This window comes from Neobacillus niacini (genome assembly GCF_023715785.1).
GTDB classification, from domain to species: Bacteria; Bacillota; Bacilli; order Bacillales; family Cytobacillaceae; genus Neobacillus; species Neobacillus niacini_E.
In genome coordinates this window covers 57,672-112,792 of sequence record NZ_JAMBOX010000017.1, presented here as the reverse complement: position 1 = coordinate 112,792, position 55,121 = coordinate 57,672, and the positions used below count along the sequence as shown (strand labels likewise).

Here is a 55,121-nt window from a genome sequence, read left to right as displayed (position 1 = left end):
AAATAAAACTAAAACAGCCGAGGGAGGCTTTTTAGGAAGTGAGGAGACAGTAGATGAAAAAAAATATTTTTGTTTTTTATAAATTTTGTGGTATTATAGCCTCCCTCTCTCTAGTTTTCCTTTTTCTAACACCAAATTACATACAAGCGACCAACGCTAATTCAGTAATAGATATTGCGACCACTCCAGAAAAGATATTTATTGACTTAACTAATTTGAAGCCGGGGGATAAGGTTGTAAGAAATATTATAGTTCAAAACAAGGGTAAACAAGATTTTAATTATATTATGTCTAAAAGATTCTTAAATGGTTCTGATATTTTTTATAATGAGCTTTTATTTTTAATTTTAGATAATAATAAGGTTATTTATGATGGTAAGCTCAAGGATTTCAATAAGATTGACCCAAGATTAATTAAAATGGGTGATTCTGAACAATTAATATTTAAAGTAGAAGTTCCTAAAGAACTAGGAAATGAATACCAGGGGCTTAATTGCGAAGTTGAATTTAAATTTTATGCAGAAGGAACATTAGGCGGTGTTCTCCCCGCCGACGGCCCAAAACTTCCAGTAACAGGTACAAATATGTTTAACATTTTAGTAGTTGGTGCAGTTCTTCTATTGATGGGGTCAATCCTTCAATTTATAATGAAAAAAAAACGTAAAATTGAAAAACAAGTTTAAAATGGCCTTGATTTTATTTTAGAAAATCAAGGTTTATTTTTAAAGAAAATTAGTACATATTAGTAAGTCAGTAATAATTAATGTTAAAATATTAGGAGTTGTCCTTCATGTACAAGAAATTCTTCCAAAGTTGTCATAACTAATCCTACAGTAGCTTTGCGGATGGAACTTTGATTTGTACTACCCACAGAGATGATTTGGCTAAAGTTAAAGTACCAAACTCTAGAAACGCAAAAAGTAACATAAATCAGCAATTTTTTATTATTAAAAAAACTTAACTCCACCAAAAAAGGTTTTTCCATATGTATTTAAGTCATTTGACTAACAAAACAGGCTTATCATACTTCGGCTTGTTTTTTTGTGCTTATTTTAAGTGATCTTGGACAGAAGGTGAAAGTTATTAAAATTCCAGTATTGGAGAAAGGCAACCCATATCATTTTATGATCTGAGTTCGTTTTACAGGCCTTTAATTAGAAAAGCCCTGGAAAAGTGTTATTCCTTTATAGAGTAATTGAAAATACTGGCTGGATTATGAACAAACTGCTATTTGAATAGGATGAATTAAAACAAAATGCTTAACGGAATCGAAGTGAACTGCACCCTGTCAAGTAGACAGTATAAAAAAATAAAATCAGGCAATTGCCTTAGTTCGATATTCTATCGGGCTAAGGCCATTAAATTTAGCTTGTAAACGGTCCTGGTTATAAAATTGAATGTAGTTTTTTATATCCTTTTGAAGTTCCTTAAAGGATTGATAATGATGAAGATAATATCTTTCTACCTTCAAAGTCCCCCAGAATGATTCCATACATCCATTATCAATACATTTTCCTACCCTAGACATACTTTGGGTAAGATGATTCTTTTCGACTATTCTTTTAAATCCATTGGATGTATATTGAAATCCACGGTCGCTATGAATTAAACGTTTATTATCATGTAAAGGATTCTTCGGTAAAGCGTCTTTTATGGTCTTAAAGACTAGCTGATTATCATTTCGATGTCCTATTACGAATGATACGATTGAGTTATCATACAGGTCTAAAACAGCACTTAAATATGCTTTTTGACCATCACCGTATTTTAATTCTGTTATATCAGTGACCCATTTTTCATTGGGGTGTGCTGCTGTAAATTCTCGGTTCAAAATGTTCTCTGCTACATTATTGTCGGAAGGGCGATGATCCCATTTCTTTTTCCTGCGTATCTTCGCTTGTAACCCCACCAATTGCATTAAGCGATGAATTCTTTTGGCATTATACTGTTTACCCAATGCGCGGTTGAGATTCATCGTTATACGGCGATAACCATAAATGCCATCAACTTTTTCGTATAGAGCTTTGATCTCCTTTAACAATTCGCGATTTTCACGTTCCTGATCCGTTTCCTTCCGATTGAGCCACTTATAATATGAAGATCGATTGGTTTTACTTATGGTACAAAGAAGCTGAATAGGATAATTCTTTTTTTCATTCAATTCGCGTATAGCACAATAAGCTACTTCATTCCGAACCTTGCTTAGTACCGCCTTCTTTCGATTTCCTCTAACTTTTTTAATAAAGCATTTTCTACTTCTAATCGGTAATTTTTCGCCTCTAATTCCTTAACCGTTATTCTTAATTTTTCTTGTTCTGTCATTTCCTCTACAGGTTTCTTTCTTCCACGGTGGTCCCGGAGGGACTCTGGTCCATCTGCTTCATATTTTTTGGTCCAGGAGTATATTTGCTGGTAGCTAATTTGATATTTTTCCATGACGGCCGAATAATCATGGCCATTCTTTATACAGAAATGAACTGCTTCAACTTTTTCTTCAAAAGATAATTTTCTGGAATTAATCATAAGAGATTTCCCCCGATGCGTTTGTCTAGTCTCCTTATGATTATTATAGTTCTTTATCCAGACATTAAGGGCTCCCCTGCTTACCCCGTATTTTCTGCAGATTTCCAGCTTTGAATATGTTCCCGATAAATAGTCTTGAATGGCACTTAATCTTAATTCTTTTGAATACTCTTTCCACCCATGTGATTCCTCTAAACCTTCAATACCATATAATTCATATTTGTCCCTCCAACTCCTAAGTGTGAAAGAGGAAATCTTATATTCCTTTGTTAACTGGCTGGGGCTCACTTCCCCCTCAATGTATTTCATTAATATTTGATATTTTTCCTCAGAAGAATACTTACTTCTTTTTGACATAAAAAATCCCCCTAAAGTTATGACAGATTTTTGTTTTTTCATCTGTCCACTTTAAGGGGAGCATATCAAAGTACAAGTTGCATGTGCTTTTTTATTTTTACAAATAATGATTTTGTTTCAAACGGCGGCTAAAACTTGTATAATACAAGCAGTAATGTAAGGATGTGAACAAATGAGCAAAGTAAAAATTGTAACCGATTCAACGATGGACATGCCAATGGAAATGATTGAGGAATTAGGGATAACAGTCGTACCGTTGGCCATTACCATAAATGGAGAAACCTATTTGGATCGGGTGAATCTAGAACCAGTTGAATTTATTGAAATGATGGGCAGCTCAAAAGAATTGCCGAAAAGCTCACAGCCATCGGCAGGAGCATTCCTGGAAGTATATGATCAACTCGGCCAGGAAGGCTATGAGGTTTTATCCATACATATGACTGGCAAGATGAGTGGCACCGTTCGGTCAGCGGAAAGTGCCGCACAAATGACCCAAGCGAAAGTAACCGTGATTGATTCGAAGTTCATTTCAAAAGCATTGGCTTTCCAGGTAAAAGAGGCTGCGGAAATGGCAAATCAAGGAAAAAGCTTGGAGGAAATTCTAGACCGTCTTGACATAGTAAGAAACAATACAAAGCTTTATATAATGGTAGATACGCTGGAAAATATGGTTAAAGGCGGCCGGATTGGAAAGGGAAAAGCATTAATAGGGTCATTACTAAATATTAAGCCAATCGCCTCTTTAGAGGGTGCGGAATATAATCCAGTTGCAAAAGTTCGCAGTCATTCCCAGGTCGTTAAGTTTATGGCCAAGCAGTTTGCCGAGGACGTGAAAGACAAGACAATCCGTGGTGTTGGCATTGCCCATGCCGAGGCACAAGAACTCTCACAAAAAATAAAAGACAGTATTTATGAATTAACTGGTTTTCAGAACGTGGAAATTGATTATACAGGTCCAACTGTCAGTACCCATACAGGACCTGGAGCGCTGGCGTTAATGTATTACTTTGAATAAAAATGTGAAGGATGGAGCCCCCCGCTGGCCCCATCCTACTTTGCCTTTTCTAGTTCTTTGGTTGTATCGGTAATCGTATAACCTAGCCGATGCAAATGCTTCCGAATTCCGCTACGTTCCCAAGTTGTCATGATTGGGTTCACCAACGCAGTTTTCGGATAAAAAATCCCGATTTTGGTCAGTTCTTCAAAATTTAGGCCCTGGCGGATATATCTATCAATTGTTTGGTCCCTCCGATCAATGATCGCAAGGAATGTTTCCATTGCTTCACGAAACTCTCGTTTGGAGAAGGTTCCTTTTTGATGGCCTGTAATATAAGTGTCAGCATCAAGGCTTAACAGCCGTTTCCCTGAGGCAATAAAGTCCTCAATATTACCATCTGTTCCGTTATACCATGGACCAAATGAGGTCATATCATAATCGCCCGCAAACACGACACCCAATTCGGGGAAATACGGGCAAGATAGTCCCGCTGTGTGTCCAGGTGTATGTAAAAACATGACTTTTACATCACCAAAGGTATACTCCGTTTCATATTCATAGGAACCGGAAATCTCATCAAGACTGTCTATCCATTCCCGAGGTAACGAATTTTTCCACACTTCCATACCTTGTTGGCCCCATTCTTGATAAACACCATTTGCTTTAGCGATTCCCTCAACAGTTCGGGTGGTTTTGAATTCAATCGGATTGAGGAGCTTCGTAGTATCCTTAAATAGATGGTTATGCCGGGTATGGTCCGGGTGATAATGAGTATTTATGATTAGTTCAACACCGTAGTCGTCACTAATGTCCAGTAATGAATTGACATCTGCACCAGTATCGATTAGCACCTTTTCTCCACAATCAATGTATAAACTACGGGAAAAGGGAACCTTGCTGTTATTTGGCCCTTCGACAATGACAATCGGCCCTAATCTATTCATGTCATACACCTCTCAAGTAATATCCCTTATCATTTCAAGTTTTCTCCAAAATGAGTGAGCACTCATTCATAATACCATATATTTCGGGTCCATGAAATATTTTAATGATCCCGGTTCTTTAGCCCTTTTTCTTTCATCCTTGACCAATCTTTGTTACACTAGACACGAATGTTGGCTAAGTATGTGGTTAAAGGGTGATTTTGTGAGACGAGGCTATGTAGTTATTTTATTATTATTTACTTTATTAGTTGCGGGGTGTGGCCAGAAAGAGATTAAGAATGCGGTGAATTGGCCAGTAGATGATTTTTCAGCGACTACCCAAGATAATAAATCAGTAGCACTTAAGGATTTAAAGGGGAAGATTTGGATATCTGACTTTATTTTTACAAGCTGTGCAGATGTATGTCCGCCAATGACAGCAAACATGGCGAAGCTGCAGAAAATGGTCAAGGATGAAGAGCTTGAAAATGTAGAGTTTGTTTCGTTTACTGTCGACCCGACAGTTGATACACCGGAGCGCTTGAAAGAGTATGCGGGGAATTTTGGTGCGGATTTTTCGAACTGGTCATTGCTGACAGGGTATTCTCAAGAATTCATTGAAGGGTACGCAAGAAAAACCTTTAAAACAATTGTTAAAAAGCCGGAAAACGAGAGTCAGGTCATTCATCAAACGTATGTTTACTTGGTTGACCAGGATGGTAACATCAAAAAAACATATGACTTGTTTAAGAACGTCCCATATGAAGAAATCATTCATGATATTAAAGCACTACAATAGACCATTTATACGGTCTATTTTTTTTTGAATGGTAAAGGGGCGGAGCGTCGCACGAGCGCATCAGATTAGATAAGTCGAAAAAAGGGTATATATTTTATGGTTTGAATTCAGTTTAGCCTAGCTTTGCTCACACCGCCTTATTGGCAATGTGTGGTTCTTTGTGAAATTTTCCATATATAAATAGAGGTATGTAACGTCATATCGATTTTGCAGGAATAGGATTTAGTATAGATTTTTTTGAATCGCTCCTGGCATGTTATAATAAAGTGAAACTTCAATCAGTGGGGGTTTTTTTCATCCCCCACTGATTGTTAGTTGAACCAATCGGACATTTACGGGCAGTTACTCTCCAGCTATATTTCTTCGATTTATCTTATTCTTACTGCCCGTTAATGTGGGATAAAAATAGTTTAGAAGGCAGGTGAATATTGGATGAAAAAGTTAATACCCCTTCTAATTCTCTCGACATTTTTCTTGGTCTCCTGCAGTGAACCGGATTCTTGGGCATTACATCAAGTGAAGAGTGCTGCCGTTCCCGTTTTTGAACCAGTACCCGCGGATTTTATTCCTCGAAAATTAACGGTTTTATCAACGGGCGATTCCTTAACTCAGGGTATTGGTGACAGCACAGGTCATGGAGGTTATTTACCTTATTTAAAAACAATGCTTGAACAAGAAAAGGGAATCAAGGAAGTTGATTTTTATAATTACGGTGTGAAGGGAAACCGCACAACCCAGTTACTCAAGCGCCTGCAAACCCAAGAAATGAAGACACTCCTAAAACAATCGGATTTGGTAATTCTTACGATTGGCGGTAACGATATTATGAAGGTTGTCAAAGACAATTTTGCCAATTTGGAAATCCCAGTATTCATGAACGAAAAGGAAGTTTATCGAAACCATCTGACAGATATTTTTGAAACCATAGTCCAAGAAAATCCAAATGCTTCTATTGTTTTGGTGGGACTTTATAATCCCTTTTCAAAATGGTTCTCGAATATAAGAGAAATGGATCAAATCGTTTCTGAATGGAATAAGGCCGGTCAAGGCGTAGTCGCTAATTATCCCAATGCCTATTTTGTCGGAATCGAGGATTTATTTTTAAATCACGATGAAAATCTCCTATATACCGATAATTTTCATCCCAATGATAAGGGCTATGAATACATTGCCCAGCGGTTGAATGAAGTAATGGATGCGCAAGTATTACCTGATTTAGACAAAAAGTCGTTTATGGTCAGTACAGAGGAGAATTAGAGGTCAATGAAAAATAAATGGAAACTTGGATTCCTGATTTTGCTTGGAATCAACTTGTTGATAGCCATAATCATTTCTTCAATGATTTTGGCCCCCGGAGAGGATAAACAAAACAAAAGTACCAAACCGCGTACAGGCGAGTATGTTTCCTTCCATGTGAATTCCAATAAGTATGATTTAAATCGCTTGATCAATCATTATTTACAGGAGGAAACCGGTGATGCACAAATCAAATACAGGGTCTTATTGGGAGAAGAGGTCGAATTGTACGGAAAGATACCGGTCTTCAGTGAGGAGGTTAATCTTAAATTAACCTTTGAACCAGAAGCGCTAAACAACGGCGACTTGGTGTTAAAGCAGAAGTCGATGTCAATTGGAAGCCTGCCGCTGCCAATCTCCTATGTTTTAAAATTTATCGGTGATAACTATAAGCTTCCAAAAGGTGTCGACATCATGCCGAATGATAAACAAATTTATGTTCATATGGGGCAGTTAAAGCTAAAAAGCGATATGAAAATTAAGGTGGACCAATTCGATCTCAAAAAGGACCAGATTGGCTTTACTATTTTGGTTCCGGTAAACTAGGCAAACAATTTTATTGTTTACATTTTTTAGATGGCATCATATAATAATTACAAATATGGGTGAAAGTGGGTGGCGTGCAATGTTAATTGAAATGATGTTAATTGTTTCCGAGTTGAATACTGTTTGCACAGCCCATCGAGGCTCCATTTAGGGGAGTTCTATCCATTTTTTATTCCTTTACGGCAATGAATTGGAACCATGGGCTGTGTCTGCCTATGGTTTTTTATTTTAATAATTGCGGGAGGAATAACCATTGAATTTATTAACAATTGGTTTAACTGTTAAGATTAAAACAGATTTTGAAACCTTGAAGACCGAAGAAAGCATAATAATTGGCCGAGTGGCACTGGAGCATAAACGAATGTACCGGATTTGGACAGAGCAGGGGGAACTGCTTGGCGAGATATCCGGAAAATTCAGCTTCCAGGCGCAAGGCAGAGATGACTTTCCTGCTGTAGGTGACTGGGTAATGGTGAAACCGAGGATCGCTGAAGGAAAAGGTACCATTACGGCCGTATTGCCTAGGCAAAGCAAGTTTTCAAGAAAAATGGCGGGAAATACGACGGAAGAACAAATTGTTGCGGCAAATGTCGATACCGTCTTTTTGGTCAACTCTTTAAATGAGGATTTAAATTTACGCCGAATCGAGCGCTACCTTTTGTTGGCATGGGAAAGCGGTGCCAACCCGGTGATTGTATTAAGCAAGGCTGATTTATGTCCCAATATATTGGGAAAAATAGCAGAAGTAGAAACGGTAACTTTTGGCAGCGTACCGATCGTGCCAGTTAGCGCGGAACATGGCGAGGGGCTTGAAGGTTTGGAACCTTATCTGCAGCCTGGGAAAACAGTTGCCTTACTGGGTTCCTCAGGGGTTGGGAAGTCAACTTTAACGAACTGTTTGCTGGGGCAAAAAAAGCAATTGGTACAGGAAATTCGCCAATCCGATGATAAGGGCCGCCATACGACAACACACCGGGAAATGATTATGCTCTCTAACGGCAGTATTTTAATCGATACGCCAGGGATGCGTGAACTTCAGTTATGGGAAAGTCCAGATGGGCTGTCAGAAACTTTTTCAGAAATTGAGGAATTGGCATCATTGTGCAAATATCGTGACTGTGGGCATCATGATGAACCGGGATGCGCGGTTATAGGGGCAATTAGAGAAGGACAGCTTTCTCCCGAGCGACTGACCAGCTACCATAAGCTCCAAAAGGAACTGGCATATCTTGAGCGAAAAGCCGATAAACGGGCGCAGACTGAAGAGAAACGGCGCTGGAAAAGTATTACCAAGCAGGTCAGGTCGAAAAAGTAAGATATCGATTGAAGCTGAACCATCCGGTTCGGCTTTTTCTATGGTTTCAAACCGAAAATTTTCTTTTTGCAGCCCCATTTTGTATACTCATATTAATAAGATTCTAATATAAGCGGGGTGGAAATGTGAAAAAATCGAACCAACTGGCGACGTTTGCCGGCGGCTGTTTCTGGTGTATGGTGAAGCCGTTCGATGAACAGCCTGGAATTATCAGTGTTGTCTCCGGCTATACCGGCGGAACAGTAGAAAACCCAACCTATCAGCAAGTTTGTACGGACACCACCGGGCATTATGAAGCAGTGCAAATTACCTTTGACCCGGAAGTTTTTCCTTATGAAAAACTGCTTGAATTATTTTGGCAGCAAATTGACCCGACAGACCAGGGCGGCCAATTTTATGACCGAGGCCAGTCCTATCAAACCGCTATTTTTTACCATAATGACGAACAAAAACGATTGGCCGAAGAATCTAGAGAATTGCTGGCAGCTAGCGGCCGGTTTAACAAGCCCGTTGTGACGCCAATACTGCCTGCCAAAACGTTTTATCCGGCAGAAGAGTATCATCAGCATTACTATAAGAAAAATCCGGCCCACTATGAACGATACCGTATTGGTTCCGGCCGTGCCGGGTTTATTCAACAGCACTGGGGGGAGCAGAAATAATGAAAAGAGATGTAGAGCAGTTAAAAAAAGAACTGACACCAATGCAATTTGAAGTAACGCAAAATAATGGCACGGAGCCGCCGTTTCGCAATGAATATTGGAATGAGACCCGTGATGGCATCTATGTAGACATAGTCTCAGGTAAGCCATTGTTCAGTTCGCTCGATAAATTTGATGCTGGCTGCGGCTGGCCGAGCTTCACCAAGCCAATTGAAGACGCTGAGATATTGGAAAAATCCGATTTCAGCCATTTCATGGTTCGTACCGAAGTGAGAAGCAAATCAGCCGATTCCCATTTGGGTCACGTTTTTGAAGATGGCCCCGAGCCGACAGGACTGCGATATTGTATCAACTCCGCAGCATTACGATTCATCCCAAAGGAAGATCTTGAAAAAGAAGGATACGGGGAATATGTAAAACTGTTTGATCAAAAATAAAAAAGCCGCGTAATTGCGGCTTTAACTTTTTTCCTTCTGCTTTCCACTCGATGTCATCCCGCCCGATAGGATGAATTTCATCGCATCTTCAGGCTTTACATCAATAATTTCCACTTGCTCTTTCTGAATCAGAAAGGTGAATCCTGCCACCTGAAAGGTTTGCGGGACATAAACCGCAACATGGTCCTTTAATGGGCTATAAAATTCCTCCAGCGCCTCTGAGGTAATAAAGCCGACGCTGCGCATTTCAGTCCCCGGAATCACCACCAAAGCAACCTTCGAAAAAGATTTCTTCTCCCCCAGAAAGGATTGGATCGTGTCTTTTATGACAGAATAAATCGTTTTGACCACAGGGATTTTATCCAGTAGCCGGTCAATCAATTTAATCATTTTTCCGGTCAAGTATTTGGTAGACAGCCAGCCTAATAGTGTAATCAAAATGAAAGTGGTTAACAGGCCAATCCCCGGGATGTAATCTTCCCTTAAATAAGGCCGTAATGAATCACCCAAAATTCCGTCCAGAAATAAAAATGTTTTATAAATTACGTAGATGACCAGTATGATGGGAACAATGGTCAAAATCCCGTTAATAAAGCTTTTAATGATTGATTTCATTTTTTCTCCACCGCCAGTTTTATCATTGTCTTTCATAATATAGGCGTATGCACATACAGGTCAAGTACCTACTACATAAAGTAACCATGAACAGAAACAAAGGAGGAGTGACTGCAAATGTATGGTGGATATGGATACGGTTATGATGGTTGCTGCGGCGGCGGCTACCCGGCAGGTGGTTTCGGGTACGGCGGTGGCTTTGGCGGCGGATTCGGATTTGGATTTGGCGGGTTTGCGCTGATTGTTGTCCTGTTTATTCTTCTCATCATTATCGGTGCAAGCTGGGTAGTTTAAAAATGAAAACGGCTGACTCTGTGATGAGTCGGCCGTTTTTCATGCTCTTATCCGATAATGACTTTTTCCTTAGGATAATGGAAGGTTTCCTTTCTGCCTTTTCCTCGCATCATTAGCAGGCACGTCACAATTCCGACCCGGCCAATAAACATTAAAATGATCAACAGGACTTTGCCGAAGGTTGACAATCTCGGAGTCAAACCGAGTGAGAGTCCGTTGGTTCCGAAAGCGGAAGAGACTTCATAAATAATTTCGATGATGGTGCCCTTTTCAGTAATGGACAAGATGACAATCGAGAATAGACACAAAATCAGCGCAGACGTCAAAACGATGAATGATTTTAACACATCATCTTGATTCAGTTCACGTTTGAAAATTTTGATGGAACCTTTTCCTTGCGCATAAAAAATGATGGCCAAAATAATAATCGCAAATGTGGTCGTACGAATTCCACCACTTGCACTGCTCGGTGAACCGCCAATGAACATGAGCATCGACATAAACAGTTGATTGCTGATGGTAAATTCGTTCATATCTGTTGTCGCTAGTCCGGCACTTTTGGTTGTGACTGAATGGAAAAAGGCATAAAAGAATGATTCATGCCAATTCTTATCCGCAAAAAAGTGGTCGATATCCAACAAATAAATGAATAACGCCCCAAGAACAGTCAGAATGACAAAGGTTAAAGTGGTTAGTTTAGTAAACAGGGTAAAATGGAACTTTTTCTTATTTTTCAAGGTGAGAAAAAATTCATATACTTCTACGATCACCGGAAACCCGATTGCTCCGATAATAATCAATGACATAACGATAAATTGGACAAAGTAGTCGTTCTCGAATGGCACCAGTGATTCGCCGGTAATGTCAAAACCGGCATTTGTTGTGGCGCTGATGGAGGCAAAAAATCCATGTTTAAAAGCAGTTGAAAAGCTCTCGTAATACTTATAAAAATGGAGCCCCAAGATAATGCCGCCAATGATTTCAATTGAAGTAATAATGATGAAAATCCGCTTTGCCATTTGTACGAGGCCGGCGAGATTTGACTGATTATTGTCAATCATAATCAGCTGACGTTCCTTTAAGCCGACTTTTTTCCCTACCATAACCCATAGAAACGTACTTAACGACATAACCCCAAGCCCGCCCAATTGCAGCATGACGCAAAGTAGGAAAATTCCGAAGTTATTAAAGGTATCCTTAAGTGAGATAGCACTCAGGCCGGTTACGCTGATGGCGCTTGCCGCTGTAAACATAGCATCAATAAAGCTAAGCTTCACATTCGGTTGAAGAGCAATTGGCAGTTTGATCAGCAAGGTAGAAATAATGAGGGCAGACAAATAAAAAATAATAATTAATTGGAATGCAGACATTTCCTTTGATTTAGCTTGTAGTTTTCCTTTTGAGTTCATCCCATTCAGTCCTCTATCTAATCTAACTGCTATTCTATAACACACCATGAAAAAAGTAAAAGATTGGTTGAGGTTAAAACGATGAAAGAAACTCAACCATCAATCATACAATTTTAATAAGGAACAATTGGACGATGCAATTTTTAAAAAGGAAGTGGGATATGCGGTGAATCAATCGTATTTAATCAAACCGATGCTTAATGAAGCCTACCCTATTATCGACTATGGAAAAGGAGTCTTTTTGTACGATATCGATGGAAAAAAATACTTGGATGCCGCTTCCGGTGCTGTCACCGCGAATATTGGACATGGAGTGCAAGAGATTATTGAGGCAATGACTGAACAGGCCAAAAAAGTATCATTCGTTTATCGTTCTCAGTTTACAAGTGAGGCGGCAGAAAAATTGGCTAAAAAAATCGCCAGCCTGGCCCCAGGGGATCTGAATTGGAGCTTTTTCGTCAACAGCGGATCTGAAGCGACGGAAACGGCGATGAAAATGGCAATTCAATACTGGCAGGAACAGGGGATTTACACGAAGACAAAGGTATTGTCTAGATGGGTAAGCTATCACGGGATTACTTTGGGAGCGCTTTCAATGTCAGGGCATACCGGCAGAAGGGCAAGGTTTGTACCGCTCTTGGAGGATTTTCCGGTAATCAACCCGCCCTACTGCTACCGTTGTCCATATAGCTTAGAGGCCCCGTCCTGCAACCATTTATGTGCAAGAGAGCTGGAAACGGCAATCAAACGGATCGGTTCAGATAACATAGCAGCCTTTATTGCCGAACCGGTAGTTGGTGCTGCAGGTGCTGCCATTACGCCGCCAAAGGATTATTTTAAGATTATTAAAAAAATCTGTGATGATCATAGTATTCTCTTTATTGCCGATGAGGTGATGACAGGTTCCGGTAGGACTGGGACAATACTTGCCTGTGAGCATTGGGAGGTTGTCCCTGACATAGTCACACTTGGTAAAGGCATGGGTGCCGGTTATGCCCCAATTGCTGCTGCAGTGGCTAGTGAAAAGGTGATGAAGCCGATTCTAGCCGGGTCAAAATCGGTCATGAGCGGGCACACCTTGAGTGCGAATCCCCAGTCTTGTGCGGTTTCTTTGGCGGTGATCGAATATATCGAAAAACACAAGATTATGAGAAAAGTAGAAGAAAAAGGTGAGTATTTAAGAAAACGGCTTGAAAAATTAATGGACCAATTCTCATTTGTCGGTGATGTCCGCGGCAAGGGGCTGCTGCTAGGGATTGAATTTGTTATCGACCGAAAAACTAAAGCTCCTTTTCCTCGTACCGCATTAATTACCCAAAAGATGATTGAGCTTGCCAAGGAAAAAGGACTAATTGTCTACCCGGCCGGTGCCGGAATTGATGGGGTTAACGGGGATGCCATCATTATTTCGCCACCGTTAACGATTACTGAACAGGAAATGGATGAATTAATTGATTTACTAGCAGAAACATTTGCCGCCTTTTCAAAGCAAATACAAATCGATTGATGGCTGGTGATAGCAAAGTGGAAAATAAGTTTGGAAAAATTACGACGTTAGAAAAGGTAATGGAGTATTTCAAAGATGGGATGACCTTAATGTTTGGCGGCTTTGGCGGTGTCGGTACACCACCGTCGCTAATCGATGGCATTCTAGAAAAAGGGGTCAGTAATTTGACATTGATTGGCAATGATACAGGGTTTCCGCATATTGGCATAGGTAAATTGGTGAGTCAAGGGCGGGCCTCCAAAGTCATAGCCTCCCATATTGGCTCCAACCCCTTTGCCGGCCAGTTCATGCATGAAGGGAAACTTGAGGTGGAGTTTTCACCTCAAGGCATTTTGGCTGAAAGAATCCGTGCAGGCGGTGTCGGCCTTCCGGCAATTTTATCGGATATTGGGATGGATAACGAAATTGTCGCAAAGGGCAAACCGCGCCTTTGTCTTAATGGCAGGGATTATCTTGTGGAGTCCGCCCTAACAGCAGAAGTGTCGATCGTTTATGCCAAAAAGGCAGATGAGTACGGAAATTTGATTTATGACAAAAGTGCTCGTAATACCAATCCGCTCGTCGCGATGGCCGGAGATATCACAATTGCGGAAGTCGAGGAAATTATCTCGCTAGGAAGTTTGGATCCGGAAGAAATCATCACACCAGGTGTATTCGTCGATTATGTGATTCCTTCCAAGGGGGTAAATTGGACATGGGCATGGGAATAGATATCAGGAATCGACTGGCACGAAGAGCTGCAGAGGAAATCCAATCTTGTATGGTAGTCAACCTTGGAATCGGCATCCCATCTCTTGTTCCCAATCATTTGCCGGCCGATATAAATGTCATGTTTCATGCTGAGAATGGGATTACCGGGATGGGGCCCAGTCCTGCTAGAGGAGACGAGGATGAAAACCTCTGCAATGCCGGCGGATTTCCTGTAACTTTAAAAACGGGGGGTTCGTATTGTGACAGTGCCGTTTCGTTTGCGATGATTCGCAGGGGCCGAGTGGATATCACCATTTTGGGGTCGCTTCAGGTCAGTGAGCGCGGCGATTTGGCAAACTGGATTGTACCAGGGAAGAAAGTGCCAGGCATGGGTGGAGCAATGGAACTTGCCCAAAAGGCCAAAAAGGTTATCGTGTTGATGAATCATTGTGACAAGGCTGGCAACTCCAAGATTTTACGTGAATGTACCATGCCGTTAACTTCAATAGCTTGTGTCGATCTTATCATTACAGAGTTGGCCGTCTTTCAGGTAACCAATGAAGGACTCGTGCTCACAGAAATTTTTGCACCCTATGATGTTGCAGATATAGCCAATAAAACAGAATGTGAATTTATCATTAGTCAAAAAGTAAGGAAGATTCCATATTGATCATTGCAATTTTGTGAAGGAGTGGTGCAATTGACAACCCATGAAATAAACGTCAAAAGCTGGTTGAAGGAGAATCGTGCAAGGGGAGCCAGGCTTCTGCAATTGCTTGTCAGAGAAAATAGTACCAGGGGGCAGGAAAGTAGTGCGCAAGCCATTCTGATTGAAAAATGCCGCCAGCTCGGATTGGCGGTGGATTTATGGGAGCTTGACAGGGAGGAACTGGCCGGCCACCCGGCCTTCTGCTGTGATCGTCAAAACTTTGCCGGAAACCCTAACTTAGTGGCTGTACTAAAAGGGTCCGGCGGCGGTAAATCGATTATCTTAAATGGCCACATAGATGTTGTCCCAGTCGGCGATGAAACGAGTTGGGAACTTGATCCTTTTAGCGGGCATATTGAATCTGGAAAGCTGTATGGCCGAGGGGCAACCGATATGAAGGGCGGAACCGTTTCTTTGTTATTGGCGCTTGAATCGATTATCGCCTCTGGAATCAAGCTAAAAGGTGATGTGATTTTTCAAAGCGTAATCGAAGAAGAAAGCGGCGGTGCCGGTACGTTGGCTGCAGTCCTTCGGGGATATCAAGCCGATGGCGCTATCATTCCCGAACCGACGAACATGAAAATTTTTCCGAAACAGCAGGGATCAATGTGGTTTCGAATCATAGTGACCGGCAAGGCTGCGCACGGCGGCACCAGATATGAAGGGGTTAGCGCAATTGAAAAATCAATGACAGTGATTCAAAGTTTACAAAAGTTAGAGAAAGATAGAAATGCGGAAATTACCGATCCTCTTTATGAAAAAACCCCTATTCCAATTCCAATCAACATTGGGAAAATTTCCAGCGGCCAGTGGCCGTCATCGGTCCCAGACACCGCAATCATCGAAGGTCGAATGGGTGTGGCACCCGAGGAGACCATTCAAAATGCTCAACATGAAATGGAACGGTCTCTGGAAGGTTTAAAGCTTGAGGATGAATGGTTTGAAGCCAATCCTGTGAAGCTGGAGTGGTTCGGAGCCCAGTGGCTGCCTGGCAGCTTGGCAACTGATCACCTGTTAATTACTCAGCTTCGTGAAAGTTTCACAGAAATCAAGGGTAGGTCGCCGGTCATCGAAGCAAGTCCATGGGGAACAGATGGCGGTATCCTTTCCAATGTAGGCGGTACCCCGGTTATAGTGTTTGGGCCGGGAACGACTGAAATGGCCCATGACGCGAACGAATATATTATTCTGGAAGAAATGTTCGCTGCCAGTGAAATCATTGCCCTGACTCTATTAAAATGGTGTGAAATAGCCCAATAGACTGATTTTTATCCTATTTGGAAGGAAACGGACCGCACGAAAGCGAATAATGACAGGTATGATGTACATGGAATGTCTGGCTGCAAACATGGCCAGGCATTTTTTCGAATCGTTATACGAGGGGTGAAGAAATGAATCAGCAGGCTACTACCTTAATTCTAGAAAACTTTGGTTATTATCTTGCGGTCTATACCGATCCGTTTAATAAAAGAATCCGAGTAGATGATTATCGTGGGAATCTAAAGCAGGCACTTGAAGAGGCGGAAATCCTTGTCCGCAAGCACAAGGCTGAAAAATTAATTGTTAAAGGCCGAAAAGAGGATACTCTTAAACTGTTTGAGTTTGGTCTGCAGCCTGAGGCAGTGATAGACCGCTATTTTCACGGCTCAGATGCCATTTTATTTTCAAAGTTCTACACATCAGACCGAAAGCATAACAATCATTGGCTTATGGAGGACGGAATTGTTCATTCGATTTATCAATTGGATTCTTCGTCACTAAAGTCCACTCCACCAAAGGAATATCAATTGAAAAAGGTGAATGAAACACATGCTGAACAGCTCTCCGCTCTTTACTCTCAGGTGTTTCAAATCTATCCGACACCACTGCAGGATTCCGAATACATTAAAAAGACGATGAAGGAAGGGACGCTATATTATGCTTTCTTTTATCAAGAAAAAATCGTCAGTGCTGCCTCAGCCGAAATAAATGGATTTTACAAAAATGCCGAATTAACCGATTGTGCAACACTGACCGAGCATCGAAAATATGGGTTAATGAAGCTGATCCTACAGGAACTTGAGGGAGAGCTGCAACGGAAAGGGATTTTTTGTGCTTATTCGATAGCAAGATCGCTGTCGTTTGGGATGAATGCCGTTTTATACCAGCTTGGATATTCCTACCGAGGCAGGTTAATGAATAACGTCTATATTTATGACAAGCTTGAAAATATGAATATGTGGGTAAAGGATTTGGCAGGCTGCTAAAATTTCGGCTTTAGATGACAACTTTTCGGCACCCCATTTTAAGGAAGGGAAGGTGAAAGGATGGGGCAATTAACCGTATTAACCCAGGAAGTTTTAACGGCAATTCTGAAAAGTATTGATGAAGGAATCCATGTGGTCAATACGGAGGGGAAAACGATTTATTATAATGAAGTGGCCGCCAGACATGATGGCGTTGAGGTTGTCGAGGTGCTTGGGAAACATTTATTCGAGGCTTTCCCGTCGTTAACCGAGGATTCAAGCACGCTGTTAAGGGTGATCAAGACAGCAAAGCCAATCTATAATCAAACTCAGGTTTATGTCAATCTGCACGGAGCAAGGATTGATACGATCAATACCACCCTTCCCATCCTTCTTGGTGACGAAGTGATTGGCGCGGTGGAAATTGCCAAGGATTATTCACGGATGAAGCTGCTTTCGGAGAGATTGCTTGATCTGCAAAAAGGGCGAAATAAAAGCAGGAAGAAAAAGCTGCCAAAGCAGGTTAAATACACGTTTAATGACCTGAAGACGGTGAATTCCGCCTTTCAATTTCTAAAGGAAGAGGCTAGGAAGCTGGCAAAATCTGATTCTCCGATTCTCGTATACGGAGAGTCCGGGACGGGGAAAGAACTTTTTGTCCAAGGGATCCATGATGAATCCCGCCGCAGCAATGGCCCATTTATTGCGCAAAATTGTGCGGCCATTCCTGAATCACTACTTGAAAGTATTTTGTTTGGCACGGCGAAGGGGAGTTATACCGGGGCGGTTGATCGGAAGGGTTTATTTGAGCTTTCCGATGGCGGAACGCTGTTTTTGGATGAGCTGCATACCATGCCAATTGAACTGCAGGCGAAGCTGTTAAGGGTATTGGAGGATGGGATTGTAAGAAGGGTTGGAGGCTCGGAGAATATTTTGGTTGATGTCCGCGTAATTGCCGCAGTAAATGTCCATCCAGGCAAGGCGCTGCAACAGCAGCTGTTGCGGTCCGACCTCTATTACCGGTTAAACGTATTTACGTTTTCGCTCCTGCCGCTTCGGGAAAGAAAAGAGGATATTTTGTTTTTAACCGATTATTTTATTGGGGAGTTTAACAGTAATCTGCAGAAAAACATTCAAGGTCTGGATCAACAGCTGCAATCATTTTTCCAGGAATACCAATGGCCGGGGAATGTCCGTGAACTAAAGCATACAGTTGAATATATGATGAACGTTTGTGAGCGCGAGCTCCTGGGTATCGAGGATTTGCCGGTCATGTTAAAACAGTTGTTAAGCCCTGCCCGTCGAAATCAGAAGCCTGAGAGCCTGTCATTAAGAAGAAATCTTGATGAGCTGGAGAAAAGTCTGATCATGAAAGCGATGGACCAGTGTGACGGAAATATCAATCAAGCAGCCAAACTTTTAGACATTCCCAGGCAAACCTTACAATATAAACTAAAAAAACGATCATGATAAAACGCCGATTTTTCGGCGTTTTTTTTTGCTTCATTCTCAAGCTCGGAATGGGCCTCGCCCGCAATGTCTTGCTGTTAAAGCAGTTATGAAACGGGCACCTTCAGTTTAAAGCCTTGGCACGGTTCTTGCATATTATGTTAGCAAAGCAGGATAGGAGGAACAGAACATGAAATCATTTGTTTTTAAGCCGAAACGGCATTGGAAGGATATAGAGCTTTGGAAAGATGTGACGGAAGAGCAATGGAACGATTGGCTGTGGCAGTTGACCAATACCATCCGTACATTGGATGATCTGAAAAAGGTGATAAATCTTACCCCTGATGAAGAGGAAGGCGTAAGAATTTCCACGAAAACTATCCCCTTAAATATTACACCCTATTATGCGTCTTTAATGAACGCTGATGACCCGCGCTGTCCCATTAGAATGCAGTCGGTGCCGGTTTCAAAGGAAATATACAAAACGAAATATGACCTTGAAGACCCGTTATATGAAGACGAAGATTCTCCTGTTCCCGGGTTAACACATCGATATCCTGACCGTGTTCTTTTTCTTGTCACCAATCAATGCTCCATGTATTGCCGTTATTGTACAAGAAGGCGTTTTTCCGGGCAGATAGGCATGGGGGTGCCGAAGAAACAGCTTGATGCCGCTATTTCTTATATCAGACAGACACCCCAGGTACGCGATGTGTTAATTTCCGGCGGCGATGGGCTGCTTATCAATGATAATATTTTGGAATACATTTTGAAAAATCTGCGGGAAATTGACCATGTTGAGATTATTCGAATCGGTACCAGAGCACCAGTCGTGTTTCCGCAGCGAATTACCGAAAACCTGTGCAATATATTGAAAAAATACCATCCGGTTTGGCTGAATACCCATTTTAATACCTCAATTGAAATTACAGAGGATTCAAAACAGGCCTGCGAAATGCTGGCCAACGCCGGTGTCCCGGTCGGCAACCAATCCGTCATCCTTGCAGGCATAAATGACAGTGTACCGATCATGAAAAAGCTGATGCATGATCTCGTAAAAATTCGCGTAAGACCTTATTATATCTATCAGTGCGATTTGTCTGAAGGAATCGGCCACTTCCGAGCACCGGTTTCGAAAGGGTTGGAAATTATTGAAGGCTTACGCGGCCATACAAGCGGATATGCTGTGCCTACCTTTGTCGTTGATGCACCAGGCGGCGGGGGGAAGATTGCCGTGCAGCCGAATTATATCATTTCGCAAAGTCCGGAAAAGGTTGTCCTTCGTAATTTTGAAGGCGTCATTACCTCCTATCCTGAACCGGAAAATTATGTTCCAGGCAGGGCAGAGGATTATTTTAAAGAAGTTTATCCTGACATGGATGAGAAAAAGTCGCTGAACGGCATTGCCGGAATCATGAATGACCAGCATTTTAATCTTGTTCCTGAAGGACTGTCGCGGTTAAATCGCCGCAAGGAATACAACCAAGACCCGGCTCATGCGACATTAAAGGATAAGCGAAGCAAACGGGATGAACTAAAGGAAAAGAAATTTCAAGCTTTACAACAAAAGGATGCTCCAAAAGGCGAAGTTCAAAAAACGACTGTGGAAACTAAACAGGAATAGGAGTGACGTTCAAAAGTGCTTTGTGAATGGTGCAATAGTTTAAATGTCACGAGGACGACTAGTTCAGTTTATTGGGAATTGCCTGATGGTACTGGGGCGATTGAAATTACTAACACACCGACATTATCCTGTCCGGACTGTTCGATGACCTATCAAAGTGAACCAATCATTAAGGAAATTGAGGACCAGTTATTTTTGATAGATTGCAAAAGACTTGGAAAAGTGATTCCTTTCGAGGAATTAATGGAGATTCCAAGATTATTGAAGAAAAATTATTTTGATTTTTCTTCCTGACTGGGACAGCCTGATGAATAGGCTGTCCTCTTTTAATTCTTGCGCGGGGCGATGGTAAGAGATTATAGTAGTTGATAGAACATTTTGTAAGGAAGGCGCCACTATTATGAGCAAATCCTTTTATCATTTTTTAATGAAATATCGTCATCCATCACCAAAAGATACAATTAGCCAATTTGCCAATGATGCTTATTTAGACCATGACTTTCCAAAACAATCAAAAGATTACTACGAGCTGACGGCCTATCTTGAATTAAACGGCCATTATCTGGAATCCATGTCTATTTTCGATGAAGCATGGCAGCTGTATATGATAGCGGAGAAATAATGATAGAAAACTCCTGAATCGCCTCAAATTCTGAGGCGATTTTTTCATTTTCAAAATGCCATGCGCTTTTAAAAAACCTCTCGCATATACTATTGTAATCATTATTCACGACAAGCTTTTAAGGAGGGGAGGAAATGGCGAAGCGGAAAAATCCAAAGTATAAAATTGGTGACACGGTGGTAATCACCATCTACGGGACCGTTGGCCGTGTCACGGATGTAAAATGGCTCGATGGGGATTATGTATATGAAGTAAATAAGAGTCAGGGGTTATTTGTTGAATCAGCGTTGCAGTTAATGTCCGAGTATGACGGTAAAATTATGGAGCAGGAGCAAATCGATATTGAATACAAGTTTTTTATTGGGGATTTGGTGCAGGTTAGCGGCTATGGGGCCGACCTATTTAAAGTCATCGGGTTCCGGACAGAAATCTGGCGCTACAAGGAAGATGCCTGGGAAGATGTCATTTACGAGCTGTCCCGTATAAGCGATGGCGAATGGCTCGAAGTGGACGAAGAAGAACTGACACTGGTTGCTGATGCAGAGAGTGCGGATACATTTGTTCAAAAGCTTGGTCTCCTATACTTAGTGAATAGGCAGGATAAAACCGGGAAAAAACCTAATATTCAACATCAGGGCAGAAAGGCGGAATTCGAGGAAATCTCCCTCAAAAAAGAAAAGAAAGAGCTGATTGATCATCTATTAGATATCTTCAATGATTATCGGATCCTTTATGAATTATTTCATGATCAAGAATATTACCAGGTTATGCGAGTCATTTTGAAGAAATTGGAGAATCTCGTAAGCGACGATGGAAAAAGTCATGTATAGCTGTTTTCAGGTTACGATGAACAATAAATAGATGATAAACGGTATAGCTGTCCATTTAATCAGGAAAAACAAGCTATCGGTAATAGTTTCGAAGAGTTGGAGCGTGATTCCATTCTCTTGATTAACATCTTCAACCCAAGCTTCCAGTTTAAGTTTTAAATTTTCCATAAATATGACCTCCGTATCCATTCCTTTACCACATCATATGCTTGTCCACTATATAAATATGACCAATATTATATTGTGGAGTGTTCAGCCTAATGCATTTAAAAGAAACTAGCATGAAAAAGCTATCGTGGTCATACATTCTGTACAAAGGGGGCGATTGCTTGAGAGAAATTGAGGTGTTTATTGATACAGAAGAAATTGCTGAATTTTTCTTTCATGAGCTTGTAAAAAGGGGATACGTTCCTAGTGAGGAAGAATTGGAAGAGCTTGCGGATATTACGTTTGAATATTTAATCGAAAAAAGTATTATCGATGAAGAAGTTGATGATGAATAATAGGGGGGCCTTTTATCCCCGTGAATAGATGAAGCTAAAAAGACGAGCCGCTGGTGCTCGCTTTTTTATTTTGCATTTTTAAAAAATGGGAAAATACTTTTTTGTGAACGAAACCTATTTTACCTTTTTGCGTATATATGGGTACGAAGGTGGAGGTGGATTGTTGGATGTTTAAAAAAATCCTTAAAGCAATTATCGGAAGTAAGCACAAATCTTATAAATATGGCTCCTCAAGCAATGCCTGGAAAAAGATGAAGCACCATAAGCACAGCCATTTGGGGCATCATCACTACAAAAAGAAACATAAAAGCGGAAGCTTTATCTCCAGTTTCTTCAGCAGTTAGCTTATAAAAACGATGATTAAAAGATTAATAATTGGGATATCAACCTTTTTTGAAAGCCCATTTTCTGTTGATGAGCTAGTTGCGGGGCGCTATAAAGTAGTGGAACATCTGGGGGCGGGCGGCTACGGACACAGCTATTTGGTGCTGGATATGGAAACAGATAAGCAGAAGGTTTTAAAAGCCCTTCGTCTCCATAAACGAAAAACAAAAGCCGGTATAAAAGGGTTTGAGCTTGAAAAACACCTGCTCCTTTCAATCGATCATCCTGGGTTTCCAAGGTACTATGAGGATGGCATTTATAAAAATATCCCGTTTTTTACCATGGAATATATTCAAGGCAAGAATTTTGAGCAGCTCATTTTTGCTGAGGGCTGGAAAATTACCGAAGTTAAGGCGTTTACGATTGCCTATAAATTAATGGAGCAAATTGAATATTTACATGCCCGCAATATCATCCACCGTGATATTCGGATTCCCAATGTCCTTATGGAAGGTTCCACAATTAGACTGATTGATCTAGGACTGGCCCGGCCGCGGCATTATAAAGAGTGGGGCGCAAAGGGCAGCGAAATACGTAAAGAAATCAACTATCAGGCAGATTTTTATGGTCTAGGGCATTTTCTGCTGTTTTTGCTTTATTCCAATCATTCCTTTCCGGAAAAAATGCAGGAAAAAAGCTGGGAAGAGGAATTGGACATCTCAAATCGAGCAAAGCACATCCTTAGACGGCTTTTGCAAATAGAACCTGCTTATGATAATAGCCAGCAAGTGAAGACAGACATTGAAAAAATGATTCAATTTTTAGGGGGAGAAGCAAATGTCGTTCTTTAACAAAGTATTTGCCAGTGTCGGAATTGGGTCTGCAACAGTGGACACAAAGTTGGAGAAGGATACGTATATGCCCGGAGAGATTGTAACAGGTGTAGTAGAAATTAAGGGTGGAAAAATCGATCAGCAGATAGATGAAATTTACCTTGCGTTAAACACAAACTATATTAGAGAATCTGATGACCGTAAATATACAGTAACCGCAACAATTGAGAAATACCGAATCACATCGGCTTTTATGGTTCGAGTAAATGAGCGAAAGGAAATTCCGTTTACATTCCAGCTTCCTTATGACACGCCACTATCAATTGGCCGCTCCAAGGTATGGGTAACCACGGGGCTTGATATTAAAGGCGGGGTCGATCCAAGCGATAAAGATTACTTAAAGATAGTTCCGAATCCATTAATGACGGCTGTATTTAATGCTGTTGAAAATTTGGGTTTTAGAATTCGTGAAGCAGATTGTGAAGAAGCGCCACGGAGATTTCGCGGCCGTCTTCCATTTGTCCAAGAATTTGAATTTGTTCCGACTTCAGGGCCATTCCGCGGCCGGTTGGATGAGCTTGAAATAGTGGTCTTCCCTTCAGGAAATGGCGGACTTGATATTATGTTCCAAGTTGACCGTAAGGCACGCGGTTTGGCTGGGCTATTCTCGGAGGCGCTGGGGACGGATGAAACGAATGTAAGATTATCGGTTTCCAACGCTGATATCCCTTATTTGCAGCAGAAGATTCAAAATGTTATTGGAAGTTATGCCTAATTCATTCATGGAAACAATGGGGCATCTGGGCTCTATTGTTTTTTTAGGCAAAAATTTTAAAAATCGACAAAAATAGTGAAAATTCTATGAAGGAATCGACATGGTCCATCTTTAATTATTAGAATAAATATACAATTCTTATAATTGGAGGGATACCATGATTAGAATGTTAACGAAAAAAAGCGAAATACAATTTGATGTAACGATTTTTCAAACACCAAAACAGCGTGAACGGAAAGGACATAAACAAGTGTTTCGGACAACTATTCATGCCCAAAATCGTGACCACTGCTTAAAAGAAACATTTAGCACCTTTAATGTCACTGACAGGATCCCACCACATTATAAGGGCAGATTCCTTTCAACAGGGGATATCATTCTAATTGATGAAGGACGAGGCGGACAGTACTATTATCAGTTAAAACCAGGCGGATGGTTTCCGATTAACCGAATAAATCTTATGTAACCGATAAAACCTAAGGGAAAAAGCCCCTTAGGTTTTTTGTATTTTATCTTTTTCTGCCGCCGGCAGCACTAAATTCCTTAGCGTGTGCTTCGTGTTCAGCCACAATCGCTTCCGGCGGAATATGATTATTTTTCTTTTTTCCCTGTATGCGGGCGCGATGTTTTTTACCCATTAACGATACCCCCATGAAATACAAAATTCAAGCCAACTCATTGCCAAGCCTCTGAGTCTAATTATAGTTTCCCACATTAGTAAAATTTCATGTCTTTTTCGGCATAAAGGTTTTTAATAAAAAATGGTTTATGGTATAGTGGCTTTGGTGCAAAATGATAAACGGTACCAATTAGGATAGGAGGAAATCAAGTCATGAGTGTACATATCGGTGCAAAAGAAAATGAAATCGCGGAAACGGTATTGCTGCCAGGCGATCCGCTTCGGGCAAAATACATTGCAGAAACTTTTTTGGAGGGCGCCGTCTGCTATAACGAAGTTCGTAATATGTTTGGCTTTACCGGTACATACAAAGGTAAACGGATTTCTGTTCAAGGAACAGGTATGGGTGTTCCATCCATTTCGATTTATGTAAATGAATTGATTAGCAGCTATAACGTCAAAAACTTAATTCGGGTTGGCACTTGCGGCGCAATCCAAAAGGACGTCAAGGTTCGCGATGTCATCCTCGCTATGACCAGTTCGACTGATTCGAACGTTAATCGCCTGACTTTTGGCAACGTTGACTACGCTCCAGTAGCCAATTTTGAGCTGCTAAAAAATGCCTATGATGCGGGTGTAGAGAAAGGCCTTAATTTAAAAGTAGGAAGTGTATTCACGGCCGATTCATTTTACAACGATAATGCCGAATTGGAGAAATGGGCTAAGTATCAGATACTTGCAGTGGAGATGGAAACGACCGCCCTTTACACTTTGGCAGCAAAATTTAATCGCAAAGCATTGTCTATTTTAACTGTAAGTGACCATATCTTAACAGGAGAAGAAACCACTGCAGAAGAAAGACAGACTACCTTTAACGACATGATTGAGGTAGCATTGGAAGCTGCCATTAAGGAATAATGTCAGTATGCCTCTTCCAAACGGAAGAGGTTTTTCTATAGCTGAAATGGAATTTTTTTGCTAAAATAATGATTCATATCGACAAAAATTCGTATATTCTTCTTAATTCATTAACATTTCTTTGTTAATTTTATAAAAAAGATGTTATTCTAAACACTAAGGGCAAGTGTTTTATTAACAAATGGCATTTCTTTATGGTTGAATGAAAGTGGTGAAGGCTTTGGAAGAAGAGAAATTGGATCAAGAAAAAACAGAACAGGAGCAAGTTTCAGAACCAAAATCAGGATATATTCGTTTTAAAAAGTTCCACTTTATCATGCTGTTGTTTTTGATTGTGTTTTTATCAGCAGGCATTACAACAGTAGCCCTATCGTTTGGGGATGAAAAGGTGGTTAAAGTAAATAATGACAGAAAAGAATTTGAAAAGCTTTATGAAGCATTTGATACGTTAAAAAATGACTATTTCAAGAAGGTAAACGAACAGAAACTAATAAACGGCGCCATTAATGGCATGGTTGAATCATTAGATGATCCCTATTCGGATTATATGAGCAAGGATGAGGCGAAAAGTTTTCATAGCAGTATCTCTTCGTCTTTTGAAGGAATAGGTGCCGAAATTCAGCAAAAAGATGGCCATATCGTCATTGTATCCCCTATTAAGGGTTCGCCTGCCGAGAAGGCTGGATTAAAGCCGAATGATATCATTGTTTCAGTAGATGGAAAAAGCCTTCAGGGCATGACTTCTACAGAGGCAGTAACCTTGATCCGCGGCAAAAAAGGAACCAAGGTTGAACTAACGATTTCAAGGCCGGGATCTGACGCGCAGATGATTGTACCAATTATTCGCGATGAAATTCCGATAGAAACCGTTTATGGGGAAATGGTCGATGATAAAATCGCCAAGGTGCAGATTACCAGTTTTTCCACAAACACATCAAAAGAACTTACACAGACACTAAATGATTTGCAAAGCAAGGGCATGAAAGGTCTTGTACTGGATCTAAGACAAAATCCTGGTGGTTTGTTAGATCAAGCTATTTCTATTTCCAGTATGTTCGTTCCAAAAGGGAAAATTATCGTCAAAGAGGAAGACAGAAACGGAAAGATAAAAGAAATCGCTTCGCAAAATTCAGGGAATCCTGACCTGCCGTTAGTGGTCTTAATTGATAAAGGCAGCGCCAGTGCATCCGAGATTCTTGCTGCTGCAGTGAAAGAATCCGCCGGTGTCCCTCTTGTTGGGGAAAAATCCTTTGGCAAGGGAACCGTCCAGACTGCTTCTAATTTTACCGATGGCTCAAATATTAAGTTTACAATTGCGAAGTGGTTGACGCCAAATGGCAATTGGATTCATAAGAAGGGGATTAAACCTGATGTGGAGGTCGCCCTTCCGGAATACGCATCGCTGCCAATCATCAACCCTGATAAGGAATTGACTGTTTCCGCAGCTTCCGAGGAAGTTAAAACTGCGCAAAAAATGCTGAAAGCACTCGGTTTTGACCCAGGCCGTGAAGATGGATTTTTCGACGATAAAACCAAAGAGGCTGTAATCAGTTTCCAAACAGCGAATAACTTGCCGGCAGATGGCATTTTAAAAGGCGAGTCCAGTTTAAAACTGATGGAATTGTTAAGAGAACAAATAAAAGCGAATGATCCTCAAGTGCAAAAAGCCATCGAAGTTTTAAATGAAAGAATGAAATAAAAAAGGTGAAAGAGGCTGTCGAGAAACTTCCGACAGCCTTTATTTTATATAATCACTTTAACAATTAACCGCGTTAATTTGTTATAATGATGTTAATCAAAAACTATTCGATATGTCTGTTGATTTTCGCTCCAGGCACTTCGCTTTCCGCGGGCGTGCCTGGGAGCCTCCTCGGCGCAAGCGCCTGCGGGGTCTCCCAATGCCCCATACTCCCGCAGGAGTCTTCGTGCCTTCCGCGCAAATCAACAGGTATTATTAATAAGTTAAGAATTTAAACCAATAATTATTAAAAATAAGTGGTGAATTCAATGTTTAAGCCTAAGAATACAAATCTGATTCGAAAAAATGTGAAAGCTGCCTATTTTTATCCGAATGCACACGTTCAAAAAATAAGGTCAAAGTAGTAACACGACATGTTTGGGAGGATTACAAGGAAAAGATAAGAGTAAATCGCTTATCTAAATCAGGAAAAGAACTTTATAAATTAGAAAGGAAAAAATTGCCGAGAAATATACCCTTTCTCGACAATCTGAGGCTGTCATTCATAGACAGCCTCTTTTTTTCCAGAAAATCCTCCTTGCGAATTTGCATGATAATTTCCCCTTCTGGCAAATCTTAAAATGTAACATAATGCGTGAGAGGAGGATGCAATGAGACAAGCAGCCTTGATACTATTGTTGTTCTTGTTTACACTGTCGGAGCATGGGATATATGTGTCAGCAAAAAATAGCTCTAATATAGAAATGATGGAATGGAAAGAAGTGGACCAGCTGCTGCCTCGGTATTCAAAATATGTTGTGCTCGATTTGGAAACGGGGAAGAAATTTAAAGTGCAGCGCCGCGCGGGTAGCCGCCATGCTGATGTTCAGCCTTTGACGGCAAAAGACACGAAAATAATGAAAAGTATTTATGGTGGAAATTGGAGCTGGAAACGTCGGGCGATTATCGTTATTTATAAGGACCGGAGGATTGCCGCCTCCATGCATGGGATGCCACATGGTGCAGGTGCACTGAAAAATAACTTTCCCGGCCATTTTTGTATCCACTATTATGGTAGTACCACCCATCGTACACAATCAATGGATTTATCACATAAATTAATGATTTTGAAGGCATCCGGCAATTTGGATGACTATCTTGGCAACGCCAATCCTTATGAGGTAATTGAGGCATATATTGCAGGATTTAAACAGCAGGATACAACAATCGCTTCCATGGCCTCACTTCAACAAGTCAAGTGGCAACCCATAATGAAAAAGATTAATAATGTGGCGATAACGAGAATGGAATTATTGCCGCCTGAGGATTTGACAGAAGAAATAAGCTTGGATGTTCCCATCCAAGTTGATTGGTTGATAAAAAACAAGGGCGGCCAGCGCTTTAATGGAGATATTCATTTGGTTCGTTTTTCCCCTCTGGATGCCTGGAAAGTGGATTCAATCGATTTTATTAGAGAAAATAACCTCTAATGGCAGACAAATGAAAAACACCTTTAGAAACGGAATGCCCGTTAATAAAGGTGTTTTTACCTGTTACATTCGCTGTTCACCGAACTTGATAAATGTCCGCTCATCCTCAATTAAGCCACAGGTGCCGCATTGAACGCGGTATTCCGGTCCTTTATAGGGCAGATGGAACGGCTCCAATTCAGTTTCGGTATATTCCTTGAGAATGGAGCCTGACGTTGGGTCAAGCTTGACTGATTGGGCAACTTGTTGAATAATATTAAACCTGCTTCGGTTTGAACGGCAATTAGGACATCTGTAGGGTGTAGACATAGAATCCTCCTAGTTGGCTTAGTGAAATTTATTTTTTGCAATAATGTTGGTAAATATGTACAATGCAAGTGAAGGGAAACGAGAATGGAACAATCTAGGGGTGATACGGAATGAAAAAGTATTTAGCAGGTATGATATCGCTATTATTGTTGCTATTGGCTGCTTCATGCAGCAATGACAACAATGAGCAAAATACACCATTGCCGGAATTATTGGAGGTTAAGCTCACGGTTAATCCGGAAAAAGCCGAACCAAATCAGGCAATCGTATTTGAGGCAAAGGTAACACAAGGAAAAGAAGAGGTGACCGATGCAGATAAGGTAACCTTTGAAATTTGGCGGGCACATGATGAAAAACATGAAAAAATAGACGTAAAACATAGTGAAAACGGAATCTATCGTCTTGAAAAGAATTTTGACCGCGAAGGAACATACTATATCATCTCTCATGTTAGTGCTAGAGATATGCATAATATGCCCAAGAAAGAATTTGTAGTAGGTACGCCTAGTGAACCAGAGGACGCCAAATCAACCCAACCTATGGAAGGCATGGATATGAAAGATGACCATGAGGCAGACAATGGCCATTAAATAACTAAGACAGCCACTCAAGGCTGTCTTAGTTATTTGCTTTTTCAGCAATTTTCCATTTCATTTGCTTTAGTTTTTCCTCGATTATTTCCGAAATATCGCCCTCATACGTAGTGCCGATATTCAAATGGCCGGTTATTTGATGAATATTGACTTCACCGAAATGTATGTTGACACTCATCTCTTTAGGGATCACTTGTTTAACAGAATCAATACCCATAGTTCCTCCTGATAGGATTGGCATGACTTGCAGCAATAAGCAAAATCATTAGTTTATAAAATTTCCGATACATCAATTTGTGAATACTGCATATCTATATTTTTAGGGATCTTCACCTCCAATATCCCATCTTTAAAATTGGCGGAGGCCCCCTTTTTTTTCACAATTGCTGGAAGGGTAATCGTATGCTGGTCTTCAGGGTTAGGGATATTTGCCACAATTAGCTGATTCGACGTGTGGTAAAGCTTTAGCTTCTTTACCCAGTCCTCATTTTTAATTGGGATTCTGACAAATACATAGTCATGTGTTTCATAGGCAGAGGAGTTTAATCCGTCGGTTGACGTTTGTCCTGCTCCGGACATTGGCATATTTCTGAACATCTCTTGAGGATTCATCATGCCGTTCATGTTTGCTGGCAGCACTTTTCCGATAATGTCTTGAACATATTTGTCGATTTCTTGCGGATTCATTTTTTGCAAGGCATCTTTCATATCTTTATTAAAAGGAAACATATTCCAGGGAAACATAATTTTTCATCCTTCCATTGCAATTATTTAAATTTGATTCAAAATTGGCGCTGATGGGTTGGCGATCTGGTCTTGGTCGGAAACATCGATATCTGTATAACCATTTAAATGCAGTGAAGTAGATGGGGATAAATCACCAAATGCGGCATTCGTGCCAATTAATTTTGTATTGGAGGTATGGCTGTTTTGGACAATCGGGCCAAAATCAATATTGCCGTTATTATTGATTGCATTTGACTTAAGGTTAAAGATATTTATTTGAAAAGGCATTGCTTTCAGTCCTTTTTATATGGGATTGGAATAGACATTGGATGGATTCGCGATATCTCCCATATCATTAATGTCCGGATCAATGAATACATTTTCCATGGCAGCAGTCGGCGGTGCAAAATCCCCATACGATGAATTTTGCCCCTGCGATTTTGAATTGGCTGTATGAGCATTATGGAGGGCATCACCGATGTTGACAGACCCGTTGTTCGATACACTGTTAATTTTCAGGCTAAAAATATTGATTACAGTCTGCATGCTGTCACATCCTTCAGTTTTGTTCATACACCCATTCTATGCAGATGAATGCCCAATCGTTATTATTTAATGGAGGAATCTCCGTTCGGGACTCTATTTCCAAATGTTCAAATGCAAATATTTGCATATATAAATGAATCTTTTTAACATAGAGTAAGAAGTGAAATTATAAAGCAGAGAGGTAATGGTTTGGTGAAAATAAAAACCGCTTTGGTTACAGGAGGAGCTTCCGGAATAGGAAAAAAAACGGCTCTCTGTTTGGCTGAAAAAGGATTCCAGCTAGTTATTAATTATCGAAACAGCGAGTCAGAGGCGAAATCTTTGGCTAGGCAATTAACCGAACAATATGGGACAACAAATATTGCTGTTCAGGGGGATTTATCTGTTCAAAAGGATTGTATCCACTTAGTAAATGAAATCTTTTCTGTTTTTGATACGGTGGATGTGTTAGTCCATAATGCAGGCCCTTACATCCATGAACGAAAACGGATGACCGACTATTCCTTCGATGAATGGAACTACCTGATTAACGGTAATTTAAATGCCGTATTTTATCTGTCCAAGCTGATTCTTCCAAGTATGCGAAGCCAAAAATGGGGCAGAATCATTACCTTAGGCTACGATAGGGTCGAAACTGCCCCAGGATGGGTTTACCGATCAGCGTTTGCAGCGGCGAAAACAGGGCTTGCTTCTTTGACAAGGACGATTGCGATGGAGGAAGCAGAATTTGGAATTACAGCTAATATGGTTTGCCCCGGAGACATTACTAACGAGTGGAAAGAAAAAAATATCAAGGAAGCCCTTCATGAAATAAGTGGAGAAGGGACGGGCAGACGGCAAGGTACGGGGGAGGATATTGCCAGAGTCATTGCCTTTCTGGTCGACGAGGCATCCGATTTTATCACCGGAAGTGTCTTACCGGTTACTGGAGGGATTGACGTACTGGGTAAGGTCTTTAAATTACCTGGTGAGCATGGAACAAATTAATTTCTCAAAAGGTATTTATAATTTTTTGAACAATTTGATATTCATGTATGAAACATGCTCCTTTTGAAGATAATAAGAAGTAATCATCGAAGAAAGGAGCAAAGAATGGTGAGTTTTAACCTCAATAGAATCAATCCCAATCAAACTCAAGTGTTTTTTCATGATGGCCGTTTTGAAACCTTGACAAACGAGGAACTGCAAGAATTTTTGCTCCAAATGGGTCTAAGTGAAGTAAACGAAGCTGTGGAGCAAAGCATAACGGAATAATAACCTTAATAATTAATAAAAAAAGCAATCGGAGATAAACCCGATTGCTTTTAGCAAATAAGAAATTATGAAATTTTAACTATTTCATAATTTCCTATGTCATATAAATTCACTACGCCTCTGTCTTCGTCCTACCGGACTCGCCAATCGGCGAGTTTACATTTACGCTTCCAGCCGCTGTGATGTATCTTGTTCAGCGCTATTTCGTAACAGATGTAATGTATATAAGTCTTTGGGAATCTCATATAAGTTAAAGATATCGCCAGATGCATTTATTTCAGAGTACAGCAATTTTCTAGTTTCGTTCGCATTGATAACATATGGCAATTTCTCAGCTGCTTTAATGGAACGAATATTTACCTTTCGGATTCGCATATATACTGTTTCAATACCCAATTCATAGAAAAGCTCCTGAAAAAAGGCTTCCTTCGCCAAATTATTGTACCCTTTTCCATGATAGGGCTTGCCCAGCCAAGTTCCTAAAAATCCGGCATTTTCTTCAATATCATATAAACTGATTGTCCCAATTGGTGCTCCCCATTCATCCAAAATCGTCCGGGAAATGAGTTCCCCCTGTTCCTCGGCCTCGATGGTCTGCTTGGTGATGAACAAAAATTCTTCATAGGAAGCCGCCTTATGACGCACAAAAGGGAAGACATCAGGGTGCGTCATTAAATCATACAGAACGTGGCTGTCGTGAACATCGCGTTTCTTTAGCATGAAAACCCCTCCATTAGGGCATTCCGATTCCATAACAAAAGAAACGGCCCACCCTCGAAATTTTTTTAAATTGAAAAAAAATTTCGGGGTGGGAATCGAACCCACTAGAACCAGTAAACTGGTGGCGCACCATTTGCCTTCCCATCTATCCAGATTTTGTTTTTAGCTGATTATGTGAGAAAAACCTCCATGAATTTCGCTTTAAAACAGTTTTACCTAAAGTATAATAACCGAAAAAAAGAAAAAAAGAAATAGATTTTTTTTTCATTTTCTCTTAAATTTTTTTCCATTTTTCAACAAAATTCTACTCGTTGGCAAATACAAATTCACCGGCAATCATGGTCCATTTTGGTTTGGCTAAGTAATGAAAAGGATGATGGCTCCAGAGGACCAAATCTGCATCCTTCCCGGGCTCGATACTGCCGATTTGCTCATCTATTTTTAAATTTCTTGCTGGAAGAATCGTAATTCCCTCGAGAGCCTTTTGTTCTGAGAGCCCTTCCCTAACTGCGAGGGATGCGCAAAGATTTAAATATTGGATTGGAGTATAGGGGTGATCGGTGGTAATCGATACCTCAACACCATGTTCTGTAAGCTCCTGATACGTTTTCCATGTTTTATTTTTTAATTCAATTTTTGATTTCCTTGTCAATGTTGGTCCGACCGAGACCTTCAATCCCATACCAGCCAGTTCATCGGCAATCAAATGGCCTTCGGTACAGTGCTCAATCCTCAAATCAAGATTAAATTCTTCCGCCAGCCTCATCGCTGTGATAATATCGTCTGCGCGATGGGCATGGATTCTGACTGGAATCTCCCGTTTTAATGCCATTATCAGCGGGCTGATTCTTAAGTCTTCCGGATTGTCGGTGTGAATGGCTTGATAGAACGCTTCCCTAAGCATTCCCATAATGCCCATTCTGGTAATCGAGTCGCTATTCCCATGGCTGTGAATCCTTTTTGGGTTTTCGCCCAAGGCAATTTTTAAGGCTGCTGTTTCTTGGACAATCATTTTTTTAATATTCTTCCCCGTCGTTTTAATGATGGAAGTGGTGCCGCCAATTACATTTGCGCTTCCGGGCATAATATGGACGGTTGTGATTCCGCTTTTGATAGCATCCTTAAAGGCAGGGTCCAGTGGATAGACGCCATCAATAGCCCTGATATGTGGTGTCAACGCTTCGGCCGTTTCGTTGGCATCGTTTCCTGCCCAACCCGTACCTTCATCATACAAACCCAAATGGGTATGAACATCTATAAAACCAGGAAACAGGTAAAGTCCGGAGCAATCAATGATTTTAACGTCTGTTTCGGTTATAAGATTGCTTCCTATTTGAACGATCTTCCCATTTTGAATTAATACATCTCCACAAGGAATCGGTTTTGCGGTAATGGGATATATATAAGCATTTTTTAACAATAATTTTGTCATGATAAAACCTTTCTAAACATGATAATGGTATTTAAACCATTTTAGCAGGTAGAATATAAGGACGAAAAGTAAAAAAACTGCAAAATTACAGAAATTTCTATAATACATGAAACTTTACGGGCAAACATGCGTAAATAGTAAGAAAGCAGTAATTTTAAGGGGGAAACCTAAATGGTTACAAATGAGGAAAGAACGTTCGCTGTTGTATTGTATGTGCTTAATTTCTTTGCTCCGGTGATTGGACCGTTGATTATTTGGTTAATAAAGAAGGATGAGTCTGCATTTATAGATTATCACGGCAAAGAGTATTTTAATTTTATGATCTCCTATTTTATTTACTCAGTTGTGAGCGGAATCCTGGTTTTGGTTTTAATTGGTGCTCTGCTTCTGTGGGTATTGGGGATTGCAGCCTTCATTTTTAACATAATTGCCGCTGTAAAGGCATATGAAGGGCAACATTACCGCTTCCCGCTTATTTTCAGGCTAATAAAATAAATAATGTTGAATGATAGCCCGGCAACTAACTTGCCGGGTTTTTTCTGTTAAACGAAGTCTTTATCGCTTAAATAGCAGAGTCTGGAAAAAGGAGTCTTCTTTATTTTTTAATAGAAATCTTCTATCATTTTTTCATCCAACCGTAAATAAACTGATATAAGAGGAAACGATGAGGAGTTTTCGAGATGAATATAAGCATATTTTATCGGAGTACAGCTGCAATAAGCCTGAATGGCAGTATTGTAGCACTGATTCCTGCTGGTTTGATTGTTGTCGGAAATCTATTATTTTTTGGATTGCCGGATATTATGTTATTGGCATTGCCATTCTTCGTATATAGTTTTGTTTGCTTTCACCTCTACCTTTATCGAATGCGGCAGTCCTTTTCCACTGAAAAAAGTATAATTGATAGACCGGAAAACAAGGGGGATTCTCTTTCGGAGGCCCGTTATCTATTGATACTCCTTCAACCAACGCAATCGCCGGAACTGCATCTCTTTTTCCAAAATGGGCTGTTTGCAGGGAAGATAAAAAGGCAGCATAAGTTTGTATTAAGCCGATTCTGGCATGGCAGGGCTTATACCCTGTTCAATGAGCAGGGGAAAGAAGCAGGTTACTTTAAAGTGAAGGGTAAAAACATAGCAGCATATGACCAAAAAAATAATTATTTAGGGTATTTTAAAAAAGAAAAAAATAAGAAACAATTGTTTGATAAAAATGGAAGGCCTGTTTGCTCGATAGAGGGTTCCAATTTGTTTATGGATGAAAAGGTTATAGCCAAAAATCGCCAGCAGGCAGCAAGGCTTAGACGGGGGTGGTTGAGAGTGCAGTGGCTAGCATTGTTTCCTGACCCCAATACCCCTGTTCTGTCATTTTCTGAGCCTTTATCGGAAAAGGGCAGGCTGTTAACAATGAGCTTGCTGGTTCAGGAATTTTTCATAGAAAGATAAATTCCCTCATGCATGATTGTTTGATATGATAAACTATATTAAATTGCCGTAATGGGGGAAATTTTGGTGGACATAAAATTGATAAAAGGACATGGCTCCGGAAATGATTTTTTCATTATCGATGAAATAAGCAATCATTATACGTTTACAGAGGAAGACAGAAGCAGGCTTGCTAAATTGCTGTGTAATCGTGATTCAGGACTTGGGGCCGATGGGATTCTTTATGTAATGGGCAGTGATCATGCTGCCGGCAGGATGCGGGTCTTTAATGCGGATGGTTCGGAGGCATCTATGTGCGGGAATGGGCTCAGATTAGTGGCCCGCTATATTTGTGAGCTTAAAGGTTTGGAAGAGACTGTTATTGAAACAATGAAGGCGGATCTTAAAGTCAGTAAGCAGAACGACCTTTTTGACCAAGTTCACACCTATCAAGTGGAAATATCGCCTGTATCGTTTGAATTAAGTGCTCTTCCACTGCAATTAAACAATCCTTCTTTGATGAATGAAAAAATCGTCCAGCTCTCGGAGGAGTTAAGATTCACGGCGCTGGCAGTGCCGAATCCTCATTTAATTGCCATTGTTGAAAAAGATCAGCTGGAAGGGAATCTTCAAAAGATCCTTAGCGAGAAGGTTAATGGTCCGAACGAGCTGTTTCCGGATGGGGTTAATGTCAGCTTTGTCAGAACAATCATGCCAAACACCATTTATGTACGGACGTTTGAGCGGGGTGTCGGTTTTACAAACGCCTGTGGTACAGCGATGTCGGCTTCATCCTTGGTTACATGCCTGCAGGAGATTAATCAGTTTGAAAAGCCAATCGATGTTTATAATGACGGCGGCAGGGTTCAGTGTGTCGTTCATCAGTTTGATGGGAAATACCATATCGACCTGATTGGCAATGCCACCTATCTTTATGAGGCAGTGATTAATGCAAATGTGGATGACAGTACGTTTACGGTCTTGTCGAAAGAAGACATGTCAGAACAAGACTCTTATGAAAAACTGCAGGCTGAAGCGCAGGAATTGTTATCTGAATATTAAAGGATAAGGCACTATGCCTTATCCTTTTTTTGCTGTACCATTCTTTAGTATTTCAAGGACAGGGGCAAAGGGCTGGATATCCTTCGTTTGAAAATAGTTTTTGAACGGGTCTCCTTGTTTTTTGATGCGCAGTAGGGCGTGCTGCATCGTAAAATCCTTTGGTTCAAGTCCTTTGCCGACCTCCTCCCAGTAGAGAGGGGTGGCGACACCCGCATGCTCATTTCCCCGCATGGAATAAGGCGAAACAATTGTTTTTCCTTCCCCGTGCTGGACATAATCAACATAGAGCCGGTTCCCGCGGTTTTTCTTCATTCTTTCAATTGTAAATGAATCAGGATCCTTTGATATCAAATACTCGGCGATAAAGCTGGTAAACAGCCTTGTGTCGTCATAGGTAAATTCGTCCTCAGGCAATGGCAAATAAATTTGCAGGCCCTTATTCCCCGAAGTCTTAATGAACCCAATCAAGTTTAGCTGGTCGAGCACCTCTTTAATATAAAGGGCCGCCTTGATTGCCAGATGAAAGTCGTCTTTAGAAGGTGGATCCAAATCAAAAACGATTTCGCTCGGTCCCCTGCTGTGAATGGTTTGAAATGGGACATGAAATTCGATTGCCAACTGATTTCCCAGCCATACCAGTGTTTTAAGATTGTTGCAAATGATATAGTTTATCTCATCGGCCTGGTATGTCTGGACAAAGTCGGGGGCATAGTCCGGACAGTTTTTTTGATAAAACGCTTCGCCAAACATTCCGTGAGGAAAGCGGATTACGGTTAACAGGCGATTTTTTAAAAATGGCAGCATATACGGAGAAACTTCCCGCAAATAAAGAATATAATCTGTTTTTTGGATGCCATGCTTGTCCCATAGGGGTTTATCAGGATGGGTAATTTCCAAGTCACCTGGTAAGTTTTTCTGGCCGAACAAAAAGCGCTCATAGGTACAATCGACAGGCTCCATATCTAGCCGAAATCGATCAAAATGCGGCTCGCGCAATTGGTTGTCAAATAGCTCCAAATATTTTATTTCAAGGCAAATGGCCGGATGGACATAGACCATCTGTTTATTCTCGCTGACCCTATTTTGCTTAATAATCTGTCCAAGAGCTTGTTTTTCCTCAGGTTTGAAGCCAAACAGAACTTGGCCGATATCCTGAATGTCATTGTTTTTATAGACACCAATATAAAAATATCCATTGGTCTTGTCAAAAGCTGTTACAAAACAGCTGACATATTTCCAATTCTTGTATTTCAGCCAAAGCTGGGAGCGCTTCCCTTCCTCCCAAAGGCTTTTCTTATGCTTTGCGACAATCCCTTCACCATCATATAATACAACTTTTTCCCATAGGTCGTTAAAGCTTTCATAAGCGATTACCGGCTGGAGCAGCTGATCATTGTTTGGTTCCGCGACAAGGTCAAAGCCCACTGCCTCGAATAAATTTAACAGTTCCGTTTTTCTTGAAATAAAATCAAGGTCGTGAAGCGGTTTTCCGCCTAACATTAACAAATCAAATGCCATTAGCCGGCAGGGAGCGTTTTTTGCCTGTTCAAAAATTTTCTTGGCCGATTTTAACCGGCCGCGAACTTGAATGGCAGAAAAATTTGCTTTATACGGGTTTTCAAGAGCAACCATTTCACCGTCAAGGCGGAGTGGCAGAAAAGGCCTGAATTTTTCCTCATATTTTAATAAAAATTCACTTATTTCCGCAAATTGTGGCATCAGAGATTTATCGTTTCGGCTCGTTAGCTGGATCCCGTTCTCATCCCAATCAAGGATGGCCCGAAACCCATCGTATTTCACCTCATAATACCAATCGGCTTGAACTGGACTTTCAAAAGTTAACGTCGGCAGCATTGGCTTCATTAATGGATCCCCTTTTAGTTTATTTTACGAATAATGCCGGAAAATCATCCATTTCCAATTGTTTTAAGGAATGAGCTTAAGTGCAATACAAAAACTAAACGTAAAAAGAATGGAGACTAGCTATGCATACAATGTGGAAAGGCAGCATTAGCTTCGGGCTTGTCAATATCCCGATTAAGCTTCATACAGCAACAGAGGATAAGGATGTTAAGCTCAGGACCTTGCATAATAAATGTCATGCTCCAATTAAATATGACAAAATTTGTACCGTCTGTGAAGAAGAGGTAAAACCAGAAGAGATTGTCAGGGCATACGAATATACAAAAGGAAAATTTGTTGTCCTTGATAATGAGGACCTCGAGAAGCTGCGGAAAGAGAATGAAGAAAAGGCAGTAGAAATTATTGACTTTGTAAAAATAGACGACATAGATCCGATTTACTTTGACAGGAGCTATTACATGTCCCCAAATGAGGGTGGAGGCAAAGCCTATTCGTTGTTGCGTAAAGCCCTAGAGGAATCACAAAAGGTTGGTATTGCCAAAATCATCATTCGGTCGAAAGAACAGCTTGCCGTCATCCGCGTGTACGAAAATACGCTGGTAATGGAAACGATTCATTTTCCCGATGAGGTGCGAAAGGCTGGGGATGTTCCGAATGTTCCTTCTGAAGATAAAGTGACTCAAAAGGAACTTGAAACGGCGATATTATTAATTGACCAATTAACAACGAAATTTGAACCGGAGAAGTATCATGACGAATATAGATCGGCATTGCTAGAGTTGATTGAAGCAAAACGACAAGGCAAAGAAACGGTCACGGCTGCAACGAAAGAAGCGCCGGCTACCAATGTTACAGATCTAATGGCAGCCCTGCAAGCGTCTATCGATCGAACAAAGCCGAAAAAGGCGCCGACAGCGGCCCCAAGAAAAAAAGCAGCTGTAAAAGTCAAGAAAGAGGCTTAAACAAAAAGGTGATGCGGGTTTTGCATCACCTTTTTACTAGGCTGGAATATGCTCCATGCAATATTGGAGTACCAGTTCCTCTTCGTCGTCCTCAAGCGCAAAATCAAGCACGGTGTCGCTGCCTTTTTCAAAGAAATGATAATTCAATATTTTCGATTCGTTTGCCTTAATCCCTAATAACACTCTTAATCCGATCCCCTTTTCGGAGTAAAGTTCATCCTCCTCATCTACATCAAGTTCCAAAAAAAACTCATAACGCTCTCCTGATAATAATCCAAATGGATCTTCAAGTTTCTCAACAGTATGTCCGGTTACGTACAAGCCTATCATCCTTTTCATTTTGTAATCGTTATTATTATACACATACCATCATAATTAACAAAAAAAATGACTTTAAATAAAGACATTGAATGTTTATGAATTTAATGTGAATTATTGCACAAACTTACTTCCTGATTAGGGATTATAAGGTAATATTGATTTGAAGGTAAAAAAATTCATATGTGAAAAACTTCACAATTTGGAGGGGTGAAAATGGCAGCCAAGACTGAGGCCGAGGATTTTCAAATTGAGCTTTTCTGGTCGGCAAGAAGGAATTTTTATCAGCTAATACGACTATTGTTTTTGGAACCGGACATTGAAAATCTTCGTGAGATTTCCAGTAAAGCCAATCTTGACGAATTAGCAGAGTTTCATGAGGGAGGCAATATTCTCCGTGCTTTTTTTGACAGCTTAACAGCCGAGCAAGTAAAAAAGGAACAGGAAGAATTTCAACGATTGTTTATCGGTCCAGGACCTTTGATTACTCCTCCTTGGGAGTCCTATTACCGGAGCAAGGATCATTTGTTGTTTGAAGAATGGACCTATCAAGTTCGCAGCCTCTATCATCAATGTGGACTTCAGTATGTAAAGGAAAATAATGAGCCAGACGACCATCTGCTGCTTGAACTGGAATTTATGTATTACCTTGCTGATTTGAGCAGGGGCGAAAAAAATCTTCATAAAAGTCTAGAATTAATCTCCATTCAAATTGATTTTTTGAAAGAACACCTTGCCATTTGGATTCCGTTTTTTTGTAAAAAACTGATTGAAGCAACCAATAGTCAGCTATTTTTGGGAGCGGCCATGCTGCTTGAAGATTTTTTGAGCGAGGATTTAAATTCGTTGTATGAGGTAAGGGAGGCCATATCCAATGGTTGAAAAAAACGGTTTAAACAGTTTGTTGAAAAATAAAATGCAGCGCCGTACCTTTTTAAAATGGTCAGGGGCTATAGGCATTCCGGTAATCGCGGGTGGAATTGGCACGAAGATGCTCGTAGACCGAAAAGAAGAGGAAAAGATAGCAAATGCAAAGGATAATCTGAAGGTTATTTCAACATGCAGCATTACTAACTGCGGCGGCAGATGTGTGATTAAAGCGCACGTTCGCGATGGAATGGTGGTCAGGGTGAGCACTGATACGCAAGAGGGCGGGGATCTTTCGACACCAGCGTTAAGGGCTTGTGTCAGAGGCCAAAACTACCGAAAAATGTTATACCATCCTGATCGCCTAAAATATCCTATGAAACGAGTCGGGAAACGCGGTGAAGGAAAGTTTGAGCGGATTTCTTGGGATGAAGCGGTCGAAACGATTGCTAAGGAAGTGAAACGCATTGGCGACCAATTCGGCCCTGAATCCCGCTATGTCAATTATGGATCGGGACAAAGCTGGGGATTGCATGGCGGACCAAGAGCTGCCAGGAAATTATTGGCGCTGACGGGGGGTTATCTAAATTCCCGAAATGACTATAGTTCAGGAGCCGGAAACGTGGCCACCCCTTATACATATGGGACCAATGATTCGGGGAGCAGCTTTGATTCGTTGCTGCACTCCAAATATATTATTCTGTGGGGTCAGAACCCCTCTGAAATGATCTTTTCTACCCCATATCGTGAATATTTAATGCAAGCTAAGAAAAATGGGGCCAAAATTACTGTGATTGACCCAAGGTATAGTGACACTGTAATCGCGTTTGCAGATGAATGGATTCCAATTCTTCCGACAACCGACACGGCCATGATGGACGCAATGGCTTATGTCATCATTACCGAGAATCTTCATGACCAGGAATTTATAGACAGATATTGTATCGGCTTTGATGGCCACCACATGCCTGATGGGGTTCCTGCCGATGAGTCCCTAAAGAGTTATTTGCTTGGTGATAAGGATGGGACCCCAAAATCACCTGAATGGGCAGAAAAAATTTGCCGTGTACCTGCGGATAAAATTCGGGAGCTTGCCAGAAATTATGCGACAATGAAACCCGCGGCGTTAATTCAAGGGTGGGCACCGCAGCGTCAGGCTTACGGAGAACAATTTATGCGCGGTGGAGCTCAGCTGGCCTGCCTCACTGGTAATGTAGGCAAGCTTGGGGGCTGGGCAGCAGGGACCGGCTATTGGAATCGTTCAAACATTGTCTATCCGTTTAAATACCAAAATCCAATTAAAGCATCAATCCCATGTTTTCTCTGGACAATGGCGGTTGAAAAGGGTTCGGAAATGACAGCAGCTGATGGCTTGCAGGGAACAGAACGTTTAAATTCTGGTATTAAAGCAATATTTAATATGGCGGGCAATATGTTAATAAATCAGCATGCAGATATTAATAAAACAAAAAAACTGCTTGAAGACGAGAGTAAAGTGGAATTTATCGTCGTCAGTGATCTTTTTATGACACCAAGTGCAAAGTATGCCGATATTCTTCTTCCTGGAACCTCTTTCTTCGAACGCTGGGATATTGGAACCCCATGGTGTTTTGGAGATTATGTCATTTTGGGGCAAAAAACGATTGATCCACTATATGAATGCCGCGACGAGTTTGATGTTTTTGCGGAAATTGCCGATAAATTAGGACTCAAGGAACAATTCACAGAGGGGAAATCCACCCTTGACATTGTAAAGGAAAGTATTGAAAGAACCAAAAAAGAACTGGATCCGAACTTCCCGACTTTCGAGGAATTCTGTAACTTGGGTGTTTATCATTTTAAATATGACGAGCCGCTCGTAGGGTTTAAGGAACAAATTGATGATCTCGACAATCATCCGTTTGAAACCCCTTCAGGAAAAATTGAGTTATTCTCAAAAGCGTTATGGGATATGAACCAGCATGATGAAATTCCAGCTATCGCAAAATACATCTCATCATGGGAAGGACCGGAAGACCCGCTAAAAGAGAAGTACCCATTACAGCTGATCAGCTGGCATTACAAGCGGAGATGTCATTCCATGTATGATAACCAACCTTGGCTTGAAGAAGCAGCAAAACAAGAAATGTGGATTAACCCCAAAGATGCCGAAGCACGCGGCATTAAAGATGGAGAGCGTGTAGAGGTAGTAAATGATCGTGGACTGTTAATTATTGATGCCAAAGTAACTCGGAAAATTGTCCCTGGCGTAGTCGGAATACCTCAGGGTGCCTGGTATACACCCGATAAAAATGGCATTGATCAACGTGGTTCCATCAATGTTCTAACGTCACAGCGGCCAACACCACTTGCTAAAGCGAATCCGCAGCTGACAAACTTGGTTGAAGTAAAAAAAGCATAGGGGAGTGAGTAGGTTGGCACAGTTAGGATTTTATATTAACCAAAGCCTTTGCAGCGGCTGCAAGGCCTGCACCGTTTCCTGCAAGGATAAAAATGACCTTGACGTGGGCATCAATTTTCGCAGGGTTTATGAATACGAAGAAGGCATTTACTTTGAACAACCGGGAAAAGGGATCGTGCACAACATCAAACCCTTTTACTTCAGCATTTCCTGCAACCATTGCACTCAGCCAAAATGTGTTCCGAGCTGTCCGGTGGGGGCCATTTCGAAAGATAAGGATAATGGCGTGGTTACGATTGATCAAGAAATCTGTCAAGGAACCAAGTTATGTGTGTTGGCGTGCCCATATGGAGCACCGCAATACAATAAAAAGGTTTTTAAATCGGATAAGTGCGATTTTTGCATCGATTTGCAAAAAAAGGGTGAAGACCCGGCCTGTGTGGCATCTTGTCCGATGCGGGCCATCGAATTTGGGCCAATCGAAGAACTACGGAAAAAGTATGGGAACGTCAGCCAAATAAAGGGAATGCCAAGCAACACGATTACCAAGCCGAATCTAGTGATTACACCGCATAGGGACGCAACGTTATAGCTAAACAAAAAACGCCAGAAATACACTGGCGTTTTATTTATTCGTATGTATGGCGGAGAAGGTGAGATTCGAACTCACGCGACGGTTGCCCGCCCTAACGCATTTCGAGTGCGCCCCCTTATAGCCACTTGGGTACTCCTCCATAAACCTTTGGAGCGGGTGAGGGGAATCGAACCCCCGCCGTCAGCTTGGGAAGCTGAAATTCTACCATTAAACCACACCCGCAAATCAATTGTGAACAAGAATTATTATAGCATAATAACGAATTTTTGGGTAGAAAAAATTATTTCTTCACAAAAAAACTGGAGCAGCGAAAAGAAGCTCCAGTTAAAATTATTCCTGCTGCTGAGGTTTAATGGCGAAAAATGCCACAATAGCCGCAACGATACTGAGACCGCTCATGATGATAAAAATCCAATGGTTCGAATACTTCATTAACAACGCAATAATTGGGGGACCAGCTGCAACTCCGATAAAACGCATTGAGCTATAAATCGATGTGATCGTTCCCCGTTCCTTCTTTTCAACTCCGTCAGTTATTAATGAATCAAGACTTGGCAGGCAGAGCCCTATTCCAATACCGCTAATAAGAAACATGGTTAGCATATACCACAGCTTGATTGAAAACCATAATGCAGCAATTGATATGGCGGCTCCAAGAATGCCGCCAAAAGTTAACCATTTCATTAAAACTTTGTTTTTCTTGATAATTTTGCCGGTAATGAACGAAGATAAGCAAAGTGCCCCAAGCGGCAGCGCAAGAAAGAATCCTTTCTTGACATCCTTAATGCCGTATTCTTTTTCAAATACCTCGGAAAGGTAGAAAAGAATTCCGAAAAGTACAAGCATCATAATCCCGCCGATAAAAAAGATGGCATATAACCATCGGCCTTCACTGCTAAACGTTTTCTTGACATTCATAAAGAATGTTTTAAATGGGATCGGCTTCTCCTTTTTCTTGGGTGATTTCACTAGAAAAGCCATCAATATCACGGAAATGGCACAAAAAACAGGGATTGAAAAAAATGGGATAAACCAAATAAATCCTGCTAAAAAAGCACCGAAGATGGGGCTGATCACCTTTCCAAAAGTATTCGAGGTTTCGATAATCCCCAGACAAACACTGACGTCATCTTCATTTTTAAACATGTCACCGACCAATGGCAGTACGATGGGAAAGGCACCAGCCGCTCCAACCCCTTGGAGTGCCCGGCCGACCAATACCAGCCAATAAGCATCTAATTTCCACGCTGCCCAGCCGGAGATAACCCCGCCAATACCGGCAATAATCAGACTGGGAATAATGACTTTTTTCCTGCCAATATGGTCGGATAAATAGCCGGCAACCGGGATTAACAGAATGGCAACGATAGAATAAACCGAAATAATTAAACTTGATTGAAATGAGGATATCGCAAGTTCTTTTTCCATTGACGGAAGTACAGGGATTAACATTGAATTGCCTAAAGTCATGACTAATGGAATGGAAGAGATGGAAAGAATGGCCCATTTATTTTTCGATATCTCATTAGACCGCTTTTGCCCTGCTTTGTCTTTTTTCTTTTTAGCGGCCCGCGGATTTTTCCATAGTTGTTCAATATGTTCCATGGATCTTCTATCCCGCCTTCATCTATTTGTATCTTTAATATGGACCTTTTTTAGCAAAAATAACTTAGTTGTTTAAATCCTTTTAATGCCATATAAATGATAAACATAGGACATATGGAAATTGACCAATTCTGAAAAATTTAAAAATTACTTCTTGACATTTTGTTTCCAGCGTATTAATATAAAAATCAATAAAATGACGTTATGGCGTTGACGAAGAAGAGTAGCTTTTACGGATTCTTTAGAGAGCTGATGGTTGGTGAAAATCAGTGTAGACGTATTAGTGAATGGCCTTCCGAGCCTCCAAACCGAACCTTTATCTAAGCAGTAGGCTTTGGCGAGATTCTCATCGTTACATGGGACAGATATTAGGCAAAATGCCTCGATATCGGTAAAGTGAGCTAATTTTTAGCTAATGAAGGTGGCACCACGGGTCTTCCGTCCTTTTTAGGGTGGAGGACCCTTTTTGTATTGAGAAACTTTAATACTGTAATTCGTTGAACAAGAGAAGTACACTTATTTATTTCTTTCCAGAGAGTCGGGGAAGGTGGGAGCCCGATAAGACAAAATTTGTGGAATGGACTTGTGAGAGACAGTCTGAAACTACCAGTAGGGCTGTACGGGGTTCCGCCGTTAAAAGGATAGGATATCGAGCGATTCTTTGCTCTGTATCTGAATGAGGAAGCTTGGGCCCATTTGTCATGTATGCCCATAGCTTCAAAATGAGGTGGCACCACGGTTCCTGACAATCGTCCTCTATATGCTTAATGATGTAAGCTTATAGAGGACTTTTTTTATTTTCGAAAGGAGTTGGAAAAGTGAACACAAAATCTTGCCTTTTGACTAAAGAAATAAGTGGGGATGTCTTGACGCCGATCTCGATTTTGCAAAAGATTAGCGGTCGAAAGAAATTTTTATTGGAAAGCTCACATAAATATAACGATTCCGGCCGGTATTCCTTTATTGGTGCTGACCCCGCTTTGGAACTTATTTCGAAAGGGGATCAAAATGAAATTATCCAGCGGAACGGGGCAAGGAAGATAGTGACAGGAAATCCGTTACAAATCGTTTCAAACATGATGCCTTCTATTGAAACAAAGCAGTCCCCATTTTCGTTCCTTGGCGGTGGTGTAGGTTATATAGGCTATGACATCATCAGACAGTATGAGGATATTGGGGAAGTGCCCCCTGACGAATTAGCAATGCCGGATGTCCATTTGATGTTTTATGAAGAAGTGATTGTATTTGACCATCTAGAAGAAAAAGTTTTCATAACCGGTATCCCGCTTTTAGAAGATAGTGATGAAAAAAGTGTTGAACAACGTATTAACAAAAGGATAGAGCAGTTAAATCAAACCAACTATGATTCTGAGGAAGCTTCTTTTCAAATGGAAGGCTTTGTCCCGGAAACATCCAGGGAGGAGTTCATAAAAAATGTTGAGATTGCCAAGGAACACATACTGGCCGGAGACATTTTTCAGGTTGTCCTTTCAAGAAGGATGAAATCAGCTTTTCAAGGGTCTCCATTGGCCTTGTATCGGAAACATCGCGCCCATAATCCGACCCCTTATATGTTCTATATTGATTTTGAGGATTATACCGTAATTGGCTCTTCCCCGGAGAGTTTAATCAAGACGACAGGCAGGACGGTAATCGCCAATCCGATTGCCGGAACTAAAAAGCGCGGCAAAACCGGCGAAGACGATCTAAGGATTGAAAAAGAATTGCTAAATGACGAGAAAGAATTGGCTGAACATAAAATGCTGGTTGACCTTGGCCGCAATGATCTTGGCAAAGTGTGCGAATTTGACTCAGTTCATGTTGATCGGTATATGGAGGTGGAGAAATTCCGTCATGTGATGCACATTGTTTCGGAAATCAGTGGCACCCTTACTCGTGAAAAGTCTGCCTTGGATGCGCTAGCGGCTTGTCTTCCGGCCGGAACGGTTTCAGGGGCACCGAAGATAAGGGCGATGGAAATCATCAATTCATTGGAAAATTCTAAACGAGGGCTATATTCGGGGGCAATCGGCTATATATCGGTTAATGGCAGTATCGATTTTGCACTTGCGATTCGAACGATGATTTTAAAGGATGGTGCAGCTTATATTCAGGCAGGGGCAGGCATTGTCCATGACTCCGACCCGGAATCTGAATATGAAGAAACATTGAATAAATTAAAAGCCTTTTTGGAAGGGGATCATCACAATGTTATTGCTCATCGATAATTTTGATTCCTTCACCTATAACCTTTATCAGTTTCTTGGGGAACTGGGGGAGGATGTGGGGGTATACCGGAATAACCAAATTTGTCTTATGGATATTCACCAATTGCAACCTAAAGCCATCATTTTGTCCCCAGGGCCTGGACGACCGGAGGATGCCGGTATCTGCATAGAATTGATTAAAAACTTCTATGACAAAATACCGATCCTTGGCATTTGTCTGGGACACCAGGCAATCGGGGCCGCCTTCGGCTGTGAAATCCGGAGAGCCAAGACAGTTAAGCATGGAAAAACATCGTTTATCAACCATAATAGCAGCAATATTTTTAATTACCTGCCGTCTCCGCTGGAAGTGATGCGTTATCATTCTCTGGCGATTGAAAAGAATGGCATGCATCCGGAACTTGAAAGTACAGCCTATGCCATGGACGATGAGGAAGTAATGGCAATCAGGCATCGTCAATATCCCGTGTTTGGCTTGCAGTTTCATCCTGAATCAATCGGAACACCGTCAGGAAAACGAATACTTAAAAATTTTTTACTTCAAATAGAAAGGGAGAAATCAAATGAAGAATTATTTACTCCAATTAGCTGAACAGAAATCCTTTTCAGAGCACCAGATGAGGGAAGCGGTCGATTTTATATTGGGGGAAGAGGTCTCTGAATCGGAAATCGCCGCATTCTTAATGGGGTTGAAATCCAAAGGTGAAACAGTTGATGAAATCGTCGGGATTGTCAAAGCATTAAAAGCAAATTCCATTAAGTTCAACCAAAAGTTTACAAATGTACTGGATAACTGCGGTACTGGGGGAGATGGTTCATCCAGCTTTAATGTCAGCACCACTTCCGCCTTTGTGATCGCAGCTGCGGGGGTTCCAGTGGCTAAACATGGCAATCGCAGTATCTCCAGTAAAACGGGCAGTGCTGATGTTCTTGAATATTTGGGTATCAATCTAAATTTGCCAAAAGAAAGCACGGAGGAAATGCTTCAGGAAATCGGGATTACCTTCTTGTTTGCACCTCATGTCCATCCTAAATTGAAAAAGGTAATGACCGTCAGAAGGCAATTGAAAATCCCGACCATTTTCAATTTTATCGGTCCATTAACAAATCCAATCGACTTGGATTTCCAGTTGTTGGGCGTTTATCGTAGGGATTTACTAAATGTATTTGCCGAAGTTTTAAAGCAGCTTGGCCGCAAACGGGCAATTATCCTTAATGGAGCAGGATTTATGGATGAGGCCTCGCTCCAAGGCGAAAACCATCTGACCATTTTGGACAATGGCATTATTAAAAATCAAACCTTCCACCCCGAAGAAGTTGGCTTGCCTGTTTATGATAACAGTGCGATTAAAGGCGGCGACGCCAAGGAGAATGCGGAGATTTTATTAAATGTTTTAAGGGGCCAAACCGGAGCTTATAGAGATACGGTATTGCTAAATGCTGGGATTGGCATTTATACCGCCGGCAAAGCCAGTGATGTTGTGGAGGGGATTCAGGCAGCGCGGGACATCATTGATTCCGGGGCCGCTTATGAAAAATTAACTGCATTGGTTGATAAATCAAAAGCGATGCAAAGAGAGGCGATCTGAATGGAAACCATTTTAGACAAGATTATTGAACGGAAAAAGCAGGAGGTACAGGAACTTAGGAACAGAAAAAGCATAATCAAGGAAACTGTTTTTGCACGACGTTCGTTCATCAAAAAGCTGGGGACGGCATCAGAACTGGCGATCATTGCTGAGTTTAAGCGGGCCTCACCATCGAAAGGGATTATTAATGATGGTGTCGCCCCCGGGGTCCAAGCCGCAATCTACGAAAAGGCCGGCGCGGCTGCGATTTCGGTATTAACGGACCACACCTTTTTCAAGGGATCATTTTCTGATTTGTCGATGGTTCGTGAATCAGTTAGTTTGCCCATTCTTTGTAAAGACTTCATTATTGATCGATTGCAAATTGATCGGGCAGCCTCATATGGGGCTGATATCGTCCTGTTAATTGTTGCTGCCCTTGATGAGACGACCTTACAAGAGCTGTACCAATATGCAAAAGGTCTCGGGCTGGAAGTATTGGTCGAGGTTCACAATCAGCAGGAATTGGCCTCTGCGCTCAAAACGGGCGCTAAATTGATTGGCATTAACAATCGGGACTTAAAGACCTTTCATGTTTCACTAGAAATGACTGAAAAATTGGCTGCTGAAGTAAAAGCGGCCGGAGCCTATCTCATCAGTGAAAGCGGTATTCATCACCGGGACGATGCAATACGGGTAAGAAATGCCGGGGCAAATGGGATCTTGGTCGGTGAGGCATTGATGAAAAGTGAACACCTAGCAGAAAAATTCGCTGATTTTCGTCTGCCATTAATACAAGGAGCAAAGCGATGAAAGTAAAAATATGCGGAATCATGGATATTGAAACAGGGGTGGCGGCAGCACGTTACGGCGCTGATGCAATTGGCTTTGTGTTCGCCGATAGCAAACGGAAAATTCGTGAAGATAAAGCAAAAGAAATCGTTGCCCATTTGCCAAAAGAAGTTTTTAAGGTAGGGGTGTTTGTTAACGAATCAATGGCCGAAATGGAGCGGATTGCGTCTTTTGTCGGGCTTACACATCTTCAATTGCATGGTGATGAACCAGCGGCATCTAGCGAGACCCTTTCCAAGCCGGTTATCAAAGCAATCAGTTTTCAGGGGAATGATCATTTGGCTAGATTCAACTCATTTCCAAGCGAGTATATCTTGCTTGATGGCCCAAAGGGAAAATACCGTGGGGGAAATGGGCTGGCGTTTGATTGGAGTGAGGTAAACACAGCCTTGATCAATCAAAAAAAGCTAATCCTCGCCGGAGGGTTAACAACAGATAATGTGGCAGAAGCAATCAAAATGATTAGACCAAATATGGTGGATGTAAGCTCGGGAGTAGAAACCGATGGGGTTAAAGACTTAGTGAAAATAAAGGCTTTAATTGAGAAAGCGAAGAGTATGGACTAGGAGGAAACTGATCATGAATACCTATACATTGCCTGATCAAACTGGCCATTTTGGAATATTTGGCGGAAGATTTGTACCAGAAACATTAATGAAGGCTGTAACTCAATTGGAACAAGCGTATTTAGAAGCAAAAAACGACCCGGTTTTTCAATCTAAGTTTAAGAGACTGTTAGAAGAATATGTTGGCAGGGCGACTCCGCTCTATTATGCTGAGAACCTGACCAAATATGCCGGAGGGGCCCAAATCTATTTGAAACGGGAAGATTTAAATCATACCGGGGCTCATAAAATCAATAATGCCATTGGCCAGGCACTCCTTGCAACCAAGATGGGGAAACGCAAGATTGTTGCGGAAACCGGAGCGGGTCAGCATGGTGTGGCAACAGCAACGGTTTGTGCCTTATTAAACCTTGAATGCATTGTTTTTATGGGTGAAGAGGACATCAAACGGCAGGCACTCAATGTCTTTCGCATGGAACTGTTAGGCGCGAAAGTAGTCAGTGTCACCTCAGGGAGCGCAACGTTAAAAGATGCGGTCAATGAAGCATTAAGATATTGGGTCGCCAATGTCGATGATACTCATTATCTATTGGGATCGGTAATGGGGCCGCATCCATTCCCAATGATGGTTCGCGATTTTCAAAGTGTGATCGGAAGCGAGACAAAGCAGCAATTTCTGGCGCGGAATGGACGGCTGCCGGAAGCAGTCGTAGCCTGCATTGGCGGCGGCAGCAATGCCATGGGTATGTTTTACCCATTTATTGAAGATAACGAGGTAAAGCTATTCGGGGTTGAAGCAGCCGGCCAGGGGGTAGAAACGGCATTTCATGCCGCATCATTGACAAAGGGGAGCCCCGGTGTATTGCACGGATCCTTAATGTACCTGTTGCAAAATGAGGATGGACAAATTCAGGAAGCCCACTCTATTTCTGCCGGGCTAGATTATCCTGGAGTCGGTCCCGAACACAGTTATTTAAAGGAGAGCGGCCGGGCTGCCTACCGCTCGGTTACCGATGAGGATGCGCTCGAGGCCTTTCAGTTGTTATCGAAAGTTGAGGGGATTATTCCTGCACTTGAAAGCGCCCATGCGATTGCATTTGCGCTAAAATTGGCCGCAGAAATGGGGCCTGACAAGAATATTGTCGTCTGCTTATCAGGCCGGGGGGATAAAGATGTTGATGCGGTGAAGGCAAGGCTGGAAGGAGGAAATAGATAATGAATGTGGTAGAACGAGCTTTTGGACTAGTAAAAGAAGCAGGAAGGAAGGCATTTGTTCCTTATATTATGGCAGGAGATGGGGGACTCGAGTCCCTGACTGACAGGCTTATCTTATTGGAAAAGTTTGGTGCAACTGCGATTGAAGTCGGGGTACCTTTTTCAGATCCTGTTGCCGACGGCCCGACAATCCAGCGCGCCGGAATAAGAGCACTTAAAGGCGGAACAACCCTAAAGGGGATTATAGCTGAGCTGGAAAAGGCAAGGGAGGCTGTTTCTGTTCCGATTATCTTGATGACCTATTTAAATCCCATTTATGCCTATGGAATCAAATCATTTGTTAAAGATATTCAGAGAGCGGGTGTAGGCGGATGCATTATTCCCGATTTGCCGCTCGAAGAAGAATCCATCATTGCGCCAAAGCTTGAAGAAGCTGAAGTTGAACTGATTCGTCTTGTTACCCCGACAACCCCAATTGAACGAATCGAGCAAATCGCCTCCAAAGGCAGCGGGTTTTTATACGCCGTTACAGTAAAAGGGATAACTGGGGCAAGAAATGGATTTGATGAAGAATTATTTTCCTTTTTACAAAAAACAAAGGAAGTAAGTTCCATACCCGTTTTGGCCGGTTTCGGGATTTCCAGCCCGGAACAGATCAGCCATTTGACGCAATATTGTGATGGTGTCGTCGTTGGTAGTAAAATCATTGAATTATTTAATAATAATGATCTAAAAGAGATGAAGGAATTAATGTCTGCTCTGAACCATTCGTCAAAAATGGCATAATATTCGTTAAATCTTGGCAGACAGCGTGATTTTCTTGAAGGACTCGACTAACTTCTATATAATAAGTCTATACTGAAGTTATCATTATCTCTATGCAGAAGAAACAAAACTTCCCTATTGTGGAAGTTTTGTTTGTTTTTAGTAATAGCTATAATCGAACGGCAAAAGATTTTATTGGGAGTTAATGTCTATGAAGGATTTACCAATTGAAGAACTATTCGCATTAGAAAATAAAACAATTATTGATATCCGCTCGCCGATTGAATTTGCGGACGGGGCCATTCCTGGGGCAGTGAATATACCGCTGTTTACGAATGAGGAACGCGCTGAAATCGGGACAATCTATAAACATGAAGGACAGGCCGCCGCAAAATGGCGGGCAATGGAACTGGTTTCCCCGAAACTTCCAGAGCTGCTGCACCAAATTAAAGCCTATCATGAAAAGGGGGAACTAGTCATCCATTGTTGGCGCGGCGGGATGCGAAGCAAAGCGGTTGTCACCTTTTTGGAATTTGCCGGCATATATGCTTGGCGTTTAATCGGAGGCTATAAAGCCTACCGTCACTATATCCTAGAAAACATTCCAAAGTTATTGCCGAACAAAGCGGTCGTGATCCACGGGATGACAGGTGTCGGAAAAACAGAAGTATTAAAGATGTTGAAACAAAAAGGATACCCTGTTTTGGACTTGGAAGAGATGGCCGGTCACCGCGGGTCGATATTCGGAACAATCGGCCTTGGTGATGGTCATAATCAAAAAACGTTTGATTCCTTGTTATTTAAAGGGCTCGTCGAACTACAAGGAGCGGATTATTTTCTTGTAGAGGCCGAAAGTAAACGAATCGGCAAAGCTGTTCAGCCTGAAGAACTAATGGAAGTTAAGTTTAAAGGCACAAATATCTATATTCACTCCCCACTCGAGCAAAGGGTGAAACAGCTTGTTGCCGAATATGTCGAACCCTACGAGCAAGAGCCTTGGTTTTTTGAAAAAATAGCGCTTGGCATCGAGAAAGTGTTAAAACGGGTGAAAGACCTTGAAGTCAGAAACCGTCTGTTAGAAACATTGACGGAAAAAAACTATCAAGAAATGATCCTGCTGCTGCTTGAACAGTATTATGACCCGCGATATGACCATGCACGACAGGAGTATGAGGGTGAATTTTTTGATATATTTGCTGAGAACCCTGGGGAAGCGGCAGATAAGATAACCAAAAAACTGGAGGAGTTAAGGCTGCAGCCAACCTTTTCCTAATCTCACTAAGATCTCGCTGGGTGGAGAAAATAACTAGAAAACCGCTGAATAGATCAGCGGTTTTTTAAATTATTCAGTTGTTAGCTTTTTCTTAAAAGGCTTCAGACCACGTCGTTCTATTTCATCTTTTAAAATCTTAATCCATTCCTTTTCCTTGCCAGACTTCAATGCATCCCGATACGAAACAACAAGCTGCTCGTTACTCATAATTTTCAATTAAGAATGCCCTCCTTGGAAAACGGATTGAATATTCAGTTTTTAATATTGTAATCGTTTTCTTACGTTTTGAGAACCCTTTAGCGGCAATTCTTCACAATTTTGTCATGAATAGTAATAAAAGCAAAATAAAAGCCTGACGCAACGCCAGGCTTTTAATCTTGCCTTCCATCCGGGAAAACTCTGCGGACGGTATCCCTAAATTCGTTAAAGAAACCGGAACGGCCCTTGCGGATGTCGCTTTCGTAGCGGTTCATCCGATCGTAAAATTCTTGATTGTTTGAGGTATACACATTATCGACATCGCGGTCGACCCGTTTCACAGTCCGTGAGATCGTGTCTTCCAGCTGGTCTGTAAGCCCGCCTCGTGCAGAGCGTGTCAGTTTAGCTGCCACATAGGCATTATGATTAATGACAATGATATTGGCGTGCTTCACCTCTTTCAGGTCCGAAACCTTGCGAGCGGCTTCTTCGGCAATTCTTATAGTTGTATCATTTCGATTTCGATCTTGAACATTAGTGCCACGAATATTCCGTCGGTTTATATTTTTGTCTAGCTCCTGGTCACTGACATCTGCAGTCGAGATGGCGGGACCTCCATGATTCGGAATATCGTAATTCACTTTGGCGGGGTTTATCTTATCCGGGTTTCGATTGGCTGTTCGTTCATCCGTGTCAATTCCTGAACAGGCGGCTAAAAATAGAGTCATGATAATCGTTGCGCTTATGCATAGCTGTTTTTTCATATTTTGCACTCCTTTTTTCGCTGTTGCCATTAGGTTTCCAAACATG

At 41.4% G+C, this 55,121-nt stretch carries 65 protein-coding genes, 2 tRNA genes, 1 pseudogene and 2 other annotated features; of the genes and pseudogenes, 47 read left to right on the top strand and 21 right to left on the bottom strand.

The genetic code is table 11. The features are described 5' to 3' along the window. Positions 1–53: 53 nt before the first annotated feature. Together M3234_RS23780 and M3234_RS29765 are read left to right on the top strand one after the other, a co-directional pair. Positions 54–683 (top strand): TasA family protein, encoded by a 630-nt coding sequence (locus tag M3234_RS23780; RefSeq protein WP_262307098.1) that lies wholly within the window; start codon positions 54–56, stop codon positions 681–683. A 360-nt stretch (positions 684–1,043) separates the two neighbouring features. Continuing rightward, the gene (locus M3234_RS29765; RefSeq protein WP_396953987.1) at positions 1,044–1,133 is read left to right on the top strand and encodes a DUF2535 family protein; all 90 of its coding nucleotides are present in this window, start codon (positions 1,044–1,046) and stop codon (positions 1,131–1,133) included. A gap of 182 nt (positions 1,134–1,315) precedes the next feature. Here M3234_RS29765 and M3234_RS23775 read toward each other — a convergent pair whose 3' ends face one another. Both M3234_RS23775 and M3234_RS23770 read right to left on the bottom strand, forming a co-directional pair. After that, a complete protein-coding gene (locus M3234_RS23775) occupies positions 1,316–2,242 on the bottom strand; it encodes an IS3 family transposase (RefSeq protein ID WP_262307108.1) in 927 nt (308 codons plus the stop codon). Beyond that, positions 2,203–2,880, bottom strand: a complete 678-nt coding sequence (locus tag M3234_RS23770) for a transposase (protein WP_262307097.1) — start codon at positions 2,878–2,880, stop codon at positions 2,203–2,205. The genes M3234_RS23775 and M3234_RS23770 overlap by 40 nt, the downstream gene beginning before the upstream one ends. Before the next feature lie 172 nt (positions 2,881–3,052). Between M3234_RS23770 and M3234_RS23765 the strand changes: the two genes are divergently transcribed. Further along, a complete protein-coding gene (locus M3234_RS23765; RefSeq protein ID WP_066313258.1) occupies positions 3,053–3,895 on the top strand; it encodes a DegV family protein in 843 nt (280 codons plus the stop codon). 35 nt (positions 3,896–3,930) lie between these two features. Here the strand turns inward: M3234_RS23765 and M3234_RS23760 are convergent, their stop codons facing one another. Continuing rightward, the gene (locus tag M3234_RS23760; protein WP_262307096.1) at positions 3,931–4,821 is read right to left on the bottom strand and encodes an MBL fold metallo-hydrolase; all 891 of its coding nucleotides are present in this window, start codon (positions 4,819–4,821) and stop codon (positions 3,931–3,933) included. A gap of 181 nt (positions 4,822–5,002) precedes the next feature. Here M3234_RS23760 and M3234_RS23755 point away from each other — a divergent pair, with 181 nt between their 5' ends. From M3234_RS23755 to msrB, 6 genes are all read left to right on the top strand, one after another. Continuing rightward, complete coding sequence (locus M3234_RS23755) at positions 5,003–5,599, top strand: SCO family protein (protein ID WP_285858646.1); 597 nt, start codon at positions 5,003–5,005, stop codon at positions 5,597–5,599. A 432-nt stretch (positions 5,600–6,031) separates the two neighbouring features. Continuing rightward, a complete protein-coding gene (locus M3234_RS23750) occupies positions 6,032–6,856 on the top strand; it encodes an SGNH/GDSL hydrolase family protein (protein ID WP_262307094.1) in 825 nt (274 codons plus the stop codon). A gap of 6 nt (positions 6,857–6,862) precedes the next feature. Beyond that, positions 6,863–7,441, top strand: a complete 579-nt coding sequence (locus M3234_RS23745; RefSeq protein WP_262307093.1) for a YpmS family protein — start codon at positions 6,863–6,865, stop codon at positions 7,439–7,441. Positions 7,442–7,694: 253 nt separating this feature from the next. Further along, a complete protein-coding gene (gene rsgA / locus M3234_RS23740) occupies positions 7,695–8,756 on the top strand; it encodes a ribosome small subunit-dependent GTPase A (protein WP_262307092.1) in 1,062 nt (353 codons plus the stop codon). 176 nt (positions 8,757–8,932) lie between these two features. Further along, complete coding sequence (gene msrA, locus M3234_RS23735; protein ID WP_285858649.1) at positions 8,933–9,418, top strand: peptide-methionine (S)-S-oxide reductase MsrA; 486 nt, start codon at positions 8,933–8,935, stop codon at positions 9,416–9,418. Further along, on the top strand, positions 9,418–9,855 hold the full coding sequence (gene msrB, locus M3234_RS23730) for a peptide-methionine (R)-S-oxide reductase MsrB (protein WP_262307090.1): 438 nt from the start codon (positions 9,418–9,420) through the stop codon (positions 9,853–9,855). The genes msrA and msrB overlap by 1 nt, the downstream gene beginning before the upstream one ends. A gap of 21 nt (positions 9,856–9,876) precedes the next feature. On the opposite strand, the gene M3234_RS23725 is transcribed toward msrB, so the two are convergent. Next, a complete protein-coding gene (locus tag M3234_RS23725) occupies positions 9,877–10,470 on the bottom strand; it encodes a DUF502 domain-containing protein (protein ID WP_262307089.1) in 594 nt (197 codons plus the stop codon). Between the two features lie 117 nt (positions 10,471–10,587). On the opposite strand from M3234_RS23725, the gene yjcZ reads away from it, so the two are divergent. Then, complete coding sequence (yjcZ, locus tag M3234_RS23720) at positions 10,588–10,764, top strand: sporulation protein YjcZ (RefSeq protein WP_262307088.1); 177 nt, start codon at positions 10,588–10,590, stop codon at positions 10,762–10,764. Positions 10,765–10,811: 47 nt separating this feature from the next. On the opposite strand, the gene M3234_RS23715 is transcribed toward yjcZ, so the two are convergent. Beyond that, a complete protein-coding gene (locus tag M3234_RS23715; protein WP_262307087.1) occupies positions 10,812–12,173 on the bottom strand; it encodes a TrkH family potassium uptake protein in 1,362 nt (453 codons plus the stop codon). A 166-nt stretch (positions 12,174–12,339) separates the two neighbouring features. Here M3234_RS23715 and M3234_RS23710 point away from each other — a divergent pair, with 166 nt between their 5' ends. The 10 genes from M3234_RS23710 (at position 12,340) to M3234_RS23665 (ending at position 21,829) form a co-directional block, all read left to right on the top strand. Further along, entirely contained in the window at positions 12,340–13,680 is a 1,341-nt protein-coding gene (locus M3234_RS23710; protein ID WP_262307107.1) for an aspartate aminotransferase family protein, read from the top strand. A gap of 59 nt (positions 13,681–13,739) precedes the next feature. Further along, on the top strand, positions 13,740–14,390 hold the full coding sequence (locus tag M3234_RS23705) for a CoA transferase subunit A (protein WP_396953989.1): 651 nt from the start codon (positions 13,740–13,742) through the stop codon (positions 14,388–14,390). Continuing rightward, positions 14,375–15,040, top strand: coding sequence for a 3-oxoacid CoA-transferase subunit B (locus M3234_RS23700; protein ID WP_262307086.1), 666 nt, complete (start codon positions 14,375–14,377; stop codon positions 15,038–15,040). Before M3234_RS23705 ends, M3234_RS23700 begins: the two co-directional genes overlap by 16 nt. 30 nt (positions 15,041–15,070) lie before the next feature. Further along, on the top strand, positions 15,071–16,339 hold the full coding sequence (locus M3234_RS23695; protein WP_262307085.1) for a peptidase: 1,269 nt from the start codon (positions 15,071–15,073) through the stop codon (positions 16,337–16,339). A gap of 131 nt (positions 16,340–16,470) precedes the next feature. Beyond that, positions 16,471–17,325 carry a putative beta-lysine N-acetyltransferase gene (ablB, locus tag M3234_RS23690; RefSeq protein ID WP_262307084.1) on the top strand — a complete coding sequence of 285 codons (855 nt, stop codon included), beginning with the start codon at positions 16,471–16,473 and terminating at the stop codon, positions 17,323–17,325. Positions 17,326–17,385: 60 nt separating this feature from the next. Then, positions 17,386–18,774 carry a sigma-54 interaction domain-containing protein gene (locus M3234_RS23685; RefSeq protein ID WP_262307083.1) on the top strand — a complete coding sequence of 463 codons (1,389 nt, stop codon included), beginning with the start codon at positions 17,386–17,388 and terminating at the stop codon, positions 18,772–18,774. Positions 18,775–18,943: 169 nt separating this feature from the next. After that, entirely contained in the window at positions 18,944–20,377 is a 1,434-nt protein-coding gene (kamA, locus tag M3234_RS23680) for a lysine 2,3-aminomutase (protein ID WP_262307082.1), read from the top strand. A 15-nt stretch (positions 20,378–20,392) separates the two neighbouring features. Next, the gene (locus tag M3234_RS23675; protein WP_262307081.1) at positions 20,393–20,671 is read left to right on the top strand and encodes a YokU family protein; all 279 of its coding nucleotides are present in this window, start codon (positions 20,393–20,395) and stop codon (positions 20,669–20,671) included. Between the two features lie 106 nt (positions 20,672–20,777). Beyond that, the gene (locus M3234_RS23670; protein ID WP_262307080.1) at positions 20,778–20,999 is read left to right on the top strand and encodes a YozE family protein; all 222 of its coding nucleotides are present in this window, start codon (positions 20,778–20,780) and stop codon (positions 20,997–20,999) included. A gap of 134 nt (positions 21,000–21,133) precedes the next feature. Further along, positions 21,134–21,829 (top strand): hypothetical protein, encoded by a 696-nt coding sequence (locus M3234_RS23665; protein WP_262307079.1) that lies wholly within the window; start codon positions 21,134–21,136, stop codon positions 21,827–21,829. 6 nt (positions 21,830–21,835) lie between these two features. Here M3234_RS23665 and M3234_RS23660 read toward each other — a convergent pair whose 3' ends face one another. Next, on the bottom strand, positions 21,836–22,018 hold the full coding sequence (locus tag M3234_RS23660; protein WP_262307078.1) for a hypothetical protein: 183 nt from the start codon (positions 22,016–22,018) through the stop codon (positions 21,836–21,838). A gap of 140 nt (positions 22,019–22,158) precedes the next feature. Here M3234_RS23660 and M3234_RS23655 point away from each other — a divergent pair, with 140 nt between their 5' ends. The 5 genes from M3234_RS23655 to M3234_RS23635 all read left to right on the top strand — a co-directional run bounded on the left by M3234_RS23655 (position 22,159) and on the right by M3234_RS23635 (position 24,730). After that, a complete protein-coding gene (locus M3234_RS23655; RefSeq protein ID WP_082692969.1) occupies positions 22,159–22,332 on the top strand; it encodes a YozD family protein in 174 nt (57 codons plus the stop codon). A gap of 167 nt (positions 22,333–22,499) precedes the next feature. Further along, positions 22,500–22,676, top strand: a complete 177-nt coding sequence (locus tag M3234_RS23650) for a hypothetical protein (protein ID WP_172799226.1) — start codon at positions 22,500–22,502, stop codon at positions 22,674–22,676. A gap of 12 nt (positions 22,677–22,688) precedes the next feature. Further along, on the top strand, positions 22,689–23,507 hold the full coding sequence (locus M3234_RS23645) for a serine/threonine protein kinase (protein ID WP_262307077.1): 819 nt from the start codon (positions 22,689–22,691) through the stop codon (positions 23,505–23,507). Further along, positions 23,494–24,264, top strand: a complete 771-nt coding sequence (locus tag M3234_RS23640; RefSeq protein WP_262307076.1) for a sporulation protein — start codon at positions 23,494–23,496, stop codon at positions 24,262–24,264. The genes M3234_RS23645 and M3234_RS23640 overlap by 14 nt, the downstream gene beginning before the upstream one ends. A 157-nt stretch (positions 24,265–24,421) precedes the next feature. Beyond that, positions 24,422–24,730, top strand: a complete 309-nt coding sequence (locus M3234_RS23635; RefSeq protein ID WP_066313357.1) for a YodL domain-containing protein — start codon at positions 24,422–24,424, stop codon at positions 24,728–24,730. Between the two features lie 43 nt (positions 24,731–24,773). Here M3234_RS23635 and M3234_RS29400 read toward each other — a convergent pair whose 3' ends face one another. Next, positions 24,774–24,902, bottom strand: coding sequence for a hypothetical protein (locus M3234_RS29400; RefSeq protein WP_285858642.1), 129 nt, complete (start codon positions 24,900–24,902; stop codon positions 24,774–24,776). Positions 24,903–25,096: 194 nt separating this feature from the next. Between M3234_RS29400 and deoD the strand changes: the two genes are divergently transcribed. From deoD to M3234_RS23615, 4 genes and pseudogenes are all read left to right on the top strand, one after another. Continuing rightward, positions 25,097–25,801 carry a purine-nucleoside phosphorylase gene (deoD, locus tag M3234_RS23630; protein WP_262307075.1) on the top strand — a complete coding sequence of 235 codons (705 nt, stop codon included), beginning with the start codon at positions 25,097–25,099 and terminating at the stop codon, positions 25,799–25,801. Positions 25,802–26,021: 220 nt separating this feature from the next. Next, positions 26,022–27,500: a lmo1851 family serine protease gene (locus M3234_RS23625; protein WP_464515037.1), complete on the top strand. Its 1,479-nt coding sequence runs from the start codon at positions 26,022–26,024 to the stop codon at positions 27,498–27,500. A gap of 322 nt (positions 27,501–27,822) precedes the next feature. After that, a pseudogene (locus M3234_RS23620) lies at positions 27,823–28,011 on the top strand (transposase); the annotation flags it as partial. Between the two features lie 139 nt (positions 28,012–28,150). After that, positions 28,151–28,969, top strand: coding sequence for a hypothetical protein (locus tag M3234_RS23615; protein ID WP_262307073.1), 819 nt, complete (start codon positions 28,151–28,153; stop codon positions 28,967–28,969). Positions 28,970–29,032: 63 nt separating this feature from the next. Here the strand turns inward: M3234_RS23615 and M3234_RS23610 are convergent, their stop codons facing one another. Beyond that, on the bottom strand, positions 29,033–29,278 hold the full coding sequence (locus M3234_RS23610) for a DNA alkylation repair protein (RefSeq protein ID WP_262307072.1): 246 nt from the start codon (positions 29,276–29,278) through the stop codon (positions 29,033–29,035). Positions 29,279–29,388: 110 nt separating this feature from the next. Between M3234_RS23610 and M3234_RS23605 the strand changes: the two genes are divergently transcribed. Further along, positions 29,389–29,868, top strand: a complete 480-nt coding sequence (locus tag M3234_RS23605) for a FixH family protein (RefSeq protein WP_262307071.1) — start codon at positions 29,389–29,391, stop codon at positions 29,866–29,868. Positions 29,869–29,896: 28 nt separating this feature from the next. Here the strand turns inward: M3234_RS23605 and M3234_RS23600 are convergent, their stop codons facing one another. Genes M3234_RS23600 through M3234_RS23585 form a run of 4 tightly spaced genes read right to left on the bottom strand, consistent with a single transcriptional unit; the run spans position 29,897 to position 31,143 of the window. Next, complete coding sequence (locus M3234_RS23600; RefSeq protein ID WP_262307070.1) at positions 29,897–30,088, bottom strand: hypothetical protein; 192 nt, start codon at positions 30,086–30,088, stop codon at positions 29,897–29,899. Positions 30,089–30,141: 53 nt separating this feature from the next. Next, positions 30,142–30,615, bottom strand: a complete 474-nt coding sequence (locus M3234_RS23595) for an Hsp20/alpha crystallin family protein (RefSeq protein ID WP_262307069.1) — start codon at positions 30,613–30,615, stop codon at positions 30,142–30,144. 27 nt (positions 30,616–30,642) lie between these two features. Continuing rightward, the gene (locus M3234_RS23590; RefSeq protein WP_262307068.1) at positions 30,643–30,885 is read right to left on the bottom strand and encodes a spore germination protein; all 243 of its coding nucleotides are present in this window, start codon (positions 30,883–30,885) and stop codon (positions 30,643–30,645) included. Between the two features lie 15 nt (positions 30,886–30,900). Then, complete coding sequence (locus M3234_RS23585; RefSeq protein WP_066313391.1) at positions 30,901–31,143, bottom strand: spore germination protein; 243 nt, start codon at positions 31,141–31,143, stop codon at positions 30,901–30,903. Positions 31,144–31,335: 192 nt separating this feature from the next. Between M3234_RS23585 and M3234_RS23580 the strand changes: the two genes are divergently transcribed. Both M3234_RS23580 and M3234_RS23575 read left to right on the top strand, forming a co-directional pair. After that, positions 31,336–32,130 carry an SDR family oxidoreductase gene (locus tag M3234_RS23580; protein ID WP_262307105.1) on the top strand — a complete coding sequence of 265 codons (795 nt, stop codon included), beginning with the start codon at positions 31,336–31,338 and terminating at the stop codon, positions 32,128–32,130. Positions 32,131–32,235: 105 nt separating this feature from the next. After that, entirely contained in the window at positions 32,236–32,397 is a 162-nt protein-coding gene (locus tag M3234_RS23575; protein ID WP_262307067.1) for a hypothetical protein, read from the top strand. A gap of 162 nt (positions 32,398–32,559) precedes the next feature. On the opposite strand, the gene M3234_RS23570 is transcribed toward M3234_RS23575, so the two are convergent. Both M3234_RS23570 and M3234_RS23565 read right to left on the bottom strand, forming a co-directional pair. Then, a complete protein-coding gene (locus tag M3234_RS23570) occupies positions 32,560–33,117 on the bottom strand; it encodes a GNAT family N-acetyltransferase (RefSeq protein ID WP_262307066.1) in 558 nt (185 codons plus the stop codon). A 304-nt stretch (positions 33,118–33,421) separates the two neighbouring features. Beyond that, positions 33,422–34,549, bottom strand: coding sequence for an amidohydrolase (locus M3234_RS23565; RefSeq protein ID WP_262307065.1), 1,128 nt, complete (start codon positions 34,547–34,549; stop codon positions 33,422–33,424). Between the two features lie 171 nt (positions 34,550–34,720). Between M3234_RS23565 and M3234_RS23560 the strand changes: the two genes are divergently transcribed. The 3 genes from M3234_RS23560 (at position 34,721) to dapF (ending at position 37,035) form a co-directional block, all read left to right on the top strand. Next, on the top strand, positions 34,721–35,044 hold the full coding sequence (locus M3234_RS23560; RefSeq protein WP_262307064.1) for a DUF4870 domain-containing protein: 324 nt from the start codon (positions 34,721–34,723) through the stop codon (positions 35,042–35,044). Positions 35,045–35,229: 185 nt separating this feature from the next. Next, positions 35,230–35,994: a hypothetical protein gene (locus M3234_RS23555; RefSeq protein WP_262307063.1), complete on the top strand. Its 765-nt coding sequence runs from the start codon at positions 35,230–35,232 to the stop codon at positions 35,992–35,994. Positions 35,995–36,060: 66 nt separating this feature from the next. Further along, complete coding sequence (gene dapF / locus M3234_RS23550; protein ID WP_262307062.1) at positions 36,061–37,035, top strand: diaminopimelate epimerase; 975 nt, start codon at positions 36,061–36,063, stop codon at positions 37,033–37,035. Positions 37,036–37,053: 18 nt separating this feature from the next. Here the strand turns inward: dapF and M3234_RS23545 are convergent, their stop codons facing one another. Next, positions 37,054–38,898: a DNA ligase D gene (locus M3234_RS23545; protein ID WP_262307061.1), complete on the bottom strand. Its 1,845-nt coding sequence runs from the start codon at positions 38,896–38,898 to the stop codon at positions 37,054–37,056. Positions 38,899–39,020: 122 nt separating this feature from the next. On the opposite strand from M3234_RS23545, the gene ku reads away from it, so the two are divergent. Continuing rightward, positions 39,021–39,860 carry a non-homologous end joining protein Ku gene (gene ku / locus M3234_RS23540; RefSeq protein WP_262307060.1) on the top strand — a complete coding sequence of 280 codons (840 nt, stop codon included), beginning with the start codon at positions 39,021–39,023 and terminating at the stop codon, positions 39,858–39,860. Positions 39,861–39,896: 36 nt separating this feature from the next. On the opposite strand, the gene M3234_RS23535 is transcribed toward ku, so the two are convergent. After that, positions 39,897–40,190 carry a DUF6509 family protein gene (locus M3234_RS23535; protein WP_311315691.1) on the bottom strand — a complete coding sequence of 98 codons (294 nt, stop codon included), beginning with the start codon at positions 40,188–40,190 and terminating at the stop codon, positions 39,897–39,899. A 204-nt stretch (positions 40,191–40,394) separates the two neighbouring features. Between M3234_RS23535 and M3234_RS23530 the strand changes: the two genes are divergently transcribed. The 3 genes from M3234_RS23530 to M3234_RS23520 are packed head-to-tail and all read left to right on the top strand — an operon-like array spanning position 40,395 to position 44,038. After that, positions 40,395–41,060: a TorD/DmsD family molecular chaperone gene (locus M3234_RS23530; RefSeq protein ID WP_262307058.1), complete on the top strand. Its 666-nt coding sequence runs from the start codon at positions 40,395–40,397 to the stop codon at positions 41,058–41,060. Further along, positions 41,053–43,446: a DMSO/selenate family reductase complex A subunit gene (locus M3234_RS23525; protein ID WP_262307057.1), complete on the top strand. Its 2,394-nt coding sequence runs from the start codon at positions 41,053–41,055 to the stop codon at positions 43,444–43,446. Before M3234_RS23530 ends, M3234_RS23525 begins: the two co-directional genes overlap by 8 nt. A 13-nt stretch (positions 43,447–43,459) precedes the next feature. Beyond that, positions 43,460–44,038, top strand: a complete 579-nt coding sequence (locus M3234_RS23520; RefSeq protein ID WP_262307056.1) for a DMSO/selenate family reductase complex B subunit — start codon at positions 43,460–43,462, stop codon at positions 44,036–44,038. Between the two features lie 50 nt (positions 44,039–44,088). Here the strand turns inward: M3234_RS23520 and M3234_RS23515 are convergent. From M3234_RS23515 to M3234_RS23505, 3 genes are all read right to left on the bottom strand, one after another. Continuing rightward, positions 44,089–44,180: transfer RNA gene (locus M3234_RS23515), tRNA-Ser, on the bottom strand. Positions 44,181–44,189: 9 nt separating this feature from the next. Continuing rightward, positions 44,190–44,263 (bottom strand) — tRNA-Gly (locus M3234_RS23510). 108 nt (positions 44,264–44,371) lie between these two features. Further along, a complete protein-coding gene (locus M3234_RS23505; protein WP_262307055.1) occupies positions 44,372–45,646 on the bottom strand; it encodes an MFS transporter in 1,275 nt (424 codons plus the stop codon). Between the two features lie 201 nt (positions 45,647–45,847). Next, positions 45,848–46,095 (top strand) — a binding site (T-box leader). Positions 46,096–46,134: 39 nt separating this feature from the next. Next, positions 46,135–46,406, top strand: a binding site (T-box leader). Between the two features lie 58 nt (positions 46,407–46,464). Here M3234_RS23505 and trpE point away from each other — a divergent pair. The 8 genes from trpE (at position 46,465) to mnmH (ending at position 54,113) form a co-directional block, all read left to right on the top strand. Next, positions 46,465–47,874, top strand: coding sequence for an anthranilate synthase component I (gene trpE / locus M3234_RS23500; protein ID WP_262307054.1), 1,410 nt, complete (start codon positions 46,465–46,467; stop codon positions 47,872–47,874). Continuing rightward, positions 47,855–48,466: an anthranilate synthase component II gene (locus tag M3234_RS23495; protein WP_262307053.1), complete on the top strand. Its 612-nt coding sequence runs from the start codon at positions 47,855–47,857 to the stop codon at positions 48,464–48,466. The genes trpE and M3234_RS23495 overlap by 20 nt, the downstream gene beginning before the upstream one ends. Further along, entirely contained in the window at positions 48,438–49,463 is a 1,026-nt protein-coding gene (gene trpD, locus M3234_RS23490) for an anthranilate phosphoribosyltransferase (RefSeq protein WP_262307052.1), read from the top strand. Before M3234_RS23495 ends, trpD begins: the two co-directional genes overlap by 29 nt. Then, entirely contained in the window at positions 49,464–50,255 is a 792-nt protein-coding gene (trpC, locus tag M3234_RS23485) for an indole-3-glycerol phosphate synthase TrpC (protein ID WP_262307051.1), read from the top strand. Further along, complete coding sequence (locus M3234_RS23480) at positions 50,252–50,860, top strand: phosphoribosylanthranilate isomerase (RefSeq protein WP_262307050.1); 609 nt, start codon at positions 50,252–50,254, stop codon at positions 50,858–50,860. Before trpC ends, M3234_RS23480 begins: the two co-directional genes overlap by 4 nt. Positions 50,861–50,873: 13 nt before the next feature. After that, on the top strand, positions 50,874–52,076 hold the full coding sequence (gene trpB, locus M3234_RS23475) for a tryptophan synthase subunit beta (protein WP_262307049.1): 1,203 nt from the start codon (positions 50,874–50,876) through the stop codon (positions 52,074–52,076). Next, positions 52,076–52,861: a tryptophan synthase subunit alpha gene (gene trpA, locus M3234_RS23470; protein WP_262307048.1), complete on the top strand. Its 786-nt coding sequence runs from the start codon at positions 52,076–52,078 to the stop codon at positions 52,859–52,861. Before trpB ends, trpA begins: the two co-directional genes overlap by 1 nt. Before the next feature lie 190 nt (positions 52,862–53,051). Continuing rightward, positions 53,052–54,113 carry a tRNA 2-selenouridine(34) synthase MnmH gene (gene mnmH, locus M3234_RS23465; RefSeq protein WP_262307047.1) on the top strand — a complete coding sequence of 354 codons (1,062 nt, stop codon included), beginning with the start codon at positions 53,052–53,054 and terminating at the stop codon, positions 54,111–54,113. Positions 54,114–54,182: 69 nt separating this feature from the next. Here the strand turns inward: mnmH and sda are convergent, their stop codons facing one another. Together sda and M3234_RS23455 are read right to left on the bottom strand one after the other, a co-directional pair. After that, a complete protein-coding gene (gene sda / locus M3234_RS23460) occupies positions 54,183–54,320 on the bottom strand; it encodes a sporulation histidine kinase inhibitor Sda (RefSeq protein WP_396953988.1) in 138 nt (45 codons plus the stop codon). A gap of 164 nt (positions 54,321–54,484) precedes the next feature. Further along, positions 54,485–55,075, bottom strand: coding sequence for a YhcN/YlaJ family sporulation lipoprotein (locus M3234_RS23455; RefSeq protein WP_262307045.1), 591 nt, complete (start codon positions 55,073–55,075; stop codon positions 54,485–54,487). Between the last annotated feature and the right edge of the window lie 46 nt (positions 55,076–55,121).

Excerpts from the sequence above, each read along its gene's own strand:
- M3234_RS23780 (WP_262307098.1), top strand. The coding sequence starts at position 54 with ATGAAAAAAAATATTTTTGTTTTTTATAAATTTTGTGGTATTATAGCC.
- M3234_RS23770 (WP_262307097.1), bottom strand. The coding sequence starts at position 2,880 with ATGTCAAAAAGAAGTAAGTATTCTTCTGAGGAAAAATATCAAATATTA.
- M3234_RS23765 (WP_066313258.1), top strand. The coding sequence starts at position 3,053 with ATGAGCAAAGTAAAAATTGTAACCGATTCAACGATGGACATGCCAATG.
- M3234_RS23760 (WP_262307096.1), bottom strand. The coding sequence starts at position 4,821 with ATGAATAGATTAGGGCCGATTGTCATTGTCGAAGGGCCAAATAACAGC.
- M3234_RS23755 (WP_285858646.1), top strand. The coding sequence starts at position 5,003 with ATGTGGTTAAAGGGTGATTTTGTGAGACGAGGCTATGTAGTTATTTTA.
- M3234_RS23750 (WP_262307094.1), top strand. The coding sequence starts at position 6,032 with ATGAAAAAGTTAATACCCCTTCTAATTCTCTCGACATTTTTCTTGGTC.
- M3234_RS23745 (WP_262307093.1), top strand. The coding sequence starts at position 6,863 with ATGAAAAATAAATGGAAACTTGGATTCCTGATTTTGCTTGGAATCAAC.
- msrA (WP_285858649.1), top strand. The coding sequence starts at position 8,933 with ATGGTGAAGCCGTTCGATGAACAGCCTGGAATTATCAGTGTTGTCTCC.
- msrB (WP_262307090.1), top strand. The coding sequence starts at position 9,418 with ATGAAAAGAGATGTAGAGCAGTTAAAAAAAGAACTGACACCAATGCAA.
- M3234_RS23725 (WP_262307089.1), bottom strand. The coding sequence starts at position 10,470 with ATGAAATCAATCATTAAAAGCTTTATTAACGGGATTTTGACCATTGTT.
- yjcZ (WP_262307088.1), top strand. The coding sequence starts at position 10,588 with ATGTATGGTGGATATGGATACGGTTATGATGGTTGCTGCGGCGGCGGC.
- M3234_RS23715 (WP_262307087.1), bottom strand. The coding sequence starts at position 12,173 with ATGAACTCAAAAGGAAAACTACAAGCTAAATCAAAGGAAATGTCTGCA.
- M3234_RS23705 (WP_396953989.1), top strand. The coding sequence starts at position 13,740 with ATGGAGTATTTCAAAGATGGGATGACCTTAATGTTTGGCGGCTTTGGC.
- M3234_RS23700 (WP_262307086.1), top strand. The coding sequence starts at position 14,375 with ATGGGCATGGGAATAGATATCAGGAATCGACTGGCACGAAGAGCTGCA.
- ablB (WP_262307084.1), top strand. The coding sequence starts at position 16,471 with ATGAATCAGCAGGCTACTACCTTAATTCTAGAAAACTTTGGTTATTAT.
- M3234_RS23685 (WP_262307083.1), top strand. The coding sequence starts at position 17,386 with ATGGGGCAATTAACCGTATTAACCCAGGAAGTTTTAACGGCAATTCTG.
- kamA (WP_262307082.1), top strand. The coding sequence starts at position 18,944 with ATGAAATCATTTGTTTTTAAGCCGAAACGGCATTGGAAGGATATAGAG.
- M3234_RS23670 (WP_262307080.1), top strand. The coding sequence starts at position 20,778 with ATGAGCAAATCCTTTTATCATTTTTTAATGAAATATCGTCATCCATCA.
- M3234_RS23665 (WP_262307079.1), top strand. The coding sequence starts at position 21,134 with ATGGCGAAGCGGAAAAATCCAAAGTATAAAATTGGTGACACGGTGGTA.
- M3234_RS23660 (WP_262307078.1), bottom strand. The coding sequence starts at position 22,018 with ATGGATACGGAGGTCATATTTATGGAAAATTTAAAACTTAAACTGGAA.
- M3234_RS23650 (WP_172799226.1), top strand. The coding sequence starts at position 22,500 with ATGTTTAAAAAAATCCTTAAAGCAATTATCGGAAGTAAGCACAAATCT.
- M3234_RS23645 (WP_262307077.1), top strand. The coding sequence starts at position 22,689 with ATGATTAAAAGATTAATAATTGGGATATCAACCTTTTTTGAAAGCCCA.
- M3234_RS23640 (WP_262307076.1), top strand. The coding sequence starts at position 23,494 with ATGTCGTTCTTTAACAAAGTATTTGCCAGTGTCGGAATTGGGTCTGCA.
- M3234_RS23635 (WP_066313357.1), top strand. The coding sequence starts at position 24,422 with ATGATTAGAATGTTAACGAAAAAAAGCGAAATACAATTTGATGTAACG.
- M3234_RS29400 (WP_285858642.1), bottom strand. The coding sequence starts at position 24,902 with ATGGGTAAAAAACATCGCGCCCGCATACAGGGAAAAAAGAAAAATAAT.
- deoD (WP_262307075.1), top strand. The coding sequence starts at position 25,097 with ATGAGTGTACATATCGGTGCAAAAGAAAATGAAATCGCGGAAACGGTA.
- M3234_RS23615 (WP_262307073.1), top strand. The coding sequence starts at position 28,151 with ATGAGACAAGCAGCCTTGATACTATTGTTGTTCTTGTTTACACTGTCG.
- M3234_RS23610 (WP_262307072.1), bottom strand. The coding sequence starts at position 29,278 with ATGTCTACACCCTACAGATGTCCTAATTGCCGTTCAAACCGAAGCAGG.
- M3234_RS23605 (WP_262307071.1), top strand. The coding sequence starts at position 29,389 with ATGAAAAAGTATTTAGCAGGTATGATATCGCTATTATTGTTGCTATTG.
- M3234_RS23600 (WP_262307070.1), bottom strand. The coding sequence starts at position 30,088 with ATGGGTATTGATTCTGTTAAACAAGTGATCCCTAAAGAGATGAGTGTC.
- M3234_RS23595 (WP_262307069.1), bottom strand. The coding sequence starts at position 30,615 with ATGTTTCCCTGGAATATGTTTCCTTTTAATAAAGATATGAAAGATGCC.
- M3234_RS23590 (WP_262307068.1), bottom strand. The coding sequence starts at position 30,885 with ATGCCTTTTCAAATAAATATCTTTAACCTTAAGTCAAATGCAATCAAT.
- M3234_RS23585 (WP_066313391.1), bottom strand. The coding sequence starts at position 31,143 with ATGCAGACTGTAATCAATATTTTTAGCCTGAAAATTAACAGTGTATCG.
- M3234_RS23575 (WP_262307067.1), top strand. The coding sequence starts at position 32,236 with ATGGTGAGTTTTAACCTCAATAGAATCAATCCCAATCAAACTCAAGTG.
- M3234_RS23570 (WP_262307066.1), bottom strand. The coding sequence starts at position 33,117 with ATGCTAAAGAAACGCGATGTTCACGACAGCCACGTTCTGTATGATTTA.
- M3234_RS23565 (WP_262307065.1), bottom strand. The coding sequence starts at position 34,549 with ATGACAAAATTATTGTTAAAAAATGCTTATATATATCCCATTACCGCA.
- M3234_RS23560 (WP_262307064.1), top strand. The coding sequence starts at position 34,721 with ATGGTTACAAATGAGGAAAGAACGTTCGCTGTTGTATTGTATGTGCTT.
- M3234_RS23555 (WP_262307063.1), top strand. The coding sequence starts at position 35,230 with ATGAATATAAGCATATTTTATCGGAGTACAGCTGCAATAAGCCTGAAT.
- M3234_RS23545 (WP_262307061.1), bottom strand. The coding sequence starts at position 38,898 with ATGAAGCCAATGCTGCCGACGTTAACTTTTGAAAGTCCAGTTCAAGCC.
- ku (WP_262307060.1), top strand. The coding sequence starts at position 39,021 with ATGCATACAATGTGGAAAGGCAGCATTAGCTTCGGGCTTGTCAATATC.
- M3234_RS23535 (WP_311315691.1), bottom strand. The coding sequence starts at position 40,190 with ATGATAGGCTTGTACGTAACCGGACATACTGTTGAGAAACTTGAAGAT.
- M3234_RS23530 (WP_262307058.1), top strand. The coding sequence starts at position 40,395 with ATGGCAGCCAAGACTGAGGCCGAGGATTTTCAAATTGAGCTTTTCTGG.
- M3234_RS23525 (WP_262307057.1), top strand. The coding sequence starts at position 41,053 with ATGGTTGAAAAAAACGGTTTAAACAGTTTGTTGAAAAATAAAATGCAG.
- M3234_RS23505 (WP_262307055.1), bottom strand. The coding sequence starts at position 45,646 with ATGGAACATATTGAACAACTATGGAAAAATCCGCGGGCCGCTAAAAAG.
- M3234_RS23495 (WP_262307053.1), top strand. The coding sequence starts at position 47,855 with ATGTTATTGCTCATCGATAATTTTGATTCCTTCACCTATAACCTTTAT.
- trpD (WP_262307052.1), top strand. The coding sequence starts at position 48,438 with ATGAAGAATTATTTACTCCAATTAGCTGAACAGAAATCCTTTTCAGAG.
- trpC (WP_262307051.1), top strand. The coding sequence starts at position 49,464 with ATGGAAACCATTTTAGACAAGATTATTGAACGGAAAAAGCAGGAGGTA.
- M3234_RS23480 (WP_262307050.1), top strand. The coding sequence starts at position 50,252 with ATGAAAGTAAAAATATGCGGAATCATGGATATTGAAACAGGGGTGGCG.
- trpB (WP_262307049.1), top strand. The coding sequence starts at position 50,874 with ATGAATACCTATACATTGCCTGATCAAACTGGCCATTTTGGAATATTT.
- trpA (WP_262307048.1), top strand. The coding sequence starts at position 52,076 with ATGAATGTGGTAGAACGAGCTTTTGGACTAGTAAAAGAAGCAGGAAGG.
- mnmH (WP_262307047.1), top strand. The coding sequence starts at position 53,052 with ATGAAGGATTTACCAATTGAAGAACTATTCGCATTAGAAAATAAAACA.
- sda (WP_396953988.1), bottom strand. The coding sequence starts at position 54,320 with ATGAGTAACGAGCAGCTTGTTGTTTCGTATCGGGATGCATTGAAGTCT.
- M3234_RS23455 (WP_262307045.1), bottom strand. The coding sequence starts at position 55,075 with ATGAAAAAACAGCTATGCATAAGCGCAACGATTATCATGACTCTATTT.